This window comes from Bacteroides sp. HMSC067B03 (genome assembly GCF_001811315.1).
GTDB lineage: Bacteria > Bacteroidota > Bacteroidia > Bacteroidales > Bacteroidaceae > Bacteroides > Bacteroides faecis.
The window spans coordinates 1-57,671 of sequence record NZ_KV804329.1 but is presented as its reverse complement, the minus strand read 5'-3'; the positions used below and the strand labels follow the sequence as shown (position 1 = coordinate 57,671).

Below are 57,671 nucleotides of genomic sequence, written 5' to 3'. Positions count from 1 at the left end.
ATATTCGGTCGCAATCTGTTCCAACTGGATAGGTGTGGCCGCATTTCGTTTGACCAGATTTTCATAGCGTTGCCGGTCCTTCTCCAATTTTGCCAGCCGGATTTCTATTTCGGCAATAGAAGCATCATATACAGATGCAGTTGTTTGCGTAGTCTGCAAGGTCGCATTTATCACAGTAGCGCCTGCCTGCGCATCTTTCAATGCAGCTTCAGCTTCCATCACCCGGATTTTATATTCGCGGTCATCCAGCACCAGCAATGTATCCCCTTTGTGCACCTGCTGATGTTCTGTGAAATAAATCTTATTAATATAGCCTGATGCACGCAGATTGACAGGCGACACATATTGCTCTATCTGTGCATCATTACTGGTCTCTGTCTGCTTATAGCCCAGAAAGAGAAAAACAACTTCAATCACTCCCCAAACGATAATAGCGACTCCAAATAAACTTACTATTATCTGCCAACGACGTAATTTTCTCATCTTCTTAGCTTTCTCCTGATGTGTACCGGAGACTGTATTTTTTTCCATTGTTTCCATATGAATGATTCAATTAGTTATCTATTATTTGAACAGGGACGCTATCTGTCCGGTCAACTTCAACAACATCAGGTTAGTCACCCGATAGTTATAATGTGCGCTAATGTAATTATTCTGTGCTTCACTCATCCGCATTCCATCTTGCAGCACCTCAGTCATCGATGTGATTCCTTCCCTGTAACGGTCAGTAGTAACTGCATACACTTCTTCGGCAAGCAGATAATTGTCTTTCTGCTTTTTAAAGTTGCGTTGGTTGTTCATCAAATCATTGACTGCATTCAGATATTGCGTATGCAGGTTCTTCCGTATGTCCAACTGCGAAAGTTTCATCATTTCAATATCAATCATCGCTTTCCGGATCTTGTATTTCTTATCCAGACCGTCGAAGATAGGAATACGCAAAGTCAACCCCACTCCATAAGAACGGAACCAATGATTAGACGGACCGGAATGGAACCAATGATAAGCCTCATCCGTATAAGCAGCAAACCTCCAGTTCCCCGTCAGATTGAGAGAAGGAATATAACCATTACTTATCAACCGTTTCTGCCTCTCTGCCAGCTGTACCTGCGATTGAAGCAACTGAAGTTCATACAGATTTTCCGATAATCCGGTCAACGCTACCGTAGCAATACTATCCGTATTGACCGGTAATAATCCAATCTCCTTCTCTGCCGGATAATCCATGATATATTTCAGCATATTCAGCTGTTGTGTCATCATCGCCTGCGCATTGTCATACTGCACTTTCAGGTTTTCAAGATTGATATTCACCCGCTTCAGGTCAACTTCCATTGCCATTCCATTATCGAAAAAGGCCTGAGTGATATCTCTCAATTCCTCCAATCGGGTAATATTGGCTTTTATCAATGCGATCTGCTCCGCGGTAACTTGCCCCAGATAATACATTTTACTAATCTGCAAGATTAAATCTTCTCTTGCCTTTTCGTACGAAAGCCGGCTCATCTCATCCACAATTTCTGCAATAGAAATCGAAGTGTAAAGAGTCTGATTATAAAGTGGCATCTGTAATTCCAGTCCGACATTGGCACCATATTGCAGTGTCCGGGTGATATTATATGGCACTCCATAAGAAGAACCGTCAGTCACGGAGACAGGCGGATCGATGTTATCATTGAAATTAGCAAAACCATTGATCTGCGGCAACAATTTCACCCGATTCTCTGAAACACCATACTTACTTTTTTGCATTGCTTTTCGTTTGCCCTGCAACGAGAGATTATTTTCAATCCCTATACGAAGGCAGTTCTCCAGAGTCAGAACATTCTGTGCACTCCCACCGATAACAGGCAGGCAAAAAAAGGAAAAAATGAACAATAGTCTTTTCATAATAATCGTTCTATAATCAGGCACAAATTTAATGGCTTAGGATAAAATGAGACTATCCATAAATCAACTGTTTATGTTCACATTTTCCTTTTTTCAACCTTCGTTTCTTTCTTGAAACAGGATGGTGTCACTATCCGGCACTCATAGTGACACCATCCGACAAGGATGCTTACACTATCATCATAGGATAGTGACACCATGTTTTATAGATAAAACTCCGTTCTTTGTCGATTTCATTTTCATCTATTTCAACTACTACTTAACTTTGGAATATGAAACCAATTAACAGCAAAAAGAATGAAAAGAAACATGAGACTAATAGGGCTTGCTGCCTGCCTGATAAGTTGCAGCAGTCTGGCTGTGGCACAAGACCATCCGGAACCACAGGAAAGACAGCAGTATGAGCAACGCCTTCCACACGAAGTTCCGAATCCTGAAAAGATAGCAACTCAAATGACTGACAGGATGCAAGAGTCACTTCAACTGACAGAAAAGCAATACAAGAAAATCTATAAGCTGAATCTGAAAGAGCAGAAAGAACATTTCAAAGCTATGCAAAACTCCGGCGAACAACGTCCGCCAATGGGAGGTCCGGGCATGAGAGGCGGTCGCCCGCCAATGGGCGGTAGCGAACCGCCGATAATGGGCGAAGGAAACTTTCCCGACGATATGGGGGAACGTCCTATGATGAACAAAGAACAGAATGTTGAAGATATACAAAAGAAAGCCGCAGAAGCTAAAAAGAAAAAGATAAAAAAAATTCTGACTCCGGAACAATATGCAAAGTGGCAAACCGAACAGGCTACTGCCCGCCAAAAGGCCCCTCAGATGAGGATGCATAAAGGCAATCATACGAATAAAATTTGAAAATTCTAACTATTTAAACATATAACAGCGTTTGTTTTTCATAATTTTTTAGTGAATGCATAAGCGGCTCTCTTCGGGATGAAGGGAGCCGCTTTAAATATATAGTATAAATATACAAGTCTTTGAGATCAGACAGTAGAATTAAGACTTTTCAATCTCATCTTTCTTTTGGGGAACTAACTTCTTCTTGCTAAACCAAATCAACACCATCACTCCGATCAGCAATAACGCCAACGATGCATAAGCTATACTTTCCGTCACATGCAAGCTCTGCGGATCAAACCACATCTCAATAGTATGCTTACCCGCAGGTACATTCATTACACGCAAAATATAGTCAGCGCGAGCAATATCTGCCGGCTGTCCGTCAATCTTTGCCTGCCAGCCCGGATAATATATCTCAGAAAAAACAACTACCCCATCTTTGGCAGAAGAAGTCTCATATACCAAGCGATTCGGTTCGTAGCTGGTCAGACGAATAGTAGATAAGGAGTCTTTATAACCTTCCGTTACGCCCTTCAACTGATCCTTAAATTTCGCATCGACCACAACTGTTTCCGTCGGAAGAATATCATTCAGCGCATCAATCTCTTCATTCGCATTATTGACATACTGCACCTTATCCACAAACCAAGCATTGCCGTACGCATAAGGATTCTCGACAGGAATTGTCTGTCCTTGCTCACCGGCAGGGAAGATAAAGTACTTCGTGTTCAGCATATTCAGCACCCGGAATTTAGAAGCATCCACACTATCCATCGCACCACCAGCGGCAGCAACCTCCTGATAGGCATCCTTCATTTCCGGAGTTATATGGTGATCAATCATTTCCTGATAACGACGCAACTTGGCTGCATGATAACCACCAACACTCTTATGCCAGTATGAAGTATTATTTTCATTGAAAGTATTATTGGGGAATCCTACGAAATTCAATACCCGATAATTCAAAGCCGTATCCTGAAGGATCATCTCATCTGTCTGAGTTTTAACAAATGCCCCTGTCTGTCTGGACTTCGGTACAAATTGTTCATCATTCAAATAGCGTTTATTGACAGTCCACATATCCACCAGACAAAGAATTGCAATACCGGCCACAGCCAGAGAAGCCTTCAACTTTTTCTGCTGATAGAGGAATAGCAAGAAACATCCTACGACTATAATAAAGAAACTACGCCATGCATCTGTTGTCAACATCGCCTTGCGCATTTCTGCCAAATTAGCAACGATCGGAGATAGATACTCAGCAGGCAGCCCTTGCTGTAGAGCCGACATTTCCTGTGCCGGAATATAGCTGGAGAAGAAAACTCCCGGAGCAACTGCCAAAATCAGCGAAACACCGGCCGTCAGCGCCAGAGTAATAATTACACCTGTCCGATTCTCTTTCCCCTTCAAGATTTCCGGTTTAGTCAAGACCTCTTTTAAAGCAAAGATCGCTAACAGTGGAATCGTAAATTCAGCAATAACCAAAATGGAAGATACGGCACGGAACTTATTATACATGGGTATATAGTCGATAAAAAAGTCCGTTAAACCCATAAAGTTCTTTCCCCACGAAAGCAGGATAGAAAAGATTGTAGCTCCCAGCAAGGCCCATTTCAGCGGTCCTTTCACAATAAAACATCCCAGTATGAACAAAAACAGAACAAAAGCTCCCACATATACCGGACCGGAAGTCATAGGCTGATCGCCAAAATACTGTGTTAACTGCGAATAAATGCTGCTATACATCGGATTCGCTTTTGCCATCGCTGTCTCATTCTTTGCCAAAGGAACCGACGCTCCTCCCTTTACGTTCGGCACCAGCAAAGTAAGCGTTTCACCAATTCCATAACTCCAGTTCGTAATATAGTTACGGTCCAGCCCACTACTAGTCTGATTGGCGGCAGGGCCTTCCTGTTTCAGTTCACTCTTCCCCCGCATTGTCTCCTTACTATACTCATAAGTATGATATAGATTAGAAAGATTGGCACATACTCCTATTGCCGCAGCTAATATCAGAACAGCACTCGCTTTGAAAAAATGTGGAAGTTCCTTTTTCTTATAAGCATCCTCAAAGTAAGCTCCTACAAAAAACAGGATGACGAACATGAAGTAATAGCTCATCTGAATATGGTTCGACTGAATCTGAAGCGCGATGAACAGAGCCGTTATAATTCCTCCCAACAGATATTTTTTCCGATAAGCCAGCACAATACCGGCAATCGTAGGCGGAATATAAGCCAATGTGACAAATTTCCATATATGCCCTGCCGATATCAGGATAAAGAAATAAGAAGAGAAGGCCCAGATGATTCCTCCTAAAGCAGACAGCCAGACAGATAGCCCAAATGCCCGCAAAAGGATATAGAACCCAAGCATCATAATGAAAGTCAACACTACATAGGGCGGAAGATACAAATGATAGATGTTTTCTATCCACTTCAGCGGTTTGGTAGAATCATAACTCGGAGACATCTGGTAGGTAGGCATACCTCCAAAAAGAGAATTTGTCCAGCGGGTACGTTCCCCTGTACGTTCAAGATATTCCTGAGCTTCTTGACCGGCTCCCACTCCAGCCACCGTATCGTGCTGAAACAAAATACGACCTTCAATATCAGCCGGAAAAAAATAAGCAAAAGAAAGAATGATAAAAGCTAAAATAGCAATTAAGTCGGGAAGGAACTTCTTCATAAAATTGACAATTGACAATTGACAATTGACAATTGAAGGTCAACAATAGCAGCCCGGCAGGTCACACCTCCTATATAGCTGCCCATTGTCATTTGTCAACTGTCAATTGTCAATTAAATTAGTATCTATAATGTTCAGCCTTATAAGGTCCGTCTACCGATACACCGATATAAGCGGCCTGTTCAGGAGTCAGTTTCGTCAGTTTCACACCGATCTTTTCGAGATGCAGGCGGGCTACTTCTTCATCCAGATGTTTCGGCAAGCGATATACATTTACTTCGTATTTCTTGTTGAACAACTCGATCTGAGCCAACGTCTGATTGGTAAATGAATTACTCATCACAAACGACGGATGTCCTGTTGCGCATCCCAGATTCACCAGACGACCGTCAGCCAGCAAAAGTATACTGTGACCATCCGGGAAATAATAGCGGTCTACCTGCGGCTTGATGTTTACACATTTGATACCCGGGTAATGTTTCAGAGCATCTACCTGAATTTCATTATCGAAGTGTCCGATGTTACATACAATTGCCTGATCTTTCATTTTCTCCATGTGGTCGATACGAATGATATCAATATTACCCGTAGTAGTCACAAAGATATTACCTTCGGCACAGGCATCTTCCATTGTCACAACTTCGAAACCTTCCATTGCAGCCTGTAGTGCACAGATCGGATCTACTTCCGTCACAAGTACGCGTGCTCCGTAAGAACGCATTGAATGTGAACATCCCTTACCCACATCACCATAGCCACATACGACAACTACCTTACCGGCAATCATCACATCGGTTGCTCTCTTGATACCGTCAGCCAATGATTCGCGACATCCGTACAGGTTATCAAACTTAGACTTTGTCACTGAATCGTTCACATTAAATGCCGGGAACAGCAGTTTGCCTTCTTCCTGCATCTGATACAAACGGTGTACACCGGTCGTCGTCTCCTCCGACACACCACGCATTTCTTCAGCTACACGATGCCAGCGGGTCTTATCTTCAGCCAGCACTTTTTTCAGAATGGCATTCAATTCTATTTCATCTTCTGCATGTACTTCCTTATCCAGCACGGCAGCATTCTTCTCAGCATCATAACCGACATGAATCATCATAGTAGCATCACCACCATCGTCTACAATTACATTCGGACCTTTTCCACCAGGGAAGTTCAGGGCTTGCAACGTACACCACCAATAGTCGGCGAGATTCTCACCTTTCCAGGCAAATACCGCAACCCCGGAAGCAGCAATCGCAGCAGCTGCATGATCCTGAGTTGAATATATATTACATGAGCACCAGCGCACTTCCGCGCCCAGCGCAACCAATGTTTCAATCAGTACGGCGGTCTGGATGGTCATGTGCAATGATCCCATGATACGGGCACCTTTTAACGGTTTGGATTCTCCATACTTTTCGCGAAGAGCCATCAGGCCGGGCATTTCTTTTTCTGCCAAATCGATTTCCTTGCGTCCGAAGTCAGCAAGCGTAATATCTGCCACTTTATAAGGCAGCGCAGAGAATAATTCTGTAGACATATTGTAAATCATTTAAAATATAATTGGTGCAAAGATAGAACATTCTGATTAGTAGGACAAAAGCTATCCTTCTTTTTTATATTATAATAACTTGGGAGTTCGGTCGTTTCTTGAATTTTTATTCTATATTTGCAACATAAAAATGCATTTTTCACAACCATAAAACTGTTATTATTTATCTCCTATGGAGGATTACAACAACAAGACAAAAGCGGAGCTGTTAGAAATTATACAAAATCTCGAGAAAAAAGTAGAGCAACTCTCCTCCGAATCAGCCTCTGGCAGAAAAGAACGTTTTCGAGACAGATATTCCAAACGTATATTAGACAATCTGCCTGATATGCTTACTGTTCTCGACCGCAATGCCAACATTGTGGAACTGGTATCCTCTCCATCCACCAATCACGTAGAAGGCACTACAGCAGACAGTATCACCCGATCCAATATAAAAGATATTCTTCCGGAAGATGCGTATAATAACATACGCAGAAATATGGAAAAAGTATTCAGCACCGGAAAGAGTGCTATCGCCCGGCATGACTTAATGCAGGATGGCGTATCACATCACTACGAACACTGGCTTTCTCTGCTCGACAAAGAATACCTGTTATGCATGTGCCGTGATGTTTCGCAACTCTGGGAAACAGAGCAAACCAATGCCGAACAACAAAATGAGATTATGCGGCTCAACTCACTAATGCAAGCCATCGTGAATAATGTTCCCGTATATCTGTTCGTCAAAGATTCCGGAAATGATTTCAGATACTTATACTGGAATAAAACTTTTGCCGACTACTCCGGAATCCCCATCGAGAAAGCTATCGGCAGAAATGATTTTGAGATTTTTAAACGGACGGAAGATATGGAGAAATTCCGCCTTGACGATATGAAGGTACTTAAAGAAGGGAAACTGGATTATTTTGAAGAATACATGGCCGCTACCGGAGAAATCCGTACAATAACCACCATGAAACGCCTTGTACCTTCCAATAACGAACATCCCTATATTATCGGTATCTCGTGGGATATCACAGAAATTAAGAAAACGGAGAAAGCACTGGACGCAGCCCGTATCAAGGCCGAAGAAGCAGACCGGTTAAAATCGGCTTTCCTGGCAAACATGAGTCACGAAATTCGTACACCACTGAATGCGATTGTAGGATTCTCTAAATTGATATCCAGCACAAACAACGAAAATGAAAAGATGCAGTATGCTGAAATCATTGAAAGAAATTCAGATATGCTGCTGAATCTTTTTAACGATATTCTCGATTTATCCAGCCTGGAAGCCGGCTCTCTTAAATTCAATATTCAGCCCATCAAAATACTGGACATCTGTCTGCAATTAGAACAACAATATGTCCATAAAGCCCAAACAGGCGTACAACTGATTCTGGATGGAGGAGATGCCAACACATTCATATCCGCTGACTGGAACCGAACGATACAAATCATAAGCAACCTGCTTAGCAATGCCGTTAAATTTACCCCGAAAGGAGAAATCCATTTCGGTTTTCTCAATAAAGAGAGTTTTGTAGAATTTTATGTGAAAGATACCGGCATCGGCATTCCGGCAGAAAGAGCTGCTACCATTTTCCAGCGTTTTGGCAAAGTGGACGACTTCGCCCAAGGTACCGGACTGGGACTCACACTCTGTAAGATATTGGTAGAAAGGATGGGTGGACACATCCGGGTATATTCAAAAGAAAACGAAGGCACAACCTTCTATTTCACACTTCCGTTAGCCAACCAGTAAATACGTATATATGTTGCAGAAAGCGGTGAGTATTGTAAAGATACTCACCGCTTTCTGTATTTATCAAAAAATGATCGTTACTTCTTTTCTTCTTTCGCCACCGACACACTTAGCATTTCTTTATATTTCGCAGGATCATTCAGTATCTTTATCGCTTCCTGCAAATCATCATCGTCTTTCAGCTGCTCAATAATACCACCTCTCTGATAATAATAACGCTTGATTATTTCATTAGCAATCATTCTCTTGATATCCTTAGAGAAATAGTCCAAATCACGGTCGAGGTTATGGTTCAACTTCTTTTCCAGAGCTTTAAACTCTTCAGCAGCATCTGTCATGTAGCCTTCAAACTCAGCAGCCTCTTTCAATGTTTTCAAAATCTTCTCACTTTGCTGATCATATTTGAAGTCTGCTTTTTTCACTAATGCCTTGAAATCATTATAATCAGCATCCGTCACTACAAATTTTTCAGGAGCAGCAACAGTAGGGTGCTTCAAACAGTATTGAGTCGCATAATCAAAAATCAGATTATCACGTACCAGATAGAACAGGATATTCGGTAGTTTCTCCTGCTTGACAGTAATATCAGGCATCACACCACCTCCATCACGCACTTCACGACCGGCAGCCGTATAAAACACCTTGGTCAGGCTATCGGGAATGGTTCCCACACTTCCATCTTCATTCCGGTGTTTATAGTCGATCGCCTGCACACAGCGTCCGCTTGGGATATAATATTTGGAAGTAGTTACTTTCATCATTCCTCCATATGGCAGAGAACGAGGAACCTGAACAAGCCCTTTTCCAAATGTACGATTACCAATGATAACAGCACGATCCAAGTCTTGCAAAGACCCCGACAGGATTTCAGAAGCAGAGGCCGTACCACTGTTTACCAATACAGCGATCGGAATATCCAGATCCAACGGTTCACGCAGGGTCTTATAGGTATTACTTGCCTGTTTGGTCTTTCCTTTGGTCGTTACAATTACTTTTCCACGGGGCAGAAAATAATTAGCTATTTCAACTGCTTCATCCAACAGACCACCACCATTATTACGAAGGTCGATAACCAAAGAAGTAGCTCCTTGTTTCTTCAGATCCAGCAATGCCTTCTTAAAATCTTTGGAAGGATTACCGGAGAATGTGCTCAGACTGATATATCCCACCTTGTTATCCATCACAGCAGCATATGGAATGGCAGGTGTCTGAATAGACTCACGCACAATGGTGAACTCCATCGGTGTCTGACCACCTTTCTCATTAGGACGCTCTATTTTCAGTTTAAAACTTGTACCCGCTTGTCCGCGCAACATCTGGCTAACCTCTGAGTTATTCTTTCCGACAAGATCTTTTCCGTCTATTTCCATCAAGATATCTCCCGCTTTCAGTCCAACTTTGGCTGCCGGAGTCCCTTCGAACGGTTCGGCAATCATAGAGCGTTTCAACTTCGTATTATAAGTAATGAGGGAGCCAATACCTCCAAAGCTTCCTTTCACCATCTGTTCCAATTCGCTCTGATCTTCCTCCGGGTAATATTCTGTATAAGGGTCCAGCGAGAAAAGCATATTGTCAATCCCTTCACGAATAGTTTTATTCGGATCAATGGTATCCACGTAGAACATATCCAGTTCTTTCACAATCGCATTAAATGTATCCAGATTCTTGGCTATCTGGAAATTGCGGTCGTCTCCACTCTTAAAACTAAAGAAAGCTACCGTAGCTATTACAGCCACTCCCACAAGAGCTATCCGCCTATTCAGCAATTTTTTCATATATCTTTCATTAAATTGAGACGTAAAAGTAACTCAAACCTTGGTTATTCCGCCAGAACCTTGTTAATATTTAACTTAATTTCATCCCAGCGTTCCGGAGAGATTGTTGTTCCAATCACCTGAATAACATTTCCCGAGAGAATAGAACCTATTTTTGCACATTTCTCAAGCGAGTATCCACACGTCAGACCATACAAAAATCCGGAAGCAAAATAATCGCCTGCACCGGTCGTATCCCTTACTTTCTCAACCGGAATAGCCGACACTTTTATTTCTTCGGTGCCTTTACGAATATAAGATCCATTTGCTCCTACTTTCACAATAGCAATGCTACATTTCTTGGCAATCGCTCTCAATGCTTCTTCCGGTTCTTCACCAGTAAACGCTTTCGCTTCTTCCTCGTTTGCAAAAACGATATCGACATACTTATTTATTAATAAGGAAAAGAATTCCAGATCATTCGCCACAATATTGTAACTTGCCATGTCGAGACAAATTTGCAGTCCCGCTTCCTTGGCCAGCTCAATGGCATGAAGAATCATTTCGTGATCTTGAACCAAATAGCCCTCTATAAATAGATATGCATAACCTTTGAACATTTCCAATGTCAGATCTTCAGCTTTCAAAGAAGCAGCTGCTCCCAAGTAAGTGCCAAAAGTACGCTCTCCATCTGAAGAAATAAAAGTGGATGCCACTCCCGAAGGAAGATGTTCGGAGGTCAATAATTTGTCTTCAATATTATTTTTCTGCAGATTTTTCCGAAAAAAATCGCCATAATGATCATTTCCCACTTTTCCGATAAAGCCGGTTCCGGCACCCAGACAAGCGAGTCCAAGTATGGCATTTCCTGCCGATCCACCTGTTGCAAGATGCGTTTTCATCTGTGAAAATTTTGCGTTAATCTGCTGTAACTTAGCATCATCGATGAGTTGCATGCTTCCCTTAGGCAGTCCCATCTCGTCCAAGAGCATATCATCTTCCAGGGTTGCAAGTACGTCTACTAGGGCGTTGCCCAATCCTATTATTTTGTCCATTCTCGATATTTTTTTTTGCAAAGATATTGCATATTTCAAAAAAACCTACTACTTTTGCATCGCAATTGAGAAAAACATTCTTCCTTAGCTCAGTCGGTTAGAGCATCTGACTGTTAATCAGAGGGTCCTTGGTTCAAGTCCAAGAGGAAGAGCAAAGTTGAAAATCTTAGTTGCAAACATTCTTCCTTAGCTCAGTCGGTTAGAGCATCTGACTGTTAATCAGAGGGTCCTTGGTTCAAGTCCAAGAGGAAGAGCAAAAAAGAGGTGTATCGAAAGATATGTCTCTTTTTTGCTCTATCTAATTAAAGCAAGATGCTAATCTAGTAAACCTTTTCACTGTTTTAAAAGAAGCAAATAGAAGAAAAATTCATAATGTGATATTTAAAAAGGATGCTCTTATTTGCAAGAACATCCTTTTTATTTCAAATACAATATCCACCTATCTTATTCAATCACGGCAGCAAAGCCCCCATTCCTCACCATTTTAACAGTCAGCACATCTCCATTTTTCACTTGTGAAGACTTACAGCGGTAGTCCATTGCCTGACGCCCTGCATTGATACCATCTTCAAAAGATGTCATTTGATAAGCACGGTCCTTCTTCAGAAAGTCCAATTTCACGGCGAATTCCCGCTCTGTTTGCCCGTTGTTGGTCATACCACCGATAAACCATTTATCTCCTTTCCGTTTAGCAATAATGGCATATTCACCGGCCTTCGCTTCCAAAGCCACCGTTTCATCCCAAGTGACAGGAACACTCGTAATGAAACGAGTACAATCTTCGTTCCGATAATAAAGAGTCGGATTATCTGCCAACATCTGCAAACCGCTTTCAAAAATGACAAAAAGCGCCAACTGGTAAGCACGGGTTCCGATACTTGCGGAATTGGGGCGTTCAGCCCTATATACATTAGGCTGCATGCTTATCATCGCCCCGGGAGTATAATCCATCGGTCCGACAGCATTGCGCATAAATGGCAAATAAATGCTATTATCCGGATAACATCCGCCCATCTGCTCCATACCTCTGACACCTTCATAAGAAAGTATGTTCGGATACTTATATTCCAAACCTGCCGGTTTGAAAGAACCATGAAAATCGACAAACAAATGATGTTTGGCAGCTTCTTTCGCCACACGTTCGTAGTAATTGACCATCCATTGGTCACTTCTGTCCATAAAATCAATCTTAACTCCTTTTATTCCCCACTCATTGAACGTTTTGAATAAATCGAAGTTATTTTCAACCGTCAGCCATGTCAGCCAAAGAACAATGCCGACATTCTTTTCTTTACCATAACGGATCAGTTCATGCAGGTCCACTTTCGGATTTGGAGTATAAGGATCACGTGTACTTTTAGCCCAGCCCTCGTCCATTATAATATAAGGTATACCAAATTTAGAGGCAAAGTCAATATAGTATTTGTAGGTTTCCAGATTATATCCGGATACAAAATTCACATCCGGCCCGTAAGGAGAAGCATCATTCCACCATTCCCAGCTTACTTGTCCCGGCTTGATCCATGATACATCCTGAAGTTGATTCTTACCGGCCAGTTTATAAGTCATCGTGTTCTCCAAAAGTTGGCGATCATCTTTTGTCAACACGAAATAACGCCAAGGATAATTTCTTGCCCCTGATGTTTTAGCGATATAATCCGCCTCTTGAGTTATCTTCAGGCTACGGTCACCGTCTTCACCAAAAGCAAGTGGAGCTTTAGGAAAAGTAGAGACTATTCCATTATCACCGGTTCCTTTCAAGAACATACAAGGATAGTCAGTCAAGTCAGATTCGCTGATTAATATTTTATATTGCTTACGTGTATCTATTAAAACCGGTAAAACAGACATTTTATCCGAAGGTTTCCATTCATTACTGGAGACATGTGTATAAGGTTCTTCGTATGAGGTCTTAAAACCACCCGGTTGCTGCAAATGGAGTAAATAGTCATCCGGGAAGTTAACTGCAAACTCTTCACCCAAAACTTCCACTTCACCTTTCCGAGAAGTCACAAACCGATAAGCAACCCCATCATCATACGCACGAAACTCAACCGAATAATTTTTAAATGTCAATGTCAGTTGATTATACTGATTAGTAACCGTCGAAAATTTAAGAGGCATAACGGGAGTCAGCTGCTCATCCACACTTACATATTTCCGACGACGTAATCTGGGATTCTGTCCCAGCACTTCGTCCTTCAATGCCAATTGAAGAGAATTATCTTTCAATAATACATCCCCATCATAGGCAATGCTATAATAGATTTTATCTGTAATATTCAGTGTCACTTTAATTTCTCCATTAGGAGAGGATAATTCTGATTCCGTCTGGGCATGTAACAATATCCCCCAGCACAAGATCATTAATAATGATAGATGTCTTTTCATGGTCTCAATTTTGTTTTATGTCGTTAATAATACTTTCTTCAAATTTTGACTGACTATAATATTAGTTTATTCGGCAATTGCCAAAGTTAATATGCTAATATGTATTCCCTCAATCTCTGCCAGACAGGCAGCACAAGCTGCAGTGGTGGCTCCTGTAGTCAACACATCGTCCACAAGCAGAATATGTTTTCCGGCTAATGCACCAACATGGTGCAATTCAAAAATACCATCCACGTTTTCCCAGCGTTCAAAGACTGACTTGTGAGTCTGTGTTTCCGTGTTTTTTCTGCGTACGATCATTTCTGTGTCTACAGGGATTCCCGTTACAGCGGTAATTCCCCGTGCAATCCATTCACTTTGGTTGTAGCCACGAATCTGCTGCTTTTTCTTATGCAGGGGGACAGGAATAATCACATCAATTCCCTGAAAGAACCCGGATGCAAGCAGTTCGGACGCCATGTATCGTCCCATAATGGCACCGATTCCTTTTCGTCCTCCGTATTTAAGCTGATGGAGAATCTGGCGAAAGTCACTCCCTTTACGATAAAAGAAAAAAGAAGTAGCATGCCCTAAAGGAATTCTTCCCCAGAAAAGGCGTTCTACCGGATTATCTTCTCGAAGATGGTAATTTGTACGCGGTAAATTCAAATTGCACAGGGTACAAATACACTCCTCCCCTTTCACCAACGATCTGCCACAAACGACGCAACAACGTGGGAATAGAAGAAACAAGAAAGAATAAAGCCAATCTTTAATGAGTAATGTGTGTTTCATAATATCAGTTATTTATAAGAGAACAAGGAAGTCCTACATATTCAATGGAGGAACTTCTGACAAGAGTTTCTCGAACAAAGGATGTAAATGTCCGTTAGTCGCTATGATATGGTGTCCTTCTATAAAATGATCGTCACCATAGAAATCGGTTACCCGCCCACCGGCTTCCAGCACAATCAACGCAGCTGCCGAATAATCCCATTTTCCGAGAAAAGCTTCTGCCCAGGCATCAAAACGTCCGGCAGCTACATAGCAGATAGCAGCCGCAGCCGAACCATTCATACGGATTCCTCCAACGACTCCATACAATCGGTCGATCAAATGGAGAGCAGTTTGTTTATATTGCTGATAGTTGTAAGGAAGCTCAGTTATAACAAAAGCATCTTGCGCCTGACTTACATCCGAAACATGAATTTCCTCGCCATTCATAAAGGCCTTTCCGCCTTTCCATGCATAGAAACATTCATCCCGGCAAACTTCATAAACGACTCCTATTAACAATTCTGTCTGACTGCGCAAAGCAATACATACACAATAAGGAGCCTCATCGTGAATATAATTCGTCGTCCCATCCAATGGATCAATTACCCAACAATAGGATTCGTTCTGATAGGTGGCAGAACCTTCTTCCGTAATAAACCCAGCCTCGGGCAACAAGGCAGAGAGAGCTTTGACCAGTCGTACCTCAGATTCCTTATCAACATAAGATACATAATCGTGCGCGTGCTTCTCTATCACACGTTCACGATGGAATTTTTTACGCTCTTCTTTCAGAAAATGCCCGGCTTCAGTAGCTATGCGGCATACTTCAACTGTAAGTTGCTTTAAATCCAACATTTCATCTTTAATATTAAAAAGTACATCGAAGGTATAGCTTTTCTTATAAAAAACCATCTAAAATGAATATTATTTTCAAATAAACTATCAACATATTCTTAATATTATTCTCTCAAATACAATTTTGGTGATTTTTCACACCACTAGAATTAACGGTATGCACACAATTTCATATATTGAATAACAAAAAGACAATTTATTATCCAATTCGATAACAGATAATCTTTTAATAAAGGTATAAATAGGAAACATATTCAGAATACACTGTAATATTATACAAAACAAGCAAGTATTTATTCACATCAACGAATACTTATACAAAAAAGATCGTATAATCTGAGAAAAACAACCTCATATTTAGAAATAAACAACCGGATGTTTACACTAAATCATACGTTCCTTTTAAACCAACGAAGTGTTGCTTTTAAACCAACAGACCGTTCCTTTAAAAGGAACAATCCAACAAGCCAAAACACTTGCTAAAAACATCAAGAAAACAGAAATAATTAGCTAAATGGAGTTCAATGTTCGACATTTCAAAAAGAACAAAACGTATAGTATATTTCATATATCACAACATAAACAACCATAATCCACATTTTCACTCATCAAAGAAACGCCCAATCACACCATAATACATCTCTCTGATTTATGAAAATGAGAATTCCCTGTAATTTTCAGAACAAGTCCGGCTTCTTCCCACAAATACAAGCAGCAAAGAGCCACAGAAAATACAAAGTGTCAGAATGCTAAATTTGCTTTTTAAAGAAAAATTCCCGAATATTGCAGCCTAATACTAATGCAAAGAGTTCCTATGAAAAGAGTAGATTCCGTTATATCCCTGATATACTCGTTATCTAAATCAGAAAAGAAGCACTTCTCCCTACAAGTAATCAAAGACAAGGAGGAGAAAGACTATCTGGTGATTTATGATATTATCATAAAGAGTAAACAACCGAATGGAAACATTGTAAAAGAGGAATTTTACAGACGTAACCCCAATGGTTCTTTTGAAGTGTCCATTCAATACTTATATGAAAAACTGACGGATACGTTACTCACCCTGCGAAAAAAGAAAGATATATATTACGATCTGCTGAATGATTTGTGCAAAGCCCGAATGCTTTATGAACGTTCTCTGTTTGAAGAATGTTTCGAAATGCTATCCAATACGATAAAACAAGCACAATTCTATGAAAACAACGAAATTCTGACGATAGCCTTGAAACTGGAACTGGAATATCTGCTCCGTCTGAACTTTCCCAACATGACAGAACAGGAGCTTTTTCATAAACACTTCATCCAAAATGAAACTTTGAAAAAGATTCGGAAAATCACAGAGCAATCTTCATTACACAACTTATTGAAATATCGTTTATCTCATATTGGCTCCATCAGGACAGTAAAGCAAAAACAGGATATGAATGACCTTATGGTCAACGAACTTTATATAGCCGCTTCTTCAGACTCCGAAGGTAATTTTGAATTAACACGAAACCATAAACTTTTTCAGGCTAATTACCTGATGGGAGCAGGTGATTACAGAGCTGCCCTAAATTCATACAAAGAACTGGACTCATTATTTGAGCAGAATCAACAGTTCTGGTCAAATCCTCCTATATACTATTTATCTGTACTCGAAGGAGTACTCGGCAGCCTGCGGTCTGTGAGCAACTATAACGAAATCCCCTACTTCCTCGATAAATTAAGAAAACTTATATCAGACAGCACTTCGCTCGAATTTAAAGTAAATGCAACTTGCCTTCTCTTCCAATACGAACTATTTCCCTATCTGGATAAAGGAGATTTTTCAAAATGTACCCAACTTATGGTAGACTACCAGGAAATACTTTATGATAAAGAAGCCTGGTTAAGCCCTATTCGAAAAAGTGAGTTATTCCTTTACACCACACTCGTACACGTTGGTAACCAGGAATATAAAACTGCTAAAAAGTATATCAGCAACGCTATCATAGACCATAACATAAAGTATCTGCCTTTAATGAGAACTATTCGTCTGGTCCGCCTCATCGTCTTTTATGAAGTGCAAGAGCATGAGCTGATCCAGTATGAATCCCGCTCCATCACCCGAAGTCTATCTTCCCCCAAAGAGCAGACTTTTAAAACAGAACGTATCATTTTATGGTTTCTGAATAAAAGAAATATTCCCATCCTGAAAAAAGACAGAGAAGCATTTTGGGAAAAGTTGTCTCCTGAGATTCATGAATTATATAATAATAAATATGAAAGTCAGCTTTTACGCCTCTTTGACTTTACGGCGTGGATGGAATCCAAAATCCGGAAAGAGAAACTGTCTGAAGTCCTCAGAGCACGTAGTAGCGCAAAAGAATGTTAAAGACTAAGGTGCCTGATTCGTATTTCAGACGATAAAAACACTCTTTTCAAATCTCCATTTTCTCTTTGTAATTATATAAATTCATTTCACATTACCCCTATATTCTCTCCTCCATACAGGAAAATTCAATATAAGATATCATTTTTGAGATTATATAAACCAATTATTAATGTAGAAAACTATGCATGATTATTGCTTTCATTTGCATAGTCTTAATTTTTAATACTATGGAAACTATATCAATTCATAGACCCAAAATTGTAGTCATCGGTAGTTGCAATACCGATATGGTCGTGAAAGCCAACAGACTACCTGTTCCCGGAGAAACCATACTAGGCGGAACTTTCTACATGAATCCCGGTGGCAAAGGAGCTAATCAGGCGATTGCAGCCGCCCGACTGGGAGCTGAAGTCACCTTCATATCCAAAATCGGATATGATTTGTTCGGCCTGCAAGCATTGGAAATATACAGATCAGAGAAAATTAATACGGAATATATATTTACCGACCAGAAAAGTCCGTCCGGAGTTGCACTTATCTCCGTAGATTCTTTCGGTGAAAATAGCATTATCGTAGCACCGGGAGCAAGCCGTTCGCTTTCTATTGAGGATATCAATAAAGCCGAAGAAAAAATCAAGGAAGCTGATATTATTCTCATGCAACTTGAGATTCCTATAGATACAGTAGAATATGCAGCTACTATTGCTTGCAAATATGGGAAAAAGGTAATCCTCAATCCGGCTCCCGCGTCCAGCCTGAGCAACTCATTCTTAAAAAACGTGCACACCATACTCCCCAACCGCATTGAAGCGGAAATGTTATCCGGAATCAAAGTGATGAATATAGAAAGCGCTCATCGTGCCGCTCAGGCTATCGGAGAGAAAGGTATAGAGAATGTTGTCATTACTTTAGGTAAAGACGGCGCTTACGTAAAAGAGAAAGATGAATATACCATGATTCCCGCAAAGGAAGTAGAGACGATTGACACAACAGGTGCCGGAGATGTATTTTGCGGAGCATTCAGCGTCTGCCTGTCTGAAGGGCATTCACTCGCTAAATCTGTGAAATTTGCCAATGCGGCGGCAGCTATAGCAGTCACGCGAATCGGTGCGCAGAGTGCGATTCCTTATAAGAGAGAAGTTGTGCTATAAACGAGATAAGACCTAGGTTAAACACATAAATCTGATTCAAATGAAAGTAGTAGTTATTGGAAGTTCAAACATCGATATGGTTGCACAAGTCAACCATCTCCCGGCGCCTGGCGAAACAGTCGGAGATGCCAGTTTTATACAATCCCTCGGGGGGAAAGGCGCCAATCAGGCTGTAGCAGCAGCAAGACTCGGGGGATCTGTAACGTTTATTACCTCTTTGGGAAATGATATGTATGCAGAAATTCTAAAAAAACACTTTAAGAAAGAAGGTATCGCTACTGATTATATCATAGATGATGTTAATCAGCCCACAGGGACTGCGCTCATTTTTGTTGCCGACAGTGGTGAAAACTGCATAGCAGTAGCTCCCGGAGCTAACTATTCTTTATTACCCGGTTCAATTATTCATTTTTCAAAGGTAATTGACGAAGCAGATATCATAGTTATGCAAGCCGAGATTCCTTACGAAACGATTAAAAGAATAGCTCTTCTGGCTAAACAAAAAGGTAAAAAGGTTTTGTTTAATCCCGCACCCGCCTGCCTGATTGATGAGGAGCTGATGAAAGCCATTGATATACTAGTCGTCAATGAACTGGAAGCAGCCTTCATCTCAGGAATTGAATATACAGGAAATAATCTTGAAGAAATCGCTCTAAGCTTATTACAGGCAGGTGCACGCAATGCTGTGATCACATTGGGAAGTCAAGGTGTATATATGAAAAACGACAAAGAAATCATTCAGCTTCCCGGATACAAAGTAAATGCGATTGATACTATTGCAGCAGGTGACACGTTCTGTGGGGCATTGGCTGTAATTTGTGCCCAAAGGGAAATAGACCGGGATGCATTGAGTTTTGCGAATGCCGCGGCAGCTATCGCTGTTACACGTTCCGGTGCCCAACCGTCTATTCCTACTCTCGATGAAGTAAAACACTTCATGTTAGAAAAAGAATTAGCCTTATCATTCAACTTTTAAATTTAATGGATTATGAAAACTAATCGACATTCTACTCTCTTAAAGAAAGCTGTCCACCTGATAACTTATAACTCAAGTCATAAGCTTATCTGCCTGCTGGGCTTCCTACTTTTATGTTCAATGAATACATATGCTCAGAATTATGTATCCGGAACAGTAAAAGATAATAATGGAGAACCTCTACTGGGAGTTTCCATAAAAGTAAAAGATGGGAATATAGTATCCGGAACTGTCACTGACTTTAACGGACACTACCAAGTGAAAGCGGATCCAAGTTCAACTATCGAATTCAGTTACATCGGATTTAAAACAGTCCAGTTTACAGTAGGTGATAGAAAAATGATAAACGTAACACTGGAAGTTGACGACAATTTATTGGATGAAGTGGTCGTTGTAGGTTATGGTACCCAAAAGAAGATTAATTTAACCGGTTCTGTCGGAGTCATTGACTCGAAAGCCTTCGAAGCAATCCCTGTATCCAATGCAGTCCAGGCATTACAAGGACAGGTTCCCGGTTTGAATATTTATAGCAATCAGGGAGGAGGTCTCAATCAGAAACAATCCATCAATGTACGTGGAGTCGGAACTATCGGAGAAGGTTCTACAGGAAGCGCCCTAGTCTTGATAGATGGTATGGAAGGAGATATTTATTCCATTAATCCGCAGGATATAGAATCTATTTCAGTTCTGAAGGATGCGGCAGCTTCTTCTATTTATGGTTCCAGAGCACCATTCGGAGTAATCTTAGTAACGACCAAGAAGGGAAAGGCCGGTAAAGCGCAAGTTAACTACAACAACAGCTTCCGTGTAAGTAGCCCTATCAATATGCCTTCTTCATTAGACTCTTACACGTTCTCCTTATACTATAATGATGCAGCCGCCAATTCCGGATGGGGACCTTACAATTGGGTCTCGGAAGAAAGGATAAACCGCATCAAAGATTATATGGCCGGCAAAATTACCGATTCTACCATCCCCGTACCCAATAATCCTTCGTTATGGGCAGACGGATATTCACAAGGAAATGATAATATTGATTATTATGACTATTTTTTCAAAGACAATGTCTTTGCACACGAGCACAATATCAGCGTTACTGGCGGGACAGACAAAATACAATACTATTTATCAGCGAACTATTTAGGTCAGGATGGAGAGCTCAGAATTGGGGATGAATACTCAAACAGATATACTGCATCTGCGAAAATCAACGCACAATTATCAAAAATAGTATCAGTCGGATTCAATACCCGCTTTATCAGAAGTGACTATGTACAGCCAACACATCTTAATGAAAGTTTTTTTGCCGAAATCGGACGCCAATGTTGGCCTACCAAACCGCTTTATGACCCGAATGGTATACTATATGACGACCATGTGCTCCAAATGCAAAACGGAGGTGAAAAACAAGAACGAAACACTTGGCTCTACCAACAACTGAATATAACGGTAGAACCTATCAAAGGGTGGCGACTGATTGGAGATTTAAGCTATCGATACAACACACAATATTCACACTGGGATTACTTAACTGTTCATCAGACAGGTGTTGACGGAAAGACTAAGGGCAATACATGGAATAACGATTCCCAAGTACATGAAGGCACTTATGCCAGCGATTATTTTAATGTAAATCTCTATACAGATTATGCAAAGACCTTTGCAAAATCACATAATATGAAAGTTCTTTTCGGGTTTCAAGCCGAACAAAATAATTATAAAGATATAGCTGCTGAGAAGCTAGGAGTCATTTATCCGGGAAAACCGACTATCAACACTTCTACCGGAATGGATTCAAATAACCAAAAAGTTGCTCCGAATGTAGCAGGTGGACACAACAGATGGGCTACCGCCGGATTCTTCGGCAGATTGAATTATGATTACCTGGAAAAATATCTTCTGGAAGTAAATCTACGCTATGACGGTTCCTCACGATTTCGTAGTGACAGTCGTTGGGGATTTTTCCCTTCCGCATCAGTAGGCTGGAACATAGCCAGAGAAAAATTCTTCCTGCCTGTCAGCAAAGTTGTCAACACATTTAAGGTCAGAGCCTCTTATGGTAGTTTGGGTAACCAAAATACATCTTCTTTATATCCGACTTATTCTACAATCGGTACAGGAACAGGATCATGGATCATTGACGGAACATTAGCCAATATTGCCTGGGCACCTTCACTCGTCAGCTATAATCTCTCCTGGGAGAAAATCCGTACATGGAATGCCGGAGTTGACTTTGGCCTGTTTAACAATCGGCTAACCGGCTCTTTTGATTATTACATTCGTAAAACTGACGATATGGTCGGCCCTTCGGAGAAATTGCCTGTAGTCCTTGGAACAGCCGTTCCCAGTTCCAATAATACAAATCTTAAAACATTCGGATGGGAACTGGAACTAATGTGGAAAGACCGGTTAAATAATGGATTGAATTATAGTGCCCGCTTTACACTTGCCGACAGTCGTACCAAGATTACTCGTTATTCAAATCCTTCCGGACTGATAGATGGATTTTATGCCGGAAAATACGTGGGTGAAATATGGGGATATGAAACGATAGGCATTGCACAATCTGACCAGGAAATGGCTGAACACATCGGAAGATTAATCAACGGTGGACAAAGTAATCTCGGACAAGACTGGAAAGCCGGAGACATTATGTATAAAGATCTGAATGAAGACGGAAAAATTGATGCCGGAAGCCACACCTTACAAGATCACGGTGATTTAAAAAGAATAGGTAACTCCACGCCCCGATATAATGTAGGACTGGAATTAGCCGCCGATTGGAAAGGATTCGATATCAGAATGTTCTGGCAAGGAACATTGAAAAGAGATTATTTTCAGGGTAGTTACTACTTCTGGGGTGCAAACGGTAGACAAGGGCCCTGGTTTTCCACAGCACTAAAAGGACACGATGATTATTTCCGAAATGACGAAGCCAGTCCATTGGGAACGAATCTGAATTCCTACTATCCAAGACCCTTATTCAACACCGATAAAAACCAGCAATCACAAACTAAATATTTACAAGATGCATCTTATCTACGTCTGAAGAATCTGCAGATAGGATATAGCTTGCCACACAACATTGTACAAAAAATGGGAATGCAGCACCTTAGGATATTCGCATCCGGTGAAAACTTGTTCACCATTACGAGCCTTATTGACTTCTTCGACCCCGAATCAATCGAAGGCGGTAGTTGGGGACACGGAAACGTTTACCCACTATCCCGAACATTCTCTTTTGGATTAAATGTCACATTCTAAAAACAGGATATTATGAAAAGACTTACGATATCAACCTTATTGAGCGGAGTGCTCTTTTTGACAAGTTGCAATGATTTCCTAAACCAGGAACCTCTTGATCAACTTTCTCCAAATGAATATCTGACAACAGAAAGTAATATTGCAGCTTTTGCTACTGATCAATATCAAGTGCTACCTACTCATGGCACCTATGGATATGGAACTTTTGAAATTGACAATAACACAGATAATATGGCCGGTATGCAACCTAACGTAATGTATGCACCCGGATACTGGAAAGTAGGACAAGAAGGAGGCTCATGGTATTTCGCTGATATTTACCGATGCAATTATTTCTTTGAAAATGTGCTTCCATCGTATGAAAACAATGCCATTGTCGGAAACACGACCAATATCAAACACTATATCGGAGAAATGTATTTCTTCAGAGCTTTCATGTATTTTGAAAGATTAAAATCATTAGGCGACTTTCCTATTATTACTAAAACTTATCCTAATGAACGTGAAGCTCTGATAGAAATCAGCAAACGAGCCCCCCGAAATGAAGTAGCCAGATTTATCTTATCTGATCTGGACAAAGCTATAGAAATGATGCAAAACATAGCTCCTTCCGGAGGCAAGAACCGGCTAAGCAAAGACTGCGCTATCCTTCTCAAGTCAAGGGTCGCACTTTACGAAGGCTCATGGCTGAAGAATTTTAAAGGAACAGCTTTTGTACCCAATGGACCGGGATGGCCGGGAGCAAATAAAGATTATAATGCTAATTACTCATTTAAATCCGGAAGTATTGAAAAAGAATCAGAGTTCTTCTTTGATGAAGCTATTAAAGCGGCACAAATCATAGCAGAAAAATATAATATATTAACTGCCAATACAGGAGTATTCCCACAAACTTCTTCGGAACCTGAAAATCCTTATTTCAGTATGTTCTGCGATATTGACATGGAGAAATACAATGAAGTACTTTTATGGAGGCGCTACAACACAGGATTAGGAGTGGCAAATGAAGTTTGTCAATACGGATGTGTCGGCAACAATGGAGTAGGCACTACTAAAAGCATGATTGACGCCTTTATTCTTAAAAATGGAGAACCTATTTATGCATCCCCGATGTGGGCAGATGAAAACTCATCTTATTGGGGAGATAATAATATCATTCATATCACTAAAAACAGGGATACCCGTGCAGACATCTTCATCAAAAAGCCAGGACAGAAAAATTTGCATACTCAGGCAGGAGATCATGGGGTAGTAGAAGAATGGGGACCCAATATAACCGCCTCTTCTGTTACAGAAAAGTACAATACAGGCTATGCCTTACGCAAAGGATTAAACCCTGACGGGAAATACACAAATAACACTCAAAGTATTGTCGGTTCTATCATATTCCGTACAGCCGAAGCCTATCTCAACTATATAGAAGCTTATTATGAATTGCATGGTTCACTCGACTCCTATGCAGAAAAGTACTGGAAAGCGATTCGTCGCAGAGCCGGCATTGATGAGGACTATACCAAAACAATCAGGCTTACAGATATGTCAAAAGAAGCAGAAACTGATTGGGGGGCATATTCCGGCGGAGAAATTATTGATGCCACACGTTATAATATCCGCCGTGAACGAAGATGTGAGTTGATGGCGGAAGGTTTACGTAGCATGGACTTACATAGATGGCGTTCAATGGACCAGATGATTACCAAACCCTACCATATCCTAGGAATGAATTTATGGCAGGAAATGTATGGCTGGGACTGGTATAAAGATTCTAACGGCAACTCCATTCTTAAAGAAGGAGAAAATGTTTCACCACGTAGCTTCAGTACTTATCTTGCTCCTTATCACATCACAGCCAATAACATTGTTTACAACGGCTATAAATGGAATATGGCACACTATCTCGATCCGATAGCAGCAGAACATTTTCTGGTTACTTCATCCGGAGGTGATTTGGATTCTTCTCCTATCTATCAGAATCCGGGCTGGCCTATGACAGGAGGAGGAACCCCGCAATAATCCAATAATCTACTAATTTAACAAAGACCAATTATGTATAAAAGAATGATAATACTAACTTACGCACTGGTTTTCTTTTCATTATTCGCAACAGCTTGTTCTGACAATAATAATGAAACATACGTCGAACCAATACTTTCTCAAATAGAAGTAAGTAAACTAGTGACTGAGAACAACAAAACATATGTTTCTGTTGACGGTAAACCTTTTCCGTTTCTTGGTGCACAAATACGCCTTGATGCCCTTCTCAATTGTGACAAGATGACTATTAATGAAGTGGAAAACTACTTCAAGAAAGCTCAGGAACTGGGACTAAATTGTGTGCAAATTCCAATTTCATGGAATATGGTAGAGCCTAAAGAAAACAAGTACGATTATAGTATCGTAAACTCAATCTTGCAGTTCGTCAACAAGTATAATTTGAAAATGGAATTACTTTGGTTCAGTACGAATATGGTAGGAGATTCATTCTCCTACCTGATACCTCAATATGTACTTCAAGAATATAACAAAAGGTTCAGCCGGAATGATGAAGGAAATTTTTGGAACTATTATGGTTACCAATACACCATGATTCTTGATGATGAATGGGTACTGGAGAGAGAAACCAAAGCCATCACCGCCTTATTTAACCACATCCGATACTGGGATTCTCAAAATGGAGACAAGCATCCCGTTATATCAGCGCAGATCCATAATGAACCTGATGCATTAATGCGCTGGAGAATCGACCAAAAAGATTTAAAATATCGGGATGGGACTCCTCTAAGCAAAGAGAAGGCCTGGACAATGATCACAAATGCATTAAACACTGTAGGAAAAGCTGTAAAAAACAGTTCTTACAAAGTAGTAACTCGTGTCAATCTAATTTACGGTGATGGTATTAATCCATTTCCAGAGGCAACTAATGCTCGCCCCAAAGATGTATTCGATCTTCAAGGCATTGATTTCATTGGCGTTGATGCTTATAAAGATAATATTAAACATCTCAAAAATGAAGTCATGGCATACGCATCAATTGCTGGAAATTATGCGCTGGTTGCCGAGAACAAAGGTAGTTATACAAACAGTCCGAGTCTTATCTTGACATCTTTCGCATTAGGAGGAGGCTATAATATTTATGATTTGGCTACCAGCAACTTCTTTATCAACAACACTACCGAACCGGACCAAATTGACCACGGAATTTATACGTGGGATTTACAAGAAAAAGATTTTACGCCCCCTACTCGTAGTCTCATAAAAGGCTTGGCGGCAGCTTATATAGACGTTGCCAAAGTAAAACCGGAGAATTTTGCAGCATTTAATATTAACGATAATCAGCCAAAAGACAAATTAGAACAACTAATATGTACTACTGGAGCACAAATCACATTCCAGACAAATAATGCTTCTTTAGGTTTCGTATTAGACATGCACAATTATTTACTGATTTATAGTTTGAATGACTCTCAATTCAAACTAGAGAATGGTAAATTTGGAGAAACCATTTCCGGAAGATATGATGTAAATGGCACATTTACCAAAGAAGGAACTGCAACTTTAGAGAATCAGACTCTCCATGCCAAAGGAGGCGTACTTTATAAAGTAACTTATTCCTCGCAACAATCATTAACCAGCAATACAATTGAGAATATTGGTAATAACTTATAAAAACCCAAGATATGTTCAAATATATAGCAATCATTCTAATAACCGTCTCTTTATTCTGCTCCTGTGCACAACAGAAAGAGACTACTTCTGCAATTCCTGTCATACTCGACACGGATGTTGGAAATGACATCGATGATGTTTTAGCTATGCAAATGCTGCTTAATTATGAGAAAAAAGAAAAAATTGATTTGCTAGGTATCACTATAAGCAAGTGTAATCCTTATTCACTGGAATATATTGACGCTTATTGTCGTTTCAACGACAAATACGACATACCCTTAGGCTATGCTTATAATGGGATGAATACAGACGACGGACATTATCTCCGCCAAACACTGGATACTATTATTGACAATAATAAAATATTACATCCAAAAAGAAGCCTAAAAGATCATATTCCGGAAGGATATAAACTGTTGCGTAAATTGCTGGCAGAGCAAGGAGATCATTCTGTGGTATTTATAGCCTTAGGTCCGGAAACAAATCTAGCCCGTTTGCTTATCTCGGAAGCAGATGAATACAGCGAGCTGGATGGAAAAGCCTTGGTAGCACAAAAGGTAAAATTACTATCTGTCATGGGAGGACTCTATGATAATGAATTCGACTTCCCTGAATGGAACATTGTTAATGATCTGAATGCAGCCCAAATTACTTTCAAAAAATGGCCTACTCCGATTATTGCCAGCGGATGGGAACTAGGAAACAAGATTCGATATCCTCATCAAAGTATATTAAATGATTTTGCCGACAGTTATAAACATCCTCTGTGCGTATCATATAAAATATTTCAGGAAATGCCATATGACAGAGAAACATGGGATTTGACATCCGTGCTACAAGCCATAGAACCGGGAAATAATTATTTCAAATTATCCGAGAAGGGAACAATCACCATAGACAGTATCGGACAAAGTATTTTTTCTCCTTCTGAAAGCGGTAAACACCAATATCTCACTATTCAAGGGGAAGAAAATATTCGGGCAACCCGCAACGCACTTATAAGACAAGTGACAGGAAAAGAGAATTGAAATCTTAAAAAAAGATCATTATGTATATAGTCAATAGTTACACCTTAGCTATTATCTTCTGCTTTATCACAATGATATGCTGGGGATCGTGGGGAAATACCCAAAAACTGGCCAGTAAGAATTGGCGTTATGAACTTTATTATTGGGACTACACTATCGGCATCTTGTTGTTCGCCTTACTTCTGGTATTCACACTAGGAAGTTTCGGAGATTCGGGAAGAGGTTTTCTGGAGGACATCCAACAAGTGGAAACGGCATATATTGCCAGTGCACTTATCGGAGGAGTTATCTTCAATGCTTCCAATATTCTCCTTTCTGCCTCTGTATCCATTGCCGGAATGGCGGTAGCTTTCCCATTGGGAGTAGGACTGGCATTAGTATTAGGAGTATTCATTAATTATTTCAGTTCTCCCAAAGGAGATCCGTTCTGGCTATTCACAGGAGTCGTGCTGATTGTTATCGCCATCATTTGTAGCGGTATTGCAGCCGGTAAAAATCAAAAGGCAGGAACCAATAATAGCAAAAAGGGAATTATTCTTGCTGCTATTGCCGGTATACTGATGTCATTCTTTTACCGGTTTGTCGCTGCCGCCATGGATTTGAACAATTTTGAATCACCAACAGCAGGAATGGCAACTCCTTATACTGCATTCTTCATCTTTGCCATCGGAATCTTCCTAAGCAACTTCCTCTTCAATACACTTGTGATGAAACGTCCGTTCGTCGGTTTACCTGTTACTTACAAGGAATATTTTACCGGAAAAGCGAGCACACATATGGTAGGGATTCTCGGAGGATGCATTTGGGGATTAGGTACAGCATTAAGCTACATTGCCGCAGGAAAAGCGGGAGCAGCCATTTCCTATGCACTTGGACAAGGAGCACCGATGATTGCTGCTCTTTGGGGTGTTTTCATCTGGAAAGAATTTATCGATAGCTCCAAAGCCACAAACAGACTTTTGGGAGTTATGTTTATATTATTCATTTGGGGACTGACATTCATTGTTATCTCAGGAGGAAACTAAAATGAAAGAAGAGAAAAAGGAATTATAGGTATTATCAATATAAAAAGAATCACCCCAAAAGTTTAATATCTAACTTTTGGGGTGAAATTCAATTCCATGATTCAAGTTATCATATACATTATTCAGACCGTTATATCCAGCAAAGTTTCTTCCTTTGCATTCAACACCCTGACTCTGAGTTCTTCTTTCCTCTTCTCAAGAATCATCACAGTAGCCCCTTCCATCTTATATCCCCCACCTATAATAACCGGAAAATAATTCCCCAATTCACCTTTCGGGTGATAAGCATATTTATGAGTATGAGCATTCAGACAGATATCAAAAGGAGCTTTTACCAGCAGTTTAGTCCATAGTTCAGCACAAGGATTCTTCCCATCATTGCCATAAAGAGGGATATGATGCAGAAGGATGCGTTTCTTCGCTTTCTTAAATTCTTTAGCAGCCAGTTCTTTCTTTAGAAAACCGACCTGCTCGTTACGCAACTGGGTGAAATCATTCAAATCATAATAGACCCAATGATCGTCTGTTTTGTCTTCTCCACAGTCCAGCATGACAATACGGGTATCTCCCCAGTTGAAAGAACCATAAGTCTTGTCACCTACATAGTCGAAATGGTCACGCAAACTGATAGAATAAGCGTTCCGGATTTCGTGATTTCCTCGCATAAAAAAAGTTGGGATACAATCTCCGTGCACTCCTTCGGTCAATTCACTAATAAAGGCAGTTGCCTGATCATGACTTGCCGGGTCATCTACACAGTCACCGTTGAAAACGACAAAATCATAATTGATATTCTGAATCTGTTTACACAAAGCCCTGAAGGTATGGGTATGCTGATGCAGGTCATTGAACACAACAGCAGTAAAAGAATCCGTACCGGTTACAGGCAGAGTAAATTCACTGAAAGCGGAACGGGCAGTATTTCCGAAAACTTTCTTATATGCCTGATAAAGCAACATTTCTTGTGAACAGACACGATAATAGTACTTTTGACCGGGCTGTAAATCATTCAGCCGTATTTTATGTAACTTGTTATTGCAGACTACCTGTCCGTCAACAATAGTACGCGCACGCTTTAATTGAGTCGTATCCGTCCCGTATTCTACCCAACAATAAGCAGGAACAGTGGTTTCCCACATCACGGTCATTCCATTTCCAACCGGATTCTGCAAATAGGGTTTAGTACGGAATATCTTATCCGCCTTTTCAGCAGTGCGCAGTTCCACAACAATAGGACGATGATCGGACGCTACAGGTTCATTCACCACTTCCGAAGAGACGAGGGCAAATCCTTTATCATTCTGCTTAAAAGCCACCACGTAATCAATAGTCTCCTTTGGGGCGGGAGCAGGAAAAGTGTGTTGTTTGGAATCAGAGAGTATGCGAAAATCTTTCTGTAACTCTTTGATAAAATCCGATTCCGGTTCGGTATTCATATCTCCCGCCCAAAAAAGAGGCTTCTTATAAGATATAGCAAAAGCCTTCAAAATATCCAACGATTTCATCCGATCCTCTTCAGTGAGTGACAAGTGAGTGCAACAATAAATATAATCTTCAAACTCTGCCAGAATCAATGTCCGTGCTTCTTCTCTACCTGGCAGAGCCATCGTCTGCAAATGGATCGGAGCTTTCTTTGATAATAGGCCAATTCCATATTTACCACCGTCAAAATCAATAGCCGGAGCAAAACAGGCATGCATCTGCGTCCGTTCTGCTATCTCGCCTAATACATATTTCTGATTGCTTCGATTAGTTACGCTATCTACTTCCTGCACAGCTACTACATCAGGAGAAGCATTATTTATCACATTTGCAATACGCTGGAAATTACAGACACCATCCATACCGGTTGCATTTCTGATATTATAAGTCATCAACTTCAATGTATGCTGCGCCTGCACCGGAACAATGAATAAAATGGCGGAAATCAGTAAAAATATCTTTTTCATGTTTTTCATTGGGGGTTAAATATTTGTATGACAAAGGTAAGAAAAAAATAAAAGCCACAAGAGACTTTATCAGAATCTCTGTGGCCATTATTTATACAAGAGGGGGGGATGTATAAATAATCTATTTTATCAGATGACACCGCGTACCCGGTCATCAAAGGCAGAAAGGGCAGCTTTAGCACCTTCACCCATAGAAATAATGATCTGCTTATAAGGCACAGTCGATACATCTCCTGCTGCATAGATGCCAGTGACATTGGTGCGACAATGGGCATCAATCACGACTTCACCCGGTCGGTTTGTCTCTACCACATCACGGAAAACAGCACTATTGGCAGAGAGGCCAATCTGTACAAATACACCATCAAGTTCTACCAATCGTTCTTCCTCCGTCTTACGGTCCTTGATGCGTAAGGCTGTCAGTTTATCACCGTTGCCAATCACTTCAGTAGTCTGTGCACTAACAAAAACTTCCACATTCGGCAAAGATTTGAGTCTTTCCTGAAGTACATTATCCGCTTTCAGTTCATCCATAAACTCAAAGACCGTTACTTTAGAACAGATACCCGCCAAGTCAATAGCAGCTTCAACACCGGAATTTCCACCGCCTACTACTGCTACATGCTTTCCTTTATAAAAAGGTCCGTCACAATGGGGACAGAAAGCTACTCCGCGACCAATATACTCATTCTCGCCGGGAACATTCAATTTCCGCCAGCTTGCACCGGTAGCGATAATCAATGCAGGAGCAATGAATCTCTCCCCTACGGAGGTAGTCACCAATTTATCTTTTCCAGTAAGTTCCACCTTTTCTATCCTGCGCTGTTCCAACAGATCTACCGGATAACGCAACAAATGTGTTTTCAGGTTATCGGCAAGTTCACTTCCTGTCGTTTCGGGAACAGAAATCAGATTTTCAATACCTACCGTTTCTTTTACCTGTCCGCCGACACGTTCGGCAACAATCGCCACACGTAATCCTTTACGGGCGGAATAGATAGCTGCCGATACTCCGGCAGGACCTCCACCAGCCACGATTACGTCATATTCCTTCACTTCCGTTTCCGCTTTGGTTTCATCAATACCATATTGCGCTTCCAATTTAGCAAGCAGTTCGCCAAATTCACCGCGCCCCACATGAAGCAGCTTTCCATCAGCGAAAACAGAAGGCACGCCTTGTATCTTCAATGCGTCCACCTCATCCTGATACAGTGCGCCGTCAACCATTTCATGTGTGATGGAAGGGTTCAGCGTTGTCATTGCATTCAAAGCCTGTACCACATCCGGACAGTTAGTACAAGTAAGTGAAACATAAGTCACCAAATGTACCGGACCTTTCAACGCTTTTACACGATTGCAGACAGCCTCATCCGGAAAATTCTTTCCCTTACCGTCCAAATTCAGGATAGCGAGCAACAAAGAAGTAAACTCGTGTCCATTGGGAATAGCACGGAAAGTGATTCCTGTTGGATGCCCATTCTTCCATATCGCAAATTTCAGTCCGCTTCCTTCATTTACCACGCAAGTGATATGGGTGGAGCATTCGGCTACATCTTCCAGTAACTCCAGCAATCCAGCACGGCTTTCATGACTGGCTGACACGGATATATCAAAGGTGAAATCAGCCTCCAGTCCGGCAAAAATACCCTTCAGTTGTTCTTTTAATGCAGGTTCTAACATCTCTCTTTCTCCTTTCATTCTTTTAAAAGAAGGGCCGGCAGCGTCTCCGTTACCGGCCCTTCACACACATTATCAAGATCTATCAAATCTTACCGACAAGGTCAATGCTTGGCTTCAGAGTAGATTCGCCCTTCTTCCATTTAGCCGGGCAAACTTCTCCGTCGTGAGTAGCTACAAACTGTGCGGCTTCTACTTTGCGAAGCAATTCGCTGGCGTCACGACCAATATTGTTATCATTCAGTTCCACCACTTTAATCTTTCCTTCCGGATTGACAACGAATGTACCACGATAAGCCATACCTTCTTCTTCGATATACACACCCAGTGCACGGCTCAAAGCGCCGGTCGGGTCTGCCAACATCGGATATTTAATCTTACGGATACTTTCGGAAGCATCATGCCAGGCTTTGTGTACGAAATGCGAGTCAGTACTTACCGAGTAGATTTCCACACCCATTTCCTGGAACTGAGCATATTTGTCAGCCATATCTACCAATTCCGTCGGACATACAAATGTAAAGTCAGCAGGGTAGAAGAAAAGGATTGCCCATTTACCTTTCAGGTCGTTGTTGGTTACTGTCTTGAAGGCTCCGTTTTGAAAAGCCTGAACGCTGAATTCAGGAAGTTGAGAATTTAAAATTGGTTCCATACTCTTTATTGCTTTTATTGTTATTAATTGATTTGACTTATAACATCAGAAACATCGTTTTGTTTTTTGTTTCTGATGCAAAGATAAAGGCAGAAACCCCGCCTTTGCAAAAAAAGTCCAATCGAATAATTCTATCGGATAATAGATGAAACCAATATGCCTGCCAGTGAAGCTGCCTTTTTCTACTTCTTTGTTTTCAGCAAACGCATACTGAGAAAGCCTGCCAGAAAGATAACAATGGTTCCGAAGACAATGGTCAGGTTAGCATGAAACGGGCTTGCATATTCGCTCATAAAACCATCCTTAAAGAAGATAGGAGACAAGCTCATCCAGACGACAACGATAATGCCACAGATCACTCCCAAAACGGCGTCAACATTCCGCGCCTTCTTTGAAATATACCCCAGCAGGAAGAGTCCCAGCATACCACCGCTAAAGATGGAGGACAAAGCCCACCATGCATCCAGTGCACTTTCTACATTCAAAAACGCCAGTGCTACAAAAATGCCAATTACTCCAATAAAGACATTAGAAATGTACAAGGCCCTCACCGACTGTTTTTCTGTCGGCTTTTTATTCATATAGCGGGTATAATAATCCGTGAGAATGATAGTAGCCGAACTGGTAATGCTCGTAGCCACCGTACTCATACCGGCAGCAAAAATAGAGGCAATCAGCAATCCGGTTAATCCGGTCGGAAGCGCATGCACAATAAAATAGGGAAAGACTGCATCTCCCTCAACTCCTGCCGGAAGAAATTCCGGAAATACCTTGCAATATGCATACAATGCCGTACCTATCATAAAGAACACGGCAGAAACCGGAATAAAGAGATAACCTCCGAAAAGAGCTGAGAACTTAGCCTGCTTATCACTCTTTGCGGTCAGATAACGCTGTACGTAGTTCTGATCAATGCCATAATTCTGCAGATTGATAAACACACCATAAATAAGACATACCCAGAAAGTAGATTCGGTCAAACTGCTTCCGAAACTTCCCAAACTGAACTTATGATCAGTTATCGCTATTTGAAATACCTGGGCAGGTCCTTCGGGCATCTTAAACATCAGTACACAAAGACAAACGACTGCACCACCAATCAAAATAAATCCCTGAATTGCTTCCGTCCATATCACCGCCTTCAGACCACCCAGCATTGAATAGGCAATAATAGCGATGCTGGTTATTGCAATAATCATTTTGATATCCCATCCCAGCAAAGCATTCATGGGCAATGCGAGCAGATACAAAATAGAGCCCATCCGGGCAACTTGTGTCAAAAGATAACATGATGACGCATACATGCGCGCCCAGGGGCCAAAGCGTTCTTCCAGAAAGCTGTAAGCCGATACGCTTCCGATAGAACGATAAAAGGGTACAAAATATTTAGCAGCAAAGTACGAAGCTATCGGAATGGACAAGCTGAATACAAAAGCATTCCAATCGGACATATATGCTTTGCCCGGATAAGCCAGATAACTGATGCTACTCACATACGTTGCGAAAATAGACATTCCCACAACCCAACCCGGAAGGGAACGTCCTGCCGAAGTAAACTCCTCCGACGAACGTTTCTTGTTGAAAAAAGAGCAGCCGAAGACAACAACTCCCCCCGTGAAGAATAAAAAAATTATAATGTCGAGAATAGACATAGCCGTTCATTTTTAGTTAAATTAATTACCTCAACACTACATCCACTCCCAGATTTTGAAGCGCTTTCCATATCTTTCCTCTTTCCCGTTGTTCAAACTTATGGAAAGGCGCAGCTACATAATCACTGCATATTCCCAGTAGATTGAGAGCACATTTCAGACCTTTCAGGTAACTGGACCCATGTTGCCCTACCGTATAGATCGTGGCACTGATTTGCATCACTTTTTCCTGCAAACGTCTCACTTCTTCGATATCCGCATTTTTTGCAGCATTGTATAAGCTCACATACAGTCCGGGGAACATATTCGCCCCTCCGTTTACTCCGCCATGAGCCCCCAGAAGCACGGACTCCGCCATTATTTCTTCCGGTCCTACCAGCATCGAAAAGTCCGGATTATCTTTCATGGCATACATCACCGACTGGAAATAAACAGTATTTGCCGAACTGTCTTTAAAACCGATCACTCCGGGATTCTCTGCTATCCGCTGAATAGTAGACGGTGCAAAGTTCACTTTGGTATGAGTCGGCATATTATACAGGAACAAGGGCAACGGCAACTGAGGCAACAGATTTTCATAGAACTCGATCAATTCGGGCTGACCTGTCGCAAAATAATAGGGAGGAGCAGAAACGACAGCATCGGCCCCATGATCAGCCGCTATACAGGCAAGGTTCACGCTCTCCACAATCGAGGTATCAGAAATACATACCAGTACCGGCAACCGTCCTTTCGCTATACGACAGGTATTTTTAATCATTTCCACCCTCAATTTATAACTGAGACTTTGCGATTCACCGGTAGTTCCCAACACAAAAAGAGCATGTACGCCACCTGCAATGAGATGTTCAATCAGTTTTTGCAAACCTTCCACATCCAATACATCATCATCCAGTAAAGGAGTTACCAACGGAGGAATAATTCCCGATAAAGGAACATTCATTTTGTTATTCATAGCCTGATTCTTTTAATTTGTATATGATTGTTGTTAATGATACTAATAGGACGGGGTATTTACTATTTTGTAATCACATTATTCCATATCTGAAGAAAAGATTTTATATTTTTGTGGGCAGACAATCTTTTATATAAAATTGATAATTATGAAACATCCTCTTGCGCAATTTCTGTATTGCCCCGAATGCGGTTCTCCACATTTCGAAGTGAACAATGAAAAGTCTAAGAAATGCACAGACTGTGGTTTCGTTTATTATTTCAATCCGTCTGCCGCTACTGTGGCGCTGATTCTGAATGAAAAGAACGAACTGCTAGTCTGCCGCCGTGCCAAAGAACCTGCAAAAGGCACTCTCGATCTTCCCGGAGGGTTTATCGATATGAACGAAACAGGAGAAGAAGGTGTAAGCAGAGAAGTATTAGAGGAGACAGGATTGAAGGTGGACAAAGCGGTCTATCAGTTCTCCTTGCCGAACATCTATATCTATTCGGGCTTTCCCGTGCATACCCTCGATATGTTCTTTCTTTGTACCGTAAAAGACATGAGCCATTTCTCGGCAATGGATGACGTGGCAGATGCTTTCTTTCTGCCGTTATCGGAGATACGTCCGGAAGATTTCGGGTTGGATTCCATTCGACGGGGAGTTGTACAGTTTCTGGCTCAGCACAGTTAACTAAAGGGTTTACTAAACTTTCGGGTATCAGAAAACGTTTTAAATGAGGAAAATACTAAGATTCGTATTATCTTTGTAACCGCCATTAATTATAAAAACAACAATCACATGAAATTCAACATCAGACTTAATTACCCTCATCAGAAAGATGAAAAAGAGTCAAAAAAGAATAAGTATCTCGGATTCAAAATCGATGAGAGATAATTTACATAAAGATTTAAATGATTATAAAATAACTTTCAAAGGGTTTTCGTTGGAAGATATAGTCGTATTTTTGTCAAAACACTAGATTATGAAGAAAAGAATATCACGAATTATCTGCACCTTGTTGTGTTGCGCGCCGATTGCCATCTCCGCACAGACAAGCGAAAAGATAACCTCTCCTGTCAACCTTTATAAAGAAGGGAAAGAACTTTTCCAGGAAAAAAATTATGCAGCCGCTATACCTGCATTGAAAGCATTTGTAAAGCAAAAGCCAACAGCAAGTCTCCTTCAGGACGCAGAATATATGTTAGTCAGTTCGGCTTATGAACTGAAAGACAAAAACCGCATCGAGTTACTACGTAAGTACCTCGAACGTTATCCCGATACTCCTTATGCCAACCGCATCTATTCGTTGTTGGCCTCCTGTTATTTCTACGAAGGGAAATATGATGAGGCATTAGCTCTCTTCAACTCTACCCGCCTCGATCTGTTGGGTAATGAAGAACGTGACGACCGCACCTACCAACTGGCAACCTGCTACATGAAGACCGATAATCTGAAAGAAGCCGCCATCTGGTTTGAAACATTGCGTGCCAGCAGTCCCAAATATGCAAAGGATTGCAGCTACTATCTTGCTTACATCCGTTACACTCAGAAACGTTATGACGAGGCATTGAAAGATTTCCTCCCCTTGCAGGACGATCCCAAATACAAAGCACTCGTACCTTATTATATAGCAGAGATTTATGCCATCAAGAAGAACTACGATAAGGCACAGATTGTAGCACAGAATTACCTGTCGGCCTATCCTAACAACGAACATGCCGCCGAAATGTACCGTATTCTGGGAGATGCTTACTACCACTTCGGCCAATATCATCAGGCAGTAGAAGCATTCACCGGCTATCTGGACAGAGACCACTCCGCTCCCCGCCGTGATGCGCTATATATGCTGGGCCTCTCCTATTACCAAACCAAAGTCTACTCCAAAGCAGCAGAAATGCTGGGACAAGTGACTACGACCAACGATGCACTGACACAGAATGCTTACCTGCACATGGGACTTTCATACCTACAGCTGGCAGAAAAAAACAAGGCACGTATGGCTTTCGAACAGGCCGCCGCTTCCAGTGCCAATCTCCAGATTAAGGAACAGGCTGCTTATAACTACGCACTTTGCCTGCACGAAACTTCCTATTCAGCTTTCGGTGAGTCGGTAACCGCCTTTGAGAAATTCCTCAATGAATTCCCGACATCTCCGTATGCCGAGAAAGTAAGCAACTATCTGGTAGAAGTTTATATGAATACCCGCAGCTACGAAGCTGCCTTGAAGTCTATCGAACGAATAGCAAAACCAAGTGCACAGATCATGGAAGCCAAACAAAAGATTCTCTTTCAGCTGGGCACACAGTCATTTGCCAATGCCAACTTCGAGCAGGCTCTCCAATATCTGAACCAGTCTATTGCCATCGGACAGTACAACCGCCAGACCAAAGCGGACGCTTACTACTGGTGTGGAGAATCTTACTACCGCCTCAACCGAATGATGGAAGCCGCCCGCGATTTCAACGCTTACCTGCAACTGACCACGCAGCCTAATAATGAAATGTATGCACTCGCCAACTACAACTTAGGATACATTGCCTTCCACCGTAAGGACTACACACAGGCAAGTAATTACTTCCAAAAATATATCCAGCTGGAAAAAGGAGAGAACAGAACAGCACTTGCAGATGCCTACAACCGTATCGGAGACTGCCACTTGAATGTGCGCAACTTCGAAGAAGCCAAACATTATTATTCGCAAGCCGAACAAATGAATACTCCTTCCGGAGATTATTCATTCTATCAGTTGGCACTCGTATCCGGTTTGCAGAAAGACTATACCGGCAAGATCACTCTTCTGAACAGACTGGTGGGCAAATATCCTTCTTCTCCGTATGCAGTGAACGCCATTTACGAGAAAGGCCGTTCTTATGTATTGATGGACAACAACAGCCAGGCTATTACCTCCTTCAAGGAAATGCTGGAGAAATATCCCGAAAGCCCTGTCAGCCGGAAAGCCGCAGCCGAAATCGGTTTGCTGTACTATCAGAACGGTAACTTCGATCAGGCAATCAATGCATATAAACAAGTAATTGAAAAGTATCCGGGCAGTGAAGAAGCCCGCCTGGCAATGCGCGATATGAAATCTATCTATGTAGATTTGAACCGCATCGACGAATTTGCTGCCTTAGCCAATGCGATGCCGGGACATATCCGTTTTGATGCCAGCGAGCAGGATTCTCTGACCTATGCTGCTGCTGAAAAGATTTATGCACGTGGCAGAACAGAAGAAGCCAAGAGCAGCCTTAATAAATATCTGCAAACCTTCCCGGAAGGAGCATTTAGCCTGAATGCGCATTATTATCTCTGCCAGATTGGAAATGAGCAGAAGAATTATGATATGGTGCTCCTCCACTCCGGAAAATTGCTTGAATATCCGAACAATCCATTTGCAGAAGAAGCGCTGATCATGCGTGCGGAAGTACAGTTCAACCAGCAACAGATGGCAGAAGCTCTGACAAGCTACAAGATGCTGAAAGAAAAAGCGACCAATGTAGAACGCCGCCAGCTTGCCGAAACCGGCATCCTGCGTTGTGCCTTCCTGCTGAGAGACGACGTGGAAACAATTCATGCAGCAACCGAGGTGCTGGCTGAAGCCAAGCTTAGTCCAGAACTGAAGAACGAAGCTCTTTATTATCGTGCGAAGGCTTATAAGAATCAGAAAGCGGACAAGAAAGCATTGGATGATTTCCGCGAATTGGCCAAGGATACCCGCAATTCTTATGGTGCCGAAGCTAAATACCAAGTTGCCCAAGCACTTTACGATGCCAAAGAATATGCGGCAGCAGAAAAAGAGCTGCTCAACTACATCGAACAGAGTACGCCACACGCTTATTGGCTAGCACGCAGCTTTGTCCTCCTGTCGGACGTATATGTCGCTATGGGTAAAGACCTCGACGCACGCCAGTATCTGCTGAGCCTGCAACAGAACTACCAGGGCAATGACGATATCGAGAGCATGATTGAAGACAGACTAAAGAAACTAAACAAGTAAAGATTGAAAAGTATGAAACGAACTCTTTATATAGCAGGAGGATTTACACTGGCATTTCTGATGCAGTCCAACCTTCAGGCACAGAATACTCAGCCGAAAGATACGACCATGAACCGCACGGTCGTCGTAGAACAGGAATATAATCCGGACATTTTGGATGCTTCCAAAGTGAATGTGCTGCCCAAAGTGGAAGAACCTACCGTCAGCAAAAAAGAAGTGGAATATGCCACTACTTTCTTCCCGGCTACCTCTATTCCTGCCGACCTGATGCGTCCCTATGTAGGAACGGAAGTGCAGCCCGGCAGCAAGCCCGGATATATACGCGCTGGATATGGAAACTACGGTAATCTGGATCTCCTTGCCAATTACCTGTTCCGTCTGTCGGGCAGGGACAAGCTGAACGTCCGCTTTCAGATGGACGGAATGGATGGCAAACTGACTATGCCGGAAGCAGACACGAAATGGAATGCTTATTATTACCGTACCCGCGCGAATATCGATTATATCCACCAGTTCAACAAGGTAGATTTCAACATCGCTGCTAATTTCGGGCTCAGCAATTTCAACCTTTCTCCGGTTCAACCCGGCAAGCAGAAGTTTACTTCAGGAGACTTCCATCTGGGAGTAAAATCGACAGATGAAAATTATCCCATACAGTTCGAGGCGGAAACCAACCTGATGATGTACAACCGTCAGAACAATAACACTTTCTTTTTCAATGACAAAGTCGGAGAAACACAAGTGCATACCAAAGGATTGATCAGCGGTGCTATCAGCGACGAACAGAGCATCAACATCGGATTGGACATGCGTAATCTCATCTACAATAAAGACCTGAAACTTGCTGACGACCTCCAGGTATACGAGAACCGTACCGCTCTGGCACTGAATCCGTATTATAAACTCAGCAGCGACAGCTGGAATCTGCGTGCAGGAGCCAATGTGGATCTCTCATTCGGCAGCGGTAAATCATTCCGCGTGTCTCCGGATATAACAGCACAGTATATCTTTTCCGACAGCTACGTACTCTATGCGCAAGCTACCGGAGGCAAGCTGGTCAACGATTTCCGCAGACTGGAAACGATCTGTCCTTATGCCTTGCCGGCAGCCCCTATTCTTGATACATACGAACAGCTGAATGCAGCGATAGGATTTAAAGCGAGTCCTTATCCCGGATTATGGATCAATCTGTATGGCGGTTATCAGGATTTGAAAGACGATTTCTTTGAGGTGCAGGAAGAAACATTTGTCAACTATGATCCCTCACTCGCCGGTGATGGTCAGGAAGGGAATTCCTCCTCTCCGGTCACAGCACATCAATATCTGAATCTGGAATTCAGCAATGCCAACAACTTCTACGCCGGTATGAAGATCAGCTATGAATATAAAGACCTCATTGCATTGTCCGCTGCTGGAACTTACCGCAACTGGGATGCGAAAGAAAAATACAGCCTGTATATGAAGCCTGCCTGCGAAATTAATTTCAGCGCAGACTTCCGCCCGATCACAGAACTGAATATCAATCTCGGTTACGATTATATCGGACGCACAAAGGTAGAAGGCATTAAAGCCGCAGCAGTCAGCGACCTGCATGCCGGAGCCAGCTATAATGTGTTCAAAGGAGTATCCGTGTATGCCCGGATTAATAATATCCTCAATAAGAAATACCAGTATTATCTGGGCTATCCTACAGAAGGTCTTAACTTTCTGGGAGGATTAAGTTTCAGCTTCTAGACAAGACATATTCTCCAAAGAGAAGAACCAATCAGATGCCCATCCTGTTATTGCCTATGTGCAACATAACAGGATGGGCTTTTTCATTGTTCCTTACAAATCCTCCTTTTCCATTCCGTCTATAATTTTGTATCAAGGTCTACCCATTTGTTACAGATAGTGTTTCTAGCTATTTGTGCACCTAATTTGGTGAATATTGCACGTCCATTTTTCACATCGTCCCTAATTTTGCATCATCATTAAAAGATAAATGAAGTTAACCTTATTGCACATAAGCAAAGGATATATTTAGAAACTGAAGAGAGAATAAAGAGAATAAAAGTCACCCCCAATCCGGTTGACCTAACTATAAACTAAATATATTATTAACCTATCAAATTAAACAGTATGAGAAACGCGCTCAATTTAAGATTCTGCTTTCTTGTTACGTTTCTTTTATTCATACCGTTGATGTATGCCTTGCCCCCGGAAGGTATCACAATTAAGGGTAGAGTAACGGATGAAACACTCAAAGAAGGCGTTCCCGGAGCTAATGTGACTGTGAAAGGCACGAGTATTGGGACAATCACAGACTTTGACGGTAACTTTACGATCGTCGCCCCAAGCAAAAAATCCGTATTGAACATTTCCTTTATCGGGTATGTAACCCAAGAGATTGTGGTCGGAGACAGAACAATCATCAATGTTTCCTTAAAAGAAGATGCACAGAACCTCGGTGAAGTGGAAGTTGTAGCTATCGCCTACGGTAATCAGGACAAGCGCATGCTTACCAGTGCCGTCTCCTCCATTGACAACAAAGAGTTGATCAAATCTCCGGCAACAAGTATCACGAACCTCCTCGCAGGAGCATTGCCGGGTGTATCTTCCGTACAGACTACCGGACAGCCTGGTAAAGATGCTGCTGCCATCTACGTACGTGGCGTCGGTTCATTAAATGATTCACAATCCAAGCCCTTGGTTTTAGTAGACGGAATAGAACGTGAGTTTTCACAAATCGACCCGAACGAAATCGAAAGTATTTCAGTATTGAAAGACGCCTCTTCCACCGCTGTATTCGGAGTAAGAGGTGCTAATGGCGTTGTATTGATCACCACCCGAAGAGGTAAAGCAGGCAAAACGCAGATTTCCGCCAGCACCAAACTGGGTCTGCAACAGCCCATCTCACTGGTAGAGCAGACCGGAAGTTACGAGTTCGCACGCTTCTGGAATATGAAGCAGGAGATGGACCACGTTACGAATCCTAAGTTATACTTCACTCCGGAACAGGTAGAAGCCTATCGCACCGGCTCAGACCCCATCATGTATCCCAGTATGGACTGGAAGAAGTATATTTTTAATAATATCTATCTTCAAAGCCAGAACAACCTAAATATCTCCGGCGGTAGCGATAATGTACGATACTTCATCTCAGTAGGTTATACTTATCAGAACGGACTTCTGAAAGAACTTCCCGGACAAATGTACGACAATAACTATCGTTACAACCGCTATAACTACCGCGCCAATATCGATGCCAATCTGACCAAGACCACTTCGATGAAACTCGGTGTCGGTGGTGTTTTAGGTAAGATACAGGAACCGCGCAGCGTCGTTTCGGGTACAGGAGAAGACCAGAATCCTTGGGTAATCGCACAGATCTGGTCACATCCGTTTGCCGGACCGGGATTTATCAACGGAGTACGTACACTGATTCCTAAAGATATGGTTCCGCTGGGAGAAGTGATGCGTGACGGTATGTTCGTATTCTACGGACAAGGTTACAATCAAACGTATGACACGACATTGAATCTGGATTTGGACATCACACAGAAACTGGACTTTATCACTCCGGGACTGAGCGTTTCCGTGAAAGGTGCTTATGACAATAAATTCAAACTGGAAAAAGTACGTACGGGAGGCGCCATCGAAGCGCAGACCGTGTACTATAAATCATACTTTGACACCAACGGTACGATGTCACAGACCGATCCCGACTACGATAAATCACTTATCTATGTACCCAGCGGCAGCGATACTCCGCTCACTTACTCGGAAAGCAGCGGACGCGGACAGAACTGGTATCTGGAAGGACGTATCAACTATGACCGTACATTCGGCGACCACAGAATATCCGGTCTGTTCCTTTACAATCAGTCGCGTAACTATTATCCGGACAGCTACACTTATCTGCCCCGTAACTACGTAGGACTGGTAGGACGTGCTACTTATGCCTATCAAAGTAAATATCTGCTCGACGTAAACGTCGGCTACAACGGTTCGGAAAACTTTGCTCCGGGCAGCACACGTTTCGGTGTATTCCCTTCCTTCTCTGCCGGATGGATCGCAACTGCCGAGAAGTTTATGGAAAACCAGAAAATCGTAGACTACCTGAAACTCAGAGCATCCTGGGGACGTGTCGGTAACGACAAGGGAGTGGACTCACGCTTTATGTACATGCCTGCCGTATGGGGATCATCGGGCAGTTACAGCTTCGGTGTGGACAATCCGATTTCCCAATCGGCAGCAGCCATCTCACGTATGGGTAACCCGGCAGTAACCTGGGAAACAGTCGACAAGCAGAACTACGGTATCGATCTTAAATTCTTCAACAGCCGCCTGTCCGCTACCTTCGACTACTTTATCGAACACCGCACAGGTATTCTGATCTCTCCGGAATCGACTCCAAGCATCATCGCAACTGCACTGCCTAACCTGAACATTGGTAAGGTAGACAACCACGGTTACGAAGTTTCTCTCGGCTGGCGCGATAAAATCGGAAAAGACTTCAATTATTATGTGGATGCCAACGTCTCTTTCGCACGCAACAAAATCCTCTATATGGACGAAGTGCCCAAGCAATTCTCTTATATGAACCAGACCGGTGGCTCTACCGGACGCCAGACCGGAGTATACAACTACATCCGTCTCTATCAGTACAGCGACTTCATCACCGGAGCTGACGGCGAACTGACCTTAAAGCCGGAACTGCCTCAGCCTTATCAGAAGGTATATCCGGGTGACGCCATGTACGCCGACCTCAATGGAGACCACATCGTGGACGGTAATGACAAGAGCGTAGCAGGTTATGCTACCCGTCCGGAATACGTTTTCGGTATGAACATGGGATTCGACTGGAAAGGATTCAACTTCACCATGCAATGGGTAGGTTCCAAGAACGTTAACAGAATGTATGACATCGAATACCGCATCCCTTATACGAATGCCGGAAAGCGTGGTTTGCTGACTTACTTCTACGATGGTTGCTGGACCCCGGAAAACCAACTGGGAGCTGTTTATCCACGTCCGTCGGAAGAATCGGAAAGCTGGAACTCCGAGCCCTCTACTCTTTGGCTAGTGGATGCTTCCTATCTCCGTTTGAAAAGCCTGAGCTTCGGTTATACCATCACCGGAAAGAAATTCCTAAAGAAACTGGGCCTCAGCTCACTCGGATTAAACTTCAGCGGCTACAACCTGCTGACCTTCTCACCGCTTAAATATCTTGATCCGGAAAGTGATCCTAACCGATTCGGAGATTATCCGCTGATCAAAGTATATAGCTTCGGTTTAAATCTTAACTTCTAAAAAACGACTGTATGAATAGAATAATAAAAGGACTCGGAATAGCATTAGGTTGCGTACTGATAGCCTCCTCCTGTTCTGAAATCAGCTTCGGAGATAAATTTCTGGGCGACCAGCCTGAGAGTTCCGGAGCGACTACCGAAGAAATGTTCTCTTCGAAAATAAATGCCGAAAAGGTGCTGACCAAAGCATATACCGGATTACCTTATGGGCTACCGACCGGCTCTGACTACAAATTGGGTGTGAACATACTTGAATCAATCACAGACTTATGTTACAGTTTCCGTGACAATATCAGTGATGGGCCTGTCAAGCTCTATTACAACGGAGCACTCAGTGCCAACAACGTCCCAAAGAATTCTGCTTACCGTTATGGAAGCAAGTCTGACTGGACCACCATCCGTTACGCTTGGTTATATATCGAGAACGTAGAGAAAGTGCCCGACATGACAGCCAGCGAGAAAAGTGAACGGATCGCGGAAGCCAAAGTTTTGATCTCCCTCTGCTATTTCGAAATGCTGAGATATGTAGGCGGTGTGACATGGCTGGACCACTATGTAGACGTAAACGAGACAATGAATTTCCCCCGTATCACTTTTGCCGAAACGGTAGAGAAGATCGTAGGATTGCTCAACGAAGCCATCAACTCCAATCTGGCCTGGAAAGCCGAGAAAGCTGATGACGGACGTATGACACTGGCAGGAGCGATGGCATTAAAGTTCAAGGTCTTGCAATGGGCAGCCAGTCCGACTTTCAACTCAAACACCAAATGGCATCCGGAGGCAGACGAATATACCTGCTACGGAAATTACAGCGACCAACGATGGAAAGATGCCGCAGAAGCAGGCGCAGCCTTTTTCACGGAAGTACAGAGACGGGGTGAATACGAACTGATTCAACCTACGGAAGAGACGCACCGGGCAAGACGTCTGGCCTATCGTCAGGCCTACTACAACCGCGGCGGAACAGAAATATTAATCTCTACCCGTCAAGGATATGGCTCCGATGTTCACAGCAGCTTTATCGGCCAACGTTATTACAGCGGCCCTACATTGAACTATGTAGATATGTTTCCGTGGGAAGACGGAACTGATTTTCCGGCAAATTTCGACTGGAAGTCACCCTCCAAGCAACCGTTCTTTACAAAAGGCGAAATGGTGCCCACCCGCGACCCACGTCTGTATGAAAATGTAGCTTGTCCTGGAGACACCTACTGCAACGGAACAACAGCTCCTGTTTATATCAACCATGCCGACTACAAAGACGGTAGCGGATTCCTGATCATGAAGTACATCTTACAGGAAAACAACGATCGCGAAGGTCCGGTACAATGGTCACACACCCGTCTGGCGGAAATCATGCTGGGATATGCGGAAGTACTCAACGAAGTCAACGGACGCCCTACCGACGAGGCTTACAAAATGGTAAACGACGTACGAAAGAGAGTAGGTCTGCCGGAACTTTCCAAGACAATGAATCACGATCAGTTCCTCGAAGCCGTACTGAGAGAAAGAGCACTCGAATTAGGATTTGAAGAAGTACGCTGGTTCGACCTCGTTCGCAGAGACCGTCAGAGCGACTTCAAGAAGAAGTTGTACGGACTCAGAAGCAGAGGTAACGACTTGAACAATCCGACTGAGTTCACCTTCGAGAAGATCGAACTGGGAGACCATTACTGGGCTACCAACTGGGATACCAAGTGGTATCTGGCTCCGATTCCTCAGGAGGAAATCAACAAGCAATATGGAATGACCCAAAACCCGGGCTGGTAAATGACACGTTAACTAATATCGTTTGAACAATGAATAAAATAAATTATATATTAATCACTCTGCTCCTGGGAGGTTCGGTATCCCTGAATGCACAGACATCGAAAGCTGCTTCGGAAATGCAGCTGGCAGATACACTGAGCATCGGCTACCAGATGAACGTATCTTCCCGGACCAGCAGTTACTCTATCAACGGAGTCAATGCTTCCGCATTCGAAAAATCCCCGTACATAGATATCAGCAAAGCTTTGTATGGAAAAGTGGCAGGTCTGAATGTATATCAGGGTACAGGCTCGTCAGCCGATAACGTATCCACCCTCTCTATACACGGAAATGCCCCGCTAGTATTAATTGATGGTTTCCCACGTGATATCAGCGACATCACTTCGATGGAAATCGAATCATGCTACGTTCTGAAAGATGCGGCAGCCGCTGCTCTCTACGGTATGCGTGGTGCGAATGGAGTAGTACTGATCACGACTAAACGCGGAATAAGCAATGGTCTGAAGGTAAATGTGGACTATAATTTCGGTGTCAATACCCAATTCCGTTCTCCGGACTTCGCAGATGCCTATACGTATGCGAACGCTCTTAACACCGCATTAAGCGGAGACGGTCTGCCTGCACGCTACAATGCACAGGAACTGGATGCTTTCCGGACAGGAATCTATCCGTATGATTATCCGAATGTAGACTGGTGGAATGAAACGCTGAACAACACAGGATTGACCCACAACCTGAAAATGTCTTTCAGCGGAGGTAGTGACAAGTTCCGTTTTTACACGGTAGTAGACTATTACCGGGATCGCTCCATGTTGAAAAAAAACACGGAAGATACACGTTTCGACACTACACCTACAGACACACGTCTGACTGTGCGTACCAATCTGGACGTAAAAGTGACGGAAAGCACATTGCTGAAAGCCGGTATTGTGGGCAGACTGAAAGAACTCAGAGGTACCCGCTATGGACGCAACACTATTTTCAATAAAATCTATGGCATTCCATCTGCTGCATTCCCCATTCGTTATGAGAATGGCATTTATGGAGGTAGCTCTGTGTACGGAACCGGTAATCCGGTAGCTCTGTTGAAAGACTATGGACACATCCGTAACGTATACGGAACACTACTCGCCGACCTGAGCATCCGTCAGGATTTAAGTGCGTTGACCAAAGGACTGGCAGCCGAAGCATCCGTCTCTTTCGATAATATCGGAGGAATGAATGAAACCACCAATAAAGAGTATCGTTACATGAACAGCAATGCAAGTATCACCAGCGATGGTACACTGGTGACAACTCCTGCCATTTATGGTACAGACTCCGAAACACTGGGGCATACACAGCCTTTCGAAAGACTGATGCTACGCAGCGATTTCCAGGCAAAGGTGGATTATAACCGCACTTTTGGCAAACATCAGGTGGGAGGAGCATTGATTTATGATATGCAGTCTGTAGTCAAAAACGGCAGAAACAACTCTCAGAAGAATCAGTCTGTGCTGGTGAACGCCACATATACTTACGACAACCGTTACAGCCTCAATGCCGTATTCAACCGTTCGGGATCAGCTTACCTGCCCGACGGAGACAAATACTCGAACTATCCTGCCGTTTCTGCTGCATGGATCGTCTCCAACGAAGCGTTTATGGAAAAGGTGACACCGATCAATCTCTTTAAGATTCGCGCCTCTTACGGTCTGTCCGGATGGGACGGCAATCTGAGCCACGAACTATGGCGTCAGTCTTATGGCAGCGGCGGTGCCGGTTATAACTTCGGAGTGAATGCCGGAGGACAGTCCGGTGGCAGCGAAGGCGATCTGCCGGTTATCGGCCTGGTAGCGGAAAAATCACAGAAAGCGACTTTCGGATTTGATCTCGCTGCTTTTGATAATCGTTTGAATGCAACAGTAGAAGGTTTCTACGAAAAACGTTCGGATATACTTGTGTCAGGTGCCAATTCTACTTCCGGTATTATCGGTATCACAGTAGGTCAGGTGAACGAAGGAATCTATAAATACAAAGGACTGGATGCTTCTTTGAGTTGGAATGATAAGATCGGTGATTTCCATTATGGTATTGGTGCCAGCATGTCATATCTGAATACAGAGGTAGTCAATGTAAACCAGGCATATCAGGAGTACGACTACTTGTATACCAAGGGCAACCGTATCGGACAGATGTACGGTCTGGAAGCTATCGGCTTCTTCAACAGCCAGCAGGAAATCAACAACAGTCCGCAACAAACCTTCTCGGACGTAGCTCCCGGTGACGTGAAATACAAAGATCAGAACGGTGACAACCGCATCGACGAGAAAGACGTTGTGAAAATGTTCGGTTCATCTGTTCCACGCTTCTATTTCGGATTCAATCTGAACTTCTCATACAAGAGAGTGGAGCTTTCCGCTGATTTCCAGGGAATGACCGGAGTCACTGTTTCATTGCTCAACAGTCCGCTTTATAGTCCACTTGTAAGCAATGGCAACATTTCAAATACATTCCTGAATGAAGAAATAAGCTGGACACCGGAGAATAAGACCAATGCAACCATGCCGAGACTGACTACTCAAGAAAACTTGAATAACTATCGTGCCAGCTCACTGTGGTACCGTGACGGTTCATTCCTGAAACTTCGTAACCTATTGGTAGCTTACACTTTCCCGAAATCGCAGACTCGCTTTGCCGACCTGAAAGTATTCGTACAAGGCACCAATCTGTTCTCATTAGACAATCTCCATTTTGCCGACCCGGAACAACTTGGCATCGCTTATCCGTCGACAAGAAGTTATTGGGCAGGTATCAAACTTAATTTTTAATGCAAAGTAACAAATGAACATTATGAGAACCAAATACATACTCTTAACCATTTTGTCTTCGTTGGTCTTTGCTTCGTGCAACTACCTTGACTTTGATGAAACGAACAACCTGAAGACAAAAGAAGACATGTACAAGTATTTCGGTACAAGCAAATCAATGCTTACCCACGTATACTCATACATGCCACAAGGCTACCGACTGTTTGCGACCTCCGGCGGAATTTTCACCGAAGACATATATTCCATGCGCGACTGTGCCAGTGATGACGGCGAATTCGGAGCCTATGCAGATAATATCCAGAATACCAATAACGGTAACTGGTCGCCTATTAAAACTTATGACGATTCATGGACCCTGTATCGTGGTATACGTGCTGCCAACAGTTTTATAGCAGAGATTGCCCAAGTGGACTTCACACGCTACGAGCACGACGGACAATATACAAACTGGATGAAGCAGCTGAAATATTTCCCTTATGAAGCCAGAGTGCTGCGGGCACACTACTTCTTTGAACTGGCACGCCGCTACGGTGACATCGCCATGCCATTGGAAGTACTGACTGAAGAGGAAGCCAATACAATCGGCAAGACACCATTCAGCGAAGTAATCAGCTTCATTGTCAGTGAATGCGACGACGCTGCCAATAACTTGCCGGACAGCTATGTAAACGAACCGGGAGCAGAAATCGGCAGAGTGACCAAAGGCTTTGCAATGGCAGTAAAGTCAAAAGCACTGCTATATGCTGCCAGTAAGCTACACAATCCTTCTATGGATACCGAATTGTGGAAAAAGTCTGCCAAAGCAGCAATAGATATTATCAACACAGGGCTTTACTCTCTCGACCCCCAGGAGAGTGCCAACAACCTCGACTCAAAAGAAGTTGTACTGATGAGGATCAATGGTGATAATTCGGACTTCGAAATGTTTAATCTCCCGCTTCGCATGACTGCGGGAACACGCACTTCCAGTCTTATCCCATACAGCAATTACCCATCACAAAACCTTGTGGACGCATTCGAGACAGTCAACGGTTACAAAGTAACCCTAGAAAACACAGGATGGGTTTGCGAAGACCCTGCATTTGACCCGCAATCACCTTATGAGAATCGTGACAAACGTTTCTACCGCGCTATTCTTGCCAACGGAATGTCGTTTAAAGACTACACCATTGAAACCTTCAAAGGTGGCGCCGACGACGGAATCGTATCACAAGGCGGTTCACCGACAGGATACTTCCTGCGCAAGTACATTCAGGAAGCTACCAGCTTCGAACCGGGTAAAGAAGCTGTCAGCAAGCATCATTGGGTGATTTACCGCTATGCGGAAACATTACTAACGTATGCGGAATCTATGGTCAACGCTTTCAATGATGTCAACTACACAGATGAGACTTATAAGTATTCTGCTCTGTGGGCTATCAATGAAGTGAGAAAGAATGCCGATATGCCGTTGATTCCTTCCATGGGAAAAGATGAATTCATGGAACGCCTGTACAATGAATGGCGTGTAGAGTTTGCTTTCGAAGATCATCGTTTCTGGGATGTACGGAGATGGAAGATTGCCGATACTACCCAGCGGGAACTATATGGAGTAAAGATCGAGAAGCAGGCGGACGGTACGTTCAACTTCTACAAGAACCTTTACGAAACCCGTAACTGGAGAGATTGCATGTATCTGTATCCGATCCCTCAAAGCGAACTATACAAGAATACAAACTTAAATCCTCAAAACACAGGATGGTAATTAATTGTCTAATCTAATATTTAAAAGATATATGAAAAAGTTATATAGCAACACGTTAATGCAACTGATTCTTGCACTGTGCACATTCAGTTTTGTAGCATGCCAGGAGTTTGACATCGACTCACAGCCGGAAGGCCCTCTCAATATCCAGATAGATGCTCTGGAGTCTTACACTGCTTTGGCAACTTCTCCGAGCAATGTAGTGTTCAATATCAGCTCCAACACTCCCTGGACGATCGAAAGCGACCAGCAGTGGTGCAAGCCGACTCCTTCGATGAGTGCAGCCAGCTCACTGGTGTCGGAGATTGTGGTGACAATGGAAAACAATACAGGAAAGAAAGCACGTACAGCCAAACTGACTATCAAGGCAGAAGGCGTTGAAGGCACCAAGGTAGTTACTATCGAGCAGGCTTCGAAAGAAGACCTGGTGGTGGTTCCTTACGATGAACTGGTACCGACAGAAGGCGGCAGCATCACCTTTACCATTGCTTCCAACAAAGCTTGGGAAATCATTCCTTCCACCGCTTTCCTTTCCAATATCGACAAAACATCCGGTACAGGTAATGAAGATGCCATAGCAGAAACCGTAACTGTGACGCTGCCTGCCAATGCAGGCGCCAAGAGAGCAGGCACGCTGACTGTAAAAACTGAGTTTGAAGAATACACCTTTACCATTACTCAAAATGGAGTGATCATTGAACTGGAAGAAGATCCCGAAAGTACAACAATCAGCATGCCCGGAACAGGCAGTGGTATGGAAAAGACTGTACTGATTCGCGCAAACAAAGAATGGAAAGTTGAAGTTCCTAAGGAATATCAGAGTTGGCTGAAAGCTGAGGCACTGAGTGAAACAGAGTTGAAAGTAACGACAACAACGACTAATAATCTGATGGTAAACCGTGTCGGCCACATCATTATGAAGACCAAAGAAGTCATCGACGGATTTGACGGCATTACGTTCGACATCAGCCAGGGTACTGCTTTCTGGAAAGAAGGAGGAGCAGATAACTATGTTGTGGATGAGGAAACCGGTTACATGACACTCTATGGCAGTGGAATAGTCACTAACTATTTATTCAAAAAAGGACGTCTCGCATTCGATTTCGAATCTATCAATTTAACCGGAGAAGATTGGATTGAGTTTAATATGTGGCCCAACTCAGGAAATACAAACTTCCATTTGCATTTCTACGCAAATAAAGAAAGTAACTTTACTTGTGGAGGTTCAGGCTTAAACTGGACTCAGAAAACATTTACCTGGACATCGGAACAAACGAATGTAGTGAAGAAGATCGAATTCCTTGTTGTCAACAAAGAAGAAGGTTCGAACGCATTAGTTCTTAAACTGATTATTGATGGTGTTGAGGTTGCCGTATTAGATAATAACATAACCGATCCTTATGCAACCGAACCGGGAGCACCTGTATACTTCAGAATGCATACCACAAATAAAGCTTCCAATTTCACCGTGAAGTCTATCACATGGGAACCAGTAGAATAATAACCGAACCCTAAAATTCAAGAGTATGAGATTAAATATCAGAAAATCAATAATTACAGGCATTTCTCTCGCCACATTGCTACCTGCATTCTCTTTATTGCAGAGTTGCGATGACAGTGAAGCAGAGAAATGGGTAGACCTGCGCTATAGAGTAGAAGACTCCTATCTGGTTGAAGCGAAAAATCCGGAACCAGTCTCCTTCCAGGTCAAGTCAACTGACCCGTGGGAAGTATTCGGAAAATATGATTGGTACACCATCTCACCCAGTACGGGTGAGGCAGGTGAAACCTACACCGTAACTGTTATCTGCAAAGAAAACACTGAATTGGACGACCGTATAGACACGCTCAACATTAAAAGTGACTACTGGACCGGAAAAAGATTCGTTCTGACCCAGAAAGGTACTGCTTATCTGAATGTAGAAGGTGTGGATATGATCGACCAGGAAGGAAACAGCGAAACATTCAGCGTACTCAGCAATCAGAAATGGACTGCTAAAGTAACAGACGGTGATGTTTGGCTCTCCATCCAATCCGGAGCATCGGGCGAAATGAACGGAGAAATCACTGTCACCGCTTCACCGAACACAGGCGAACAACGTACCGGTATTGTAACCATCTATGACCGGCACGGAAAAATAGCCAGAGAAGTACAATGCATACAAGACGGTGTATTGCTGACACCGGATACACCGGAAAACGGCAAGTGGTTTGCTATGTATGAACAGGCTCAGCAACTCACCATCCACGTAGAATCGAATGCAGAATGGGAAGTATCCAAAGAAAACGAAGCAGATGATACCTGGTATCACTTTGAAAAGACCTCATTCAACGGTTCTGCCGATATCGTAATTAACGTAGACGCACACGAAGGCTCTTCTGTCCGTACTGGAATTATCGTACTGAGCACCAAAGCTGCCGAAGGCGCTACTCCGCTTATGAAGACAATCAAGATCAAACAAGCGAATCCACAAAGACCTGTGGTTACTGAAGTAAACAGATCCATCAGTGGTGCTTACTACGGACCGGGTGGTTTAATGCCGGGTCATTACAGCTTCTATTGGGAACCGCTTGGCGACGCCAGTCTGACTACTTTCTTCTCTTGGAGCGGAAAAGCATTTGATGGAGGAGACGTAGAACTTCGCTTCCATATTCTGAGCAAACGGACTCAATTAAGTACAAGACCGTGGAACGGTGACGTATACAATGAGAACAGCGGCCGTGATGTTGATACCAGCAAGCCAAACGTATTATCATTCGAGATACGCGAAGCTATAGATGCCAATGATCCAACACAATCATGGATTTACTCGGAATGGATTCTCAACGGTACAGTCATAGGAAAAGCAACCAGCGACGGTGTGATAGACGCTAACGGTACAAGTGATACTTACAAAGTACCATTCTCGGATACCAAAGATGGGGGTAATTTCTCGATGACAATTTCCGGCGGCAGTGCCACACTGACTAAATGGGAATACATCGCTCCACTAGTATGGGGAGACTAATTCTCTAAAGATAGTGATTGCCTGAACTCCCCCAATCAGGCAATCGCTTCTAACAAACTCAAAAATCAATAAAAAGAAAAAGAGTATGATGAAAAGAAAAATATTACTTATACTGAACATGGCAATCATCGGATTTTCCACTGCTGCCTGTTCGGATGATGAGACCAATTACATCACTCCGGAAAAAAAATATCCGCTCACCGCTTTTGCCGTAGCAATAAATAATGTGTCAGCGAATACGACTTCCTATTATCATGGGAAGATAGACCAGACAACCCACAGAGTGGAAATCGGTACGATCGAGGATGCCAATACCATCACCGGCGTAGACTATACGCTAATGAGCGACGGAGCCACCATCTCACCGGACCCGGCAACATTTGTACACAACTGGAAAAAAGAGCAGACAGTGACCGTCACCACCGAAGACAATCAGACAACGACCTATACTATTGTACTGACCAAGTTTGACGACACCATGAAGGACGTTCTCTTCATGGACGAGTTCGATGTGGACGGCAATCCGGACCCGACCAAATGGGTACTCTGCCAGAAAGCAGGTTCCGACTGGAACGACGAAATGTCCGAAAGCTATGACCAGGCTTACGTAAAAGACGGCAGACTGATACTCAAAGCTGAAAAAATTGGCGACGAATACAAAGCCGGAGGTATCGAGACACAAGGCAAGTTTGACTTCACCTTCGGACGGGTGGAAGTAAAAGCAAAAATCACCAGTTACCCCAACGGCGCATTCCCTGCTATCTGGATGATGCCGAAGAAGTATATCTATGACGGATGGCCGAATTGCGGAGAAATCGATATCATGGAACATGTAAAACAAGAATCCGTAATCCATCATACGATACATACTCACTACACGTATGATTTGAACATCAAAGATCCGTCCAACACCGCACAAGTAACTTGCAATTATCAAGACTGGAACATCTACGCTTTAGAATGGAGCGAAGACAAGCTGACTTTCTTCGTCAATGGTCAGGAAACTTTCTCTTATTCGAACCTGAAACTAGAGAATGAAGCGGAAATGAAGCAATGGCCGTTTACGAAAGACTCTTCATTCTACCTCATCCTGAACATGGGATTGGGAGGAGACAGAGAGGGCTCATGGGCAGGCCCTATCGATGATGCCAACTTACCTGCCATCATGGAAATTGACTGGGTGAAAATAACCAAGTTAGATAAATAGGTTTTAAGGTAAGAGCCAAGGTTTTTAGGAACTTCTAAAGAAAAGAGGAGGTTTATATAATCTCCTCTTTTCGCTTTATTGACACCAATTCCATTATTAGGAAGTATTTGATATACTATAATGAAAATCAAGCCTAAAAACAAAGATGGCAATAACCAGAAAAAATATAGTATCCTTACTTATCGGATTCCTTTTATTAGGCTTATTATTCAATCCGATAAAAGAAATACCTGATGTTCCTCATCAATCATTCTTGTTTACCTGTACATTCCTAGCGACAGTAATAGGTATTGCAGCTTTCTATCCCACTAAACAATTCATTCACCGACTAACTATTATAGACTTATTAGTTATTTTAATAGCGGTGGGGAACATATACTTTTATCCTCCTACCTCTAACCTTTTCGGGTTAGCCCGTTTTGCTCTGATCATACTATATTGGAGCATACGTCAGACAGGAGGATTAAATGGCACTCTCTTATATACTATCATCCTCATAACTACCTTAGTCCTGTCAATTATCGGTTATATGCAGATACTGCATATACTTCCCTCCCATCATCCTCATTTTGATATAACAGGTCCTTATGGCAACCCTACAATTTATGCCGGAATATTATGCTTGTTACTGAGTGCTCCGATAATGGTATTATCGCATTTCAAGTCAGATGCAATCCATAGATATACTTATTTAGTGAGTTTTCTTACGTGTATTATAGCTCTGCCCATATTGTGGCTTACTCACTGTCGTTCCGCCTGGATAGCAGTATTAGCTATCATCAGCTATTCCATTTATAGTCGCTTTTCAATCTCTTTTCGATGGGGTATATCAACCTTGATTACAATTGCGCTACTTTCGTACTTGCTATATCAGTTCAAACCGGCCTCAGCTGATGGAAGAATACTGATCTGGAAAGTTACCGCACAAATGATAAAAGAGAAGCCTTTTACCGGCTTTGGTCCTCATGGCTTTACTGCCAACTATATGCATTATCAAGGTGAATATCTGAAAAAAGAAGGAAACATATATGAAAAACAGTTGGCAGATAATAATCATTATGTCTACAATGAACCTTTGCGCTGGACAGTAGAATATGGAGTGGCAGGATTGCTACTTTATATTGGAATATTATATTGCATTTTCTCATATAAGAAAAGAGAGATACAATCTTTATCTGCCCAAGCGATATACATAGCCGGACTTACCTGGGGATTATTTTCTTATCCCGACCAGACTTTCCCGATTCTGGCTGTTATGACTATAGCACTGGCAGAAATGTCCAACAGACAAAGAGAATGTGTAATTAAACAACTTCCTCACAAATACATATTTCTGAAAGCAGTCATTTTCCTTGCCATAGCAGGACAGGGATCTCTACTAATAAAAATGTTTCAATGCCACCGGGAATTATATCAAATTTCCCATCGTACTTCCAACCAATCACCGGAAGAAATTATGACGAACCTTTCACTGCTGGAAACAGCAATGAAGAATGAAACAATATTTTGGCCATACTATTGTCATACTCTTTACAAATTACAGAGAGACAGTATCTTACTGGATAAGATTACTTATTGGGAACAATTATATCCAAGCACACATACCTATATTCTTAAAGGCGACGCTCTACAACGTACAGACAAAATAAAAGAGGCTGAGGCTGCTTATTGGACGGCTCACTTTATGGTCCCCTCCCTACAGAAAGCACGATACAAGTTAGCTCTCATATACTATCAGCAAAAGCGTATCTCTAAAGCAAACCGACTAGCCAATGAAGTGCTTACCGAAAAAGTAAAAGTATACGGTTTTGAAACCTATGAGATGCATAGAGAATTACGAAGGATTTTCGAAGATCAACTAAAATAATTATTCACTAGAATCTAAGAATATGAAAACAAAAAGAATCAAACGACCAGTTTGTTACCTTGTCGGACTTCTTGCCTTTGGTCTGATTCTGTATTCCTGCTTACAGGAC

35 protein-coding genes and 2 tRNA genes (1 of these 37 running past the window's edge) are annotated in these 57,671 nt (G+C 42.5%); 23 read left to right on the top strand and 14 right to left on the bottom strand.

Features of this window, described 5'->3' with window-relative positions:
- Positions 1-540: the 5' end (the start) of an HlyD family secretion protein gene (locus HMPREF2794_RS08175; RefSeq protein WP_010535616.1), read on the bottom strand. Its footprint begins 552 nt before the window's first position; 540 of the gene's 1,092 nt are visible here — the first part of the coding sequence; the start codon lies at positions 538-540; its stop codon lies off the left edge, out of view.
- 24 nt (positions 541-564) lie between these two features.
- Positions 565-1,890, bottom strand: a complete 1,326-nt coding sequence (locus tag HMPREF2794_RS08170; RefSeq protein ID WP_070751316.1) for a TolC family protein — start codon at positions 1,888-1,890, stop codon at positions 565-567.
- A 297-nt stretch (positions 1,891-2,187) separates the two neighbouring features.
- On the opposite strand from HMPREF2794_RS08170, the gene HMPREF2794_RS08165 reads away from it, so the two are divergent.
- Positions 2,188-2,757, top strand: a complete 570-nt coding sequence (locus HMPREF2794_RS08165) for a hypothetical protein (RefSeq protein ID WP_070751315.1) — start codon at positions 2,188-2,190, stop codon at positions 2,755-2,757.
- Between the two features lie 141 nt (positions 2,758-2,898).
- Here HMPREF2794_RS08165 and HMPREF2794_RS08160 read toward each other — a convergent pair whose 3' ends face one another.
- Together HMPREF2794_RS08160 and ahcY are read right to left on the bottom strand one after the other, a co-directional pair.
- Entirely contained in the window at positions 2,899-5,430 is a 2,532-nt protein-coding gene (locus HMPREF2794_RS08160) for a YfhO family protein (protein ID WP_070751314.1), read from the bottom strand.
- A 118-nt stretch (positions 5,431-5,548) separates the two neighbouring features.
- On the bottom strand, positions 5,549-6,967 hold the full coding sequence (gene ahcY / locus HMPREF2794_RS08155) for an adenosylhomocysteinase (RefSeq protein WP_070751317.1): 1,419 nt from the start codon (positions 6,965-6,967) through the stop codon (positions 5,549-5,551).
- A 184-nt stretch (positions 6,968-7,151) separates the two neighbouring features.
- Here ahcY and HMPREF2794_RS08150 point away from each other — a divergent pair, with 184 nt between their 5' ends.
- Positions 7,152-8,723 carry a PAS domain-containing sensor histidine kinase gene (locus tag HMPREF2794_RS08150; protein WP_070751313.1) on the top strand — a complete coding sequence of 524 codons (1,572 nt, stop codon included), beginning with the start codon at positions 7,152-7,154 and terminating at the stop codon, positions 8,721-8,723.
- 77 nt (positions 8,724-8,800) lie between these two features.
- On the opposite strand, the gene HMPREF2794_RS08145 is transcribed toward HMPREF2794_RS08150, so the two are convergent.
- Both HMPREF2794_RS08145 and HMPREF2794_RS08140 read right to left on the bottom strand, forming a co-directional pair.
- Positions 8,801-10,498, bottom strand: coding sequence for a S41 family peptidase (locus tag HMPREF2794_RS08145; protein WP_070751312.1), 1,698 nt, complete (start codon positions 10,496-10,498; stop codon positions 8,801-8,803).
- Between the two features lie 44 nt (positions 10,499-10,542).
- On the bottom strand, positions 10,543-11,532 hold the full coding sequence (locus HMPREF2794_RS08140; protein ID WP_010535624.1) for an adenosine kinase: 990 nt from the start codon (positions 11,530-11,532) through the stop codon (positions 10,543-10,545).
- Between the two features lie 78 nt (positions 11,533-11,610).
- On the opposite strand from HMPREF2794_RS08140, the gene HMPREF2794_RS08135 reads away from it, so the two are divergent.
- Positions 11,611-11,684: transfer RNA gene (locus HMPREF2794_RS08135), tRNA-Asn, on the top strand.
- A 28-nt stretch (positions 11,685-11,712) separates the two neighbouring features.
- Positions 11,713-11,786 (top strand) — tRNA-Asn (locus tag HMPREF2794_RS08130).
- Positions 11,787-11,976: 190 nt separating this feature from the next.
- Here the strand turns inward: HMPREF2794_RS08130 and HMPREF2794_RS08125 are convergent.
- The 3 genes from HMPREF2794_RS08125 to HMPREF2794_RS08115 form a co-directional block, all read right to left on the bottom strand.
- Positions 11,977-13,923, bottom strand: a complete 1,947-nt coding sequence (locus HMPREF2794_RS08125) for a glycoside hydrolase family 97 protein (RefSeq protein WP_070751311.1) — start codon at positions 13,921-13,923, stop codon at positions 11,977-11,979.
- A gap of 66 nt (positions 13,924-13,989) precedes the next feature.
- Positions 13,990-14,697 (bottom strand): ComF family protein, encoded by a 708-nt coding sequence (locus HMPREF2794_RS08120; RefSeq protein ID WP_022301058.1) that lies wholly within the window; start codon positions 14,695-14,697, stop codon positions 13,990-13,992.
- A gap of 33 nt (positions 14,698-14,730) precedes the next feature.
- Entirely contained in the window at positions 14,731-15,534 is an 804-nt protein-coding gene (locus tag HMPREF2794_RS08115) for an inositol monophosphatase family protein (RefSeq protein ID WP_029425070.1), read from the bottom strand.
- Positions 15,535-16,348: 814 nt separating this feature from the next.
- On the opposite strand from HMPREF2794_RS08115, the gene HMPREF2794_RS08110 reads away from it, so the two are divergent.
- The 8 genes from HMPREF2794_RS08110 (at position 16,349) to HMPREF2794_RS08075 (ending at position 29,000) form a co-directional block, all read left to right on the top strand.
- On the top strand, positions 16,349-17,890 hold the full coding sequence (locus tag HMPREF2794_RS08110) for a hypothetical protein (protein ID WP_010535628.1): 1,542 nt from the start codon (positions 16,349-16,351) through the stop codon (positions 17,888-17,890).
- A gap of 227 nt (positions 17,891-18,117) precedes the next feature.
- Positions 18,118-19,041: a ribokinase gene (gene rbsK, locus HMPREF2794_RS08105; RefSeq protein WP_055269598.1), complete on the top strand. Its 924-nt coding sequence runs from the start codon at positions 18,118-18,120 to the stop codon at positions 19,039-19,041.
- 40 nt (positions 19,042-19,081) lie between these two features.
- Positions 19,082-20,017: a ribokinase gene (gene rbsK / locus HMPREF2794_RS08100; protein WP_010535630.1), complete on the top strand. Its 936-nt coding sequence runs from the start codon at positions 19,082-19,084 to the stop codon at positions 20,015-20,017.
- 12 nt (positions 20,018-20,029) lie between these two features.
- On the top strand, positions 20,030-23,281 hold the full coding sequence (locus tag HMPREF2794_RS08095; RefSeq protein WP_070751310.1) for a SusC/RagA family TonB-linked outer membrane protein: 3,252 nt from the start codon (positions 20,030-20,032) through the stop codon (positions 23,279-23,281).
- A 12-nt stretch (positions 23,282-23,293) separates the two neighbouring features.
- A complete protein-coding gene (locus HMPREF2794_RS08090) occupies positions 23,294-25,294 on the top strand; it encodes a RagB/SusD family nutrient uptake outer membrane protein (RefSeq protein WP_008761956.1) in 2,001 nt (666 codons plus the stop codon).
- Positions 25,295-25,339: 45 nt separating this feature from the next.
- Entirely contained in the window at positions 25,340-26,947 is a 1,608-nt protein-coding gene (locus HMPREF2794_RS08085) for a DUF4969 domain-containing protein (RefSeq protein WP_240052981.1), read from the top strand.
- An 11-nt stretch (positions 26,948-26,958) separates the two neighbouring features.
- Positions 26,959-27,975 (top strand): nucleoside hydrolase, encoded by a 1,017-nt coding sequence (locus tag HMPREF2794_RS08080; protein ID WP_070751308.1) that lies wholly within the window; start codon positions 26,959-26,961, stop codon positions 27,973-27,975.
- A 20-nt stretch (positions 27,976-27,995) separates the two neighbouring features.
- On the top strand, positions 27,996-29,000 hold the full coding sequence (locus tag HMPREF2794_RS08075) for a GRP family sugar transporter (protein WP_070751307.1): 1,005 nt from the start codon (positions 27,996-27,998) through the stop codon (positions 28,998-29,000).
- Between the two features lie 122 nt (positions 29,001-29,122).
- Here HMPREF2794_RS08075 and HMPREF2794_RS08070 read toward each other — a convergent pair whose 3' ends face one another.
- The 5 genes from HMPREF2794_RS08070 to HMPREF2794_RS08050 all read right to left on the bottom strand — a co-directional run bounded on the left by HMPREF2794_RS08070 (position 29,123) and on the right by HMPREF2794_RS08050 (position 35,885).
- On the bottom strand, positions 29,123-30,949 hold the full coding sequence (locus HMPREF2794_RS08070) for an endonuclease/exonuclease/phosphatase family protein (RefSeq protein ID WP_070751306.1): 1,827 nt from the start codon (positions 30,947-30,949) through the stop codon (positions 29,123-29,125).
- A gap of 129 nt (positions 30,950-31,078) precedes the next feature.
- Positions 31,079-32,629 carry an alkyl hydroperoxide reductase subunit F gene (ahpF, locus tag HMPREF2794_RS08065; RefSeq protein WP_022301062.1) on the bottom strand — a complete coding sequence of 517 codons (1,551 nt, stop codon included), beginning with the start codon at positions 32,627-32,629 and terminating at the stop codon, positions 31,079-31,081.
- An 82-nt stretch (positions 32,630-32,711) separates the two neighbouring features.
- Positions 32,712-33,278: an alkyl hydroperoxide reductase subunit C gene (gene ahpC / locus HMPREF2794_RS08060; protein ID WP_008761950.1), complete on the bottom strand. Its 567-nt coding sequence runs from the start codon at positions 33,276-33,278 to the stop codon at positions 32,712-32,714.
- Between the two features lie 182 nt (positions 33,279-33,460).
- Positions 33,461-34,930, bottom strand: a complete 1,470-nt coding sequence (locus HMPREF2794_RS08055) for a sodium:solute symporter family protein (RefSeq protein WP_070751305.1) — start codon at positions 34,928-34,930, stop codon at positions 33,461-33,463.
- Positions 34,931-34,955: 25 nt separating this feature from the next.
- Positions 34,956-35,885, bottom strand: a complete 930-nt coding sequence (locus HMPREF2794_RS08050; RefSeq protein ID WP_055271629.1) for a dihydrodipicolinate synthase family protein — start codon at positions 35,883-35,885, stop codon at positions 34,956-34,958.
- Positions 35,886-36,033: 148 nt separating this feature from the next.
- Here HMPREF2794_RS08050 and HMPREF2794_RS08045 point away from each other — a divergent pair, with 148 nt between their 5' ends.
- The 11 genes from HMPREF2794_RS08045 to HMPREF2794_RS07995 all read left to right on the top strand — a co-directional run bounded on the left by HMPREF2794_RS08045 (position 36,034) and on the right by HMPREF2794_RS07995 (position 57,562).
- A complete protein-coding gene (locus HMPREF2794_RS08045) occupies positions 36,034-36,558 on the top strand; it encodes an NUDIX hydrolase (RefSeq protein WP_010535640.1) in 525 nt (174 codons plus the stop codon).
- A gap of 292 nt (positions 36,559-36,850) precedes the next feature.
- Positions 36,851-39,862 (top strand): tetratricopeptide repeat protein, encoded by a 3,012-nt coding sequence (locus HMPREF2794_RS08040; RefSeq protein ID WP_022301065.1) that lies wholly within the window; start codon positions 36,851-36,853, stop codon positions 39,860-39,862.
- Positions 39,863-39,874: 12 nt separating this feature from the next.
- The gene (locus HMPREF2794_RS08035) at positions 39,875-41,596 is read left to right on the top strand and encodes a TonB-dependent receptor (RefSeq protein ID WP_022301066.1); all 1,722 of its coding nucleotides are present in this window, start codon (positions 39,875-39,877) and stop codon (positions 41,594-41,596) included.
- Between the two features lie 387 nt (positions 41,597-41,983).
- Positions 41,984-45,157 carry a SusC/RagA family TonB-linked outer membrane protein gene (locus HMPREF2794_RS08030; RefSeq protein ID WP_070751304.1) on the top strand — a complete coding sequence of 1,058 codons (3,174 nt, stop codon included), beginning with the start codon at positions 41,984-41,986 and terminating at the stop codon, positions 45,155-45,157.
- 11 nt (positions 45,158-45,168) lie between these two features.
- Positions 45,169-46,926 carry a RagB/SusD family nutrient uptake outer membrane protein gene (locus HMPREF2794_RS08025; RefSeq protein ID WP_010535644.1) on the top strand — a complete coding sequence of 586 codons (1,758 nt, stop codon included), beginning with the start codon at positions 45,169-45,171 and terminating at the stop codon, positions 46,924-46,926.
- A 29-nt stretch (positions 46,927-46,955) separates the two neighbouring features.
- Positions 46,956-49,736, top strand: coding sequence for a SusC/RagA family TonB-linked outer membrane protein (locus tag HMPREF2794_RS08020; protein WP_010535645.1), 2,781 nt, complete (start codon positions 46,956-46,958; stop codon positions 49,734-49,736).
- A gap of 22 nt (positions 49,737-49,758) precedes the next feature.
- Complete coding sequence (locus HMPREF2794_RS08015) at positions 49,759-51,480, top strand: RagB/SusD family nutrient uptake outer membrane protein (protein ID WP_029425073.1); 1,722 nt, start codon at positions 49,759-49,761, stop codon at positions 51,478-51,480.
- A 31-nt stretch (positions 51,481-51,511) separates the two neighbouring features.
- Positions 51,512-52,981: a BACON domain-containing protein gene (locus HMPREF2794_RS08010; RefSeq protein ID WP_029425074.1), complete on the top strand. Its 1,470-nt coding sequence runs from the start codon at positions 51,512-51,514 to the stop codon at positions 52,979-52,981.
- A 25-nt stretch (positions 52,982-53,006) separates the two neighbouring features.
- Entirely contained in the window at positions 53,007-54,488 is a 1,482-nt protein-coding gene (locus HMPREF2794_RS08005; protein WP_010535648.1) for a BACON domain-containing protein, read from the top strand.
- Positions 54,489-54,573: 85 nt separating this feature from the next.
- Positions 54,574-55,695, top strand: a complete 1,122-nt coding sequence (locus HMPREF2794_RS08000; RefSeq protein ID WP_010535649.1) for a DUF4971 domain-containing protein — start codon at positions 54,574-54,576, stop codon at positions 55,693-55,695.
- 145 nt (positions 55,696-55,840) lie between these two features.
- On the top strand, positions 55,841-57,562 hold the full coding sequence (locus HMPREF2794_RS07995; protein WP_070751303.1) for an O-antigen ligase family protein: 1,722 nt from the start codon (positions 55,841-55,843) through the stop codon (positions 57,560-57,562).
- Positions 57,563-57,671: the final 109 nt, after the last annotated feature.

Excerpts from the sequence above, each read along its gene's own strand:
- HMPREF2794_RS08150 (WP_070751313.1), top strand. The coding sequence starts at position 7,152 with ATGGAGGATTACAACAACAAGACAAAAGCGGAGCTGTTAGAAATTATA.
- HMPREF2794_RS08115 (WP_029425070.1), bottom strand. The coding sequence starts at position 15,534 with ATGTTGGATTTAAAGCAACTTACAGTTGAAGTATGCCGCATAGCTACT.
- HMPREF2794_RS08080 (WP_070751308.1), top strand. The coding sequence starts at position 26,959 with ATGTTCAAATATATAGCAATCATTCTAATAACCGTCTCTTTATTCTGC.
- HMPREF2794_RS08165 (WP_070751315.1), top strand. The coding sequence starts at position 2,188 with ATGAAAAGAAACATGAGACTAATAGGGCTTGCTGCCTGCCTGATAAGT.
- HMPREF2794_RS08085 (WP_240052981.1), top strand. The coding sequence starts at position 25,340 with ATGATAATACTAACTTACGCACTGGTTTTCTTTTCATTATTCGCAACA.
- HMPREF2794_RS07995 (WP_070751303.1), top strand. The coding sequence starts at position 55,841 with ATGGCAATAACCAGAAAAAATATAGTATCCTTACTTATCGGATTCCTT.
- HMPREF2794_RS08090 (WP_008761956.1), top strand. The coding sequence starts at position 23,294 with ATGAAAAGACTTACGATATCAACCTTATTGAGCGGAGTGCTCTTTTTG.
- HMPREF2794_RS08075 (WP_070751307.1), top strand. The coding sequence starts at position 27,996 with ATGTATATAGTCAATAGTTACACCTTAGCTATTATCTTCTGCTTTATC.
- HMPREF2794_RS08015 (WP_029425073.1), top strand. The coding sequence starts at position 49,759 with ATGAGAACCAAATACATACTCTTAACCATTTTGTCTTCGTTGGTCTTT.
- HMPREF2794_RS08145 (WP_070751312.1), bottom strand. The coding sequence starts at position 10,498 with ATGAAAAAATTGCTGAATAGGCGGATAGCTCTTGTGGGAGTGGCTGTA.
- HMPREF2794_RS08160 (WP_070751314.1), bottom strand. The coding sequence starts at position 5,430 with ATGAAGAAGTTCCTTCCCGACTTAATTGCTATTTTAGCTTTTATCATT.
- HMPREF2794_RS08055 (WP_070751305.1), bottom strand. The coding sequence starts at position 34,930 with ATGTCTATTCTCGACATTATAATTTTTTTATTCTTCACGGGGGGAGTT.
- HMPREF2794_RS08030 (WP_070751304.1), top strand. The coding sequence starts at position 41,984 with ATGAGAAACGCGCTCAATTTAAGATTCTGCTTTCTTGTTACGTTTCTT.
- HMPREF2794_RS08120 (WP_022301058.1), bottom strand. The coding sequence starts at position 14,697 with ATGAAACACACATTACTCATTAAAGATTGGCTTTATTCTTTCTTGTTT.
- HMPREF2794_RS08170 (WP_070751316.1), bottom strand. The coding sequence starts at position 1,890 with ATGAAAAGACTATTGTTCATTTTTTCCTTTTTTTGCCTGCCTGTTATC.
- rbsK (WP_055269598.1), top strand. The coding sequence starts at position 18,118 with ATGGAAACTATATCAATTCATAGACCCAAAATTGTAGTCATCGGTAGT.
- HMPREF2794_RS08005 (WP_010535648.1), top strand. The coding sequence starts at position 53,007 with ATGAGATTAAATATCAGAAAATCAATAATTACAGGCATTTCTCTCGCC.
- HMPREF2794_RS08110 (WP_010535628.1), top strand. The coding sequence starts at position 16,349 with ATGAAAAGAGTAGATTCCGTTATATCCCTGATATACTCGTTATCTAAA.
- HMPREF2794_RS08035 (WP_022301066.1), top strand. The coding sequence starts at position 39,875 with ATGAAACGAACTCTTTATATAGCAGGAGGATTTACACTGGCATTTCTG.
- HMPREF2794_RS08040 (WP_022301065.1), top strand. The coding sequence starts at position 36,851 with ATGAAGAAAAGAATATCACGAATTATCTGCACCTTGTTGTGTTGCGCG.
- HMPREF2794_RS08010 (WP_029425074.1), top strand. The coding sequence starts at position 51,512 with ATGAAAAAGTTATATAGCAACACGTTAATGCAACTGATTCTTGCACTG.
- rbsK (WP_010535630.1), top strand. The coding sequence starts at position 19,082 with ATGAAAGTAGTAGTTATTGGAAGTTCAAACATCGATATGGTTGCACAA.
- ahcY (WP_070751317.1), bottom strand. The coding sequence starts at position 6,967 with ATGTCTACAGAATTATTCTCTGCGCTGCCTTATAAAGTGGCAGATATT.
- HMPREF2794_RS08095 (WP_070751310.1), top strand. The coding sequence starts at position 20,030 with ATGAAAACTAATCGACATTCTACTCTCTTAAAGAAAGCTGTCCACCTG.
- HMPREF2794_RS08000 (WP_010535649.1), top strand. The coding sequence starts at position 54,574 with ATGATGAAAAGAAAAATATTACTTATACTGAACATGGCAATCATCGGA.
- HMPREF2794_RS08045 (WP_010535640.1), top strand. The coding sequence starts at position 36,034 with ATGAAACATCCTCTTGCGCAATTTCTGTATTGCCCCGAATGCGGTTCT.
- HMPREF2794_RS08020 (WP_010535645.1), top strand. The coding sequence starts at position 46,956 with ATGAATAAAATAAATTATATATTAATCACTCTGCTCCTGGGAGGTTCG.
- HMPREF2794_RS08125 (WP_070751311.1), bottom strand. The coding sequence starts at position 13,923 with ATGAAAAGACATCTATCATTATTAATGATCTTGTGCTGGGGGATATTG.
- HMPREF2794_RS08025 (WP_010535644.1), top strand. The coding sequence starts at position 45,169 with ATGAATAGAATAATAAAAGGACTCGGAATAGCATTAGGTTGCGTACTG.
- HMPREF2794_RS08070 (WP_070751306.1), bottom strand. The coding sequence starts at position 30,949 with ATGAAAAAGATATTTTTACTGATTTCCGCCATTTTATTCATTGTTCCG.
- ahpF (WP_022301062.1), bottom strand. The coding sequence starts at position 32,629 with ATGTTAGAACCTGCATTAAAAGAACAACTGAAGGGTATTTTTGCCGGA.
- ahpC (WP_008761950.1), bottom strand. The coding sequence starts at position 33,278 with ATGGAACCAATTTTAAATTCTCAACTTCCTGAATTCAGCGTTCAGGCT.
- HMPREF2794_RS08050 (WP_055271629.1), bottom strand. The coding sequence starts at position 35,885 with ATGAATAACAAAATGAATGTTCCTTTATCGGGAATTATTCCTCCGTTG.
- HMPREF2794_RS08140 (WP_010535624.1), bottom strand. The coding sequence starts at position 11,532 with ATGGACAAAATAATAGGATTGGGCAACGCCCTAGTAGACGTACTTGCA.